This is a genomic window from Salinispora mooreana (assembly GCF_000379065.1).
GTDB lineage: Bacteria > Actinomycetota > Actinomycetes > Mycobacteriales > Micromonosporaceae > Micromonospora > Micromonospora mooreana.
Genome location: NZ_KB900614.1, coordinates 4,605,929 through 4,663,599 on the forward strand (window position 1 = coordinate 4,605,929; position 57,671 = coordinate 4,663,599).

The 57,671-nt window shown below is 67.1% G+C and carries 48 protein-coding genes and 3 pseudogenes (2 of these 51 running past the window's edge); 27 read left to right on the forward strand and 24 right to left on the reverse strand.

Annotated features, from left to right (window positions below):
* From SALPAC6_RS0122040 to SALPAC6_RS0122055, 4 genes are all read right to left on the reverse strand, one after another.
* A protein-coding gene (locus SALPAC6_RS0122040) for an FAD-dependent oxidoreductase (RefSeq protein WP_018255488.1) crosses the window boundary here: on the reverse strand, positions 1-795 show its 5' portion. Its footprint begins 516 nt before the window's first position; the window shows 795 of its 1,311 coding nt (coding positions 1-795); the start codon lies at positions 793-795; its stop codon lies beyond the left edge, outside the window.
* 39 nt (positions 796-834) lie between these two features.
* Positions 835-1,257: an SgcJ/EcaC family oxidoreductase gene (locus SALPAC6_RS0122045; protein ID WP_018255489.1), complete on the reverse strand. Its 423-nt coding sequence runs from the start codon at positions 1,255-1,257 to the stop codon at positions 835-837.
* 14 nt (positions 1,258-1,271) lie between these two features.
* On the reverse strand, positions 1,272-2,444 hold the full coding sequence (locus tag SALPAC6_RS0122050; RefSeq protein ID WP_018255490.1) for an acyl-CoA dehydrogenase family protein: 1,173 nt from the start codon (positions 2,442-2,444) through the stop codon (positions 1,272-1,274).
* Positions 2,445-2,581: 137 nt separating this feature from the next.
* Positions 2,582-3,457, reverse strand: a complete 876-nt coding sequence (locus SALPAC6_RS0122055) for a TIGR03560 family F420-dependent LLM class oxidoreductase (protein ID WP_018255491.1) — start codon at positions 3,455-3,457, stop codon at positions 2,582-2,584.
* Between the two features lie 320 nt (positions 3,458-3,777).
* Here SALPAC6_RS0122055 and SALPAC6_RS26560 point away from each other — a divergent pair, with 320 nt between their 5' ends.
* Positions 3,778-4,617, forward strand: coding sequence for a helix-turn-helix transcriptional regulator (locus SALPAC6_RS26560; RefSeq protein ID WP_050591226.1), 840 nt, complete (start codon positions 3,778-3,780; stop codon positions 4,615-4,617).
* Positions 4,618-4,655: 38 nt separating this feature from the next.
* Here SALPAC6_RS26560 and SALPAC6_RS0122065 read toward each other — a convergent pair whose 3' ends face one another.
* The gene (locus SALPAC6_RS0122065) at positions 4,656-6,203 is read right to left on the reverse strand and encodes a 4-hydroxyphenylacetate 3-hydroxylase family protein (RefSeq protein ID WP_018255493.1); all 1,548 of its coding nucleotides are present in this window, start codon (positions 6,201-6,203) and stop codon (positions 4,656-4,658) included.
* A gap of 200 nt (positions 6,204-6,403) precedes the next feature.
* On the opposite strand from SALPAC6_RS0122065, the gene SALPAC6_RS26565 reads away from it, so the two are divergent.
* Together SALPAC6_RS26565 and SALPAC6_RS0122075 are read left to right on the forward strand one after the other, a co-directional pair.
* Entirely contained in the window at positions 6,404-7,609 is a 1,206-nt protein-coding gene (locus SALPAC6_RS26565) for an epoxide hydrolase family protein (protein ID WP_050563514.1), read from the forward strand.
* Between the two features lie 32 nt (positions 7,610-7,641).
* Positions 7,642-8,946 carry an extracellular solute-binding protein gene (locus SALPAC6_RS0122075; protein ID WP_018255495.1) on the forward strand — a complete coding sequence of 435 codons (1,305 nt, stop codon included), beginning with the start codon at positions 7,642-7,644 and terminating at the stop codon, positions 8,944-8,946.
* Positions 8,947-9,006: 60 nt separating this feature from the next.
* Here SALPAC6_RS0122075 and SALPAC6_RS0122080 read toward each other — a convergent pair whose 3' ends face one another.
* The 5 genes from SALPAC6_RS0122080 to SALPAC6_RS0122100 form a co-directional block, all read right to left on the reverse strand.
* Entirely contained in the window at positions 9,007-10,554 is a 1,548-nt protein-coding gene (locus tag SALPAC6_RS0122080) for an FAD-binding oxidoreductase (RefSeq protein ID WP_018255496.1), read from the reverse strand.
* A gap of 44 nt (positions 10,555-10,598) precedes the next feature.
* Complete coding sequence (locus SALPAC6_RS0122085) at positions 10,599-11,303, reverse strand: DUF2306 domain-containing protein (RefSeq protein ID WP_050563464.1); 705 nt, start codon at positions 11,301-11,303, stop codon at positions 10,599-10,601.
* A 31-nt stretch (positions 11,304-11,334) separates the two neighbouring features.
* Positions 11,335-12,402: a DUF2855 family protein gene (locus tag SALPAC6_RS0122090; protein ID WP_018255498.1), complete on the reverse strand. Its 1,068-nt coding sequence runs from the start codon at positions 12,400-12,402 to the stop codon at positions 11,335-11,337.
* Positions 12,403-12,507: 105 nt separating this feature from the next.
* Entirely contained in the window at positions 12,508-13,824 is a 1,317-nt protein-coding gene (locus SALPAC6_RS0122095; protein WP_018255499.1) for an aminotransferase family protein, read from the reverse strand.
* Between the two features lie 57 nt (positions 13,825-13,881).
* A complete protein-coding gene (locus SALPAC6_RS0122100) occupies positions 13,882-15,264 on the reverse strand; it encodes an FAD-binding oxidoreductase (protein WP_018255500.1) in 1,383 nt (460 codons plus the stop codon).
* A 586-nt stretch (positions 15,265-15,850) separates the two neighbouring features.
* Between SALPAC6_RS0122100 and SALPAC6_RS0122105 the strand changes: the two genes are divergently transcribed.
* The 3 genes from SALPAC6_RS0122105 (at position 15,851) to SALPAC6_RS0122115 (ending at position 19,152) form a co-directional block, all read left to right on the forward strand.
* Positions 15,851-17,419 carry an MFS transporter gene (locus tag SALPAC6_RS0122105; protein ID WP_020493618.1) on the forward strand — a complete coding sequence of 523 codons (1,569 nt, stop codon included), beginning with the start codon at positions 15,851-15,853 and terminating at the stop codon, positions 17,417-17,419.
* Between the two features lie 150 nt (positions 17,420-17,569).
* Positions 17,570-17,905 (forward strand): YciI family protein, encoded by a 336-nt coding sequence (locus SALPAC6_RS0122110; RefSeq protein ID WP_018255502.1) that lies wholly within the window; start codon positions 17,570-17,572, stop codon positions 17,903-17,905.
* Positions 17,902-19,152 (forward strand): RNA polymerase sigma factor, encoded by a 1,251-nt coding sequence (locus SALPAC6_RS0122115; protein WP_018255503.1) that lies wholly within the window; start codon positions 17,902-17,904, stop codon positions 19,150-19,152. The genes SALPAC6_RS0122110 and SALPAC6_RS0122115 overlap by 4 nt, the downstream gene beginning before the upstream one ends.
* 93 nt (positions 19,153-19,245) lie before the next feature.
* On the opposite strand, the gene SALPAC6_RS0122120 is transcribed toward SALPAC6_RS0122115, so the two are convergent.
* The 4 genes from SALPAC6_RS0122120 to SALPAC6_RS0122135 all read right to left on the reverse strand — a co-directional run bounded on the left by SALPAC6_RS0122120 (position 19,246) and on the right by SALPAC6_RS0122135 (position 23,609).
* Positions 19,246-20,037: a TIGR03084 family metal-binding protein gene (locus SALPAC6_RS0122120; RefSeq protein WP_018255504.1), complete on the reverse strand. Its 792-nt coding sequence runs from the start codon at positions 20,035-20,037 to the stop codon at positions 19,246-19,248.
* 218 nt (positions 20,038-20,255) lie between these two features.
* The gene (locus SALPAC6_RS0122125; protein WP_026189968.1) at positions 20,256-21,305 is read right to left on the reverse strand and encodes a carboxymuconolactone decarboxylase family protein; all 1,050 of its coding nucleotides are present in this window, start codon (positions 21,303-21,305) and stop codon (positions 20,256-20,258) included.
* 103 nt (positions 21,306-21,408) lie between these two features.
* Positions 21,409-23,043: a GMC family oxidoreductase N-terminal domain-containing protein gene (locus SALPAC6_RS0122130; protein WP_018255506.1), complete on the reverse strand. Its 1,635-nt coding sequence runs from the start codon at positions 23,041-23,043 to the stop codon at positions 21,409-21,411.
* On the reverse strand, positions 23,040-23,609 hold the full coding sequence (locus tag SALPAC6_RS0122135) for a DUF5987 family protein (RefSeq protein WP_018255507.1): 570 nt from the start codon (positions 23,607-23,609) through the stop codon (positions 23,040-23,042). The genes SALPAC6_RS0122130 and SALPAC6_RS0122135 overlap by 4 nt, the downstream gene beginning before the upstream one ends.
* Positions 23,610-23,954: 345 nt before the next feature.
* Between SALPAC6_RS0122135 and SALPAC6_RS0122140 the strand changes: the two genes are divergently transcribed.
* From SALPAC6_RS0122140 to SALPAC6_RS0122165, 6 genes are all read left to right on the forward strand, one after another.
* On the forward strand, positions 23,955-24,944 hold the full coding sequence (locus SALPAC6_RS0122140) for a DUF1702 family protein (protein WP_018255508.1): 990 nt from the start codon (positions 23,955-23,957) through the stop codon (positions 24,942-24,944).
* Positions 24,945-25,111: 167 nt separating this feature from the next.
* The gene (locus SALPAC6_RS0122145) at positions 25,112-26,074 is read left to right on the forward strand and encodes a DUF1702 family protein (protein WP_018255509.1); all 963 of its coding nucleotides are present in this window, start codon (positions 25,112-25,114) and stop codon (positions 26,072-26,074) included.
* Positions 26,075-26,167: 93 nt separating this feature from the next.
* Entirely contained in the window at positions 26,168-31,987 is a 5,820-nt protein-coding gene (locus tag SALPAC6_RS0122150) for a type I polyketide synthase (RefSeq protein ID WP_018255510.1), read from the forward strand.
* A 2-nt stretch (positions 31,988-31,989) separates the two neighbouring features.
* On the forward strand, positions 31,990-32,427 hold the full coding sequence (locus SALPAC6_RS0122155) for an acyl-CoA thioesterase (RefSeq protein WP_018255511.1): 438 nt from the start codon (positions 31,990-31,992) through the stop codon (positions 32,425-32,427).
* The gene (locus tag SALPAC6_RS0122160) at positions 32,424-32,981 is read left to right on the forward strand and encodes a flavin reductase family protein (protein WP_018255512.1); all 558 of its coding nucleotides are present in this window, start codon (positions 32,424-32,426) and stop codon (positions 32,979-32,981) included. The genes SALPAC6_RS0122155 and SALPAC6_RS0122160 overlap by 4 nt, the downstream gene beginning before the upstream one ends.
* Positions 32,978-34,339: a cytochrome P450 gene (locus SALPAC6_RS0122165; RefSeq protein ID WP_018255513.1), complete on the forward strand. Its 1,362-nt coding sequence runs from the start codon at positions 32,978-32,980 to the stop codon at positions 34,337-34,339. The genes SALPAC6_RS0122160 and SALPAC6_RS0122165 overlap by 4 nt, the downstream gene beginning before the upstream one ends.
* A gap of 183 nt (positions 34,340-34,522) precedes the next feature.
* Here the strand turns inward: SALPAC6_RS0122165 and SALPAC6_RS0122170 are convergent, their stop codons facing one another.
* Positions 34,523-35,293 carry a helix-turn-helix domain-containing protein gene (locus SALPAC6_RS0122170; RefSeq protein WP_026189969.1) on the reverse strand — a complete coding sequence of 257 codons (771 nt, stop codon included), beginning with the start codon at positions 35,291-35,293 and terminating at the stop codon, positions 34,523-34,525.
* A gap of 424 nt (positions 35,294-35,717) precedes the next feature.
* Here SALPAC6_RS0122170 and SALPAC6_RS30540 point away from each other — a divergent pair.
* The 8 genes and pseudogenes from SALPAC6_RS30540 to SALPAC6_RS0122210 all read left to right on the forward strand — a co-directional run.
* Positions 35,718-35,867 (forward strand): annotated as a pseudogene (locus tag SALPAC6_RS30540) (MerR family transcriptional regulator); the annotation flags it as partial.
* Positions 35,868-35,948: 81 nt separating this feature from the next.
* A complete protein-coding gene (locus SALPAC6_RS30545; protein WP_026189971.1) occupies positions 35,949-36,335 on the forward strand; it encodes a hypothetical protein in 387 nt (128 codons plus the stop codon).
* Between the two features lie 397 nt (positions 36,336-36,732).
* The gene (locus SALPAC6_RS0122185) at positions 36,733-38,655 is read left to right on the forward strand and encodes a CRTAC1 family protein (protein ID WP_033774571.1); all 1,923 of its coding nucleotides are present in this window, start codon (positions 36,733-36,735) and stop codon (positions 38,653-38,655) included.
* Positions 38,652-39,731 carry a hypothetical protein gene (locus SALPAC6_RS0122190; RefSeq protein ID WP_018255517.1) on the forward strand — a complete coding sequence of 360 codons (1,080 nt, stop codon included), beginning with the start codon at positions 38,652-38,654 and terminating at the stop codon, positions 39,729-39,731. Before SALPAC6_RS0122185 ends, SALPAC6_RS0122190 begins: the two co-directional genes overlap by 4 nt.
* A gap of 209 nt (positions 39,732-39,940) precedes the next feature.
* Positions 39,941-40,387, forward strand: a complete 447-nt coding sequence (locus SALPAC6_RS0122195; protein ID WP_018255518.1) for a hemerythrin domain-containing protein — start codon at positions 39,941-39,943, stop codon at positions 40,385-40,387.
* A 97-nt stretch (positions 40,388-40,484) separates the two neighbouring features.
* Positions 40,485-41,636, forward strand: coding sequence for a TIGR04053 family radical SAM/SPASM domain-containing protein (locus SALPAC6_RS0122200; RefSeq protein WP_033666422.1), 1,152 nt, complete (start codon positions 40,485-40,487; stop codon positions 41,634-41,636).
* A gap of 121 nt (positions 41,637-41,757) precedes the next feature.
* Entirely contained in the window at positions 41,758-42,702 is a 945-nt protein-coding gene (locus tag SALPAC6_RS0122205; protein WP_018255520.1) for a hypothetical protein, read from the forward strand.
* Complete coding sequence (locus SALPAC6_RS0122210; RefSeq protein WP_018255521.1) at positions 42,699-44,384, forward strand: peptidase M16 family protein; 1,686 nt, start codon at positions 42,699-42,701, stop codon at positions 44,382-44,384. The genes SALPAC6_RS0122205 and SALPAC6_RS0122210 overlap by 4 nt, the downstream gene beginning before the upstream one ends.
* A gap of 330 nt (positions 44,385-44,714) precedes the next feature.
* Here the strand turns inward: SALPAC6_RS0122210 and SALPAC6_RS0122220 are convergent.
* A pseudogene (locus SALPAC6_RS0122220) lies at positions 44,715-45,149 on the reverse strand (AfsR/SARP family transcriptional regulator); the annotation flags it as partial.
* Positions 45,150-45,287: 138 nt separating this feature from the next.
* Between SALPAC6_RS0122220 and SALPAC6_RS0122225 the strand changes: the two are divergent.
* Complete coding sequence (locus tag SALPAC6_RS0122225) at positions 45,288-45,956, forward strand: DUF899 domain-containing protein (RefSeq protein WP_018255523.1); 669 nt, start codon at positions 45,288-45,290, stop codon at positions 45,954-45,956.
* Between the two features lie 74 nt (positions 45,957-46,030).
* Here SALPAC6_RS0122225 and SALPAC6_RS0122230 read toward each other — a convergent pair whose 3' ends face one another.
* Positions 46,031-46,891, reverse strand: a complete 861-nt coding sequence (locus tag SALPAC6_RS0122230; protein ID WP_018255524.1) for an SDR family oxidoreductase — start codon at positions 46,889-46,891, stop codon at positions 46,031-46,033.
* Between the two features lie 175 nt (positions 46,892-47,066).
* A pseudogene (locus SALPAC6_RS28435) lies at positions 47,067-47,189 on the reverse strand (LuxR C-terminal-related transcriptional regulator); the annotation flags it as partial.
* Between the two features lie 122 nt (positions 47,190-47,311).
* Here SALPAC6_RS28435 and SALPAC6_RS0122240 point away from each other — a divergent pair.
* Complete coding sequence (locus tag SALPAC6_RS0122240) at positions 47,312-47,752, forward strand: cupin domain-containing protein (protein WP_018255526.1); 441 nt, start codon at positions 47,312-47,314, stop codon at positions 47,750-47,752.
* A gap of 61 nt (positions 47,753-47,813) precedes the next feature.
* Positions 47,814-48,479: a helix-turn-helix domain-containing protein gene (locus SALPAC6_RS0122245; protein WP_018255527.1), complete on the forward strand. Its 666-nt coding sequence runs from the start codon at positions 47,814-47,816 to the stop codon at positions 48,477-48,479.
* On the opposite strand, the gene SALPAC6_RS0122250 is transcribed toward SALPAC6_RS0122245, so the two are convergent.
* On the reverse strand, positions 48,468-48,863 hold the full coding sequence (locus tag SALPAC6_RS0122250) for a VOC family protein (protein WP_018255528.1): 396 nt from the start codon (positions 48,861-48,863) through the stop codon (positions 48,468-48,470). The two genes, SALPAC6_RS0122245 and SALPAC6_RS0122250, sit on opposite strands and share 12 nt — an antisense overlap.
* Before the next feature lie 481 nt (positions 48,864-49,344).
* Here SALPAC6_RS0122250 and SALPAC6_RS0122255 point away from each other — a divergent pair, with 481 nt between their 5' ends.
* Positions 49,345-51,513, forward strand: a complete 2,169-nt coding sequence (locus SALPAC6_RS0122255) for a carbohydrate-binding module family 20 domain-containing protein (protein WP_018255529.1) — start codon at positions 49,345-49,347, stop codon at positions 51,511-51,513.
* 118 nt (positions 51,514-51,631) lie between these two features.
* Here the strand turns inward: SALPAC6_RS0122255 and SALPAC6_RS0122260 are convergent, their stop codons facing one another.
* The 4 genes from SALPAC6_RS0122260 to SALPAC6_RS0122275 all read right to left on the reverse strand — a co-directional run bounded on the left by SALPAC6_RS0122260 (position 51,632) and on the right by SALPAC6_RS0122275 (position 54,002).
* Positions 51,632-52,183: a DUF5872 domain-containing protein gene (locus SALPAC6_RS0122260; protein WP_018255530.1), complete on the reverse strand. Its 552-nt coding sequence runs from the start codon at positions 52,181-52,183 to the stop codon at positions 51,632-51,634.
* A gap of 308 nt (positions 52,184-52,491) precedes the next feature.
* Complete coding sequence (locus tag SALPAC6_RS0122265) at positions 52,492-53,157, reverse strand: dihydrofolate reductase family protein (RefSeq protein ID WP_018255531.1); 666 nt, start codon at positions 53,155-53,157, stop codon at positions 52,492-52,494.
* The gene (locus SALPAC6_RS0122270; RefSeq protein ID WP_018255532.1) at positions 53,157-53,654 is read right to left on the reverse strand and encodes an SRPBCC family protein; all 498 of its coding nucleotides are present in this window, start codon (positions 53,652-53,654) and stop codon (positions 53,157-53,159) included. The genes SALPAC6_RS0122265 and SALPAC6_RS0122270 overlap by 1 nt, the downstream gene beginning before the upstream one ends.
* A gap of 3 nt (positions 53,655-53,657) precedes the next feature.
* On the reverse strand, positions 53,658-54,002 hold the full coding sequence (locus SALPAC6_RS0122275) for an ArsR/SmtB family transcription factor (protein WP_018255533.1): 345 nt from the start codon (positions 54,000-54,002) through the stop codon (positions 53,658-53,660).
* A gap of 143 nt (positions 54,003-54,145) precedes the next feature.
* Between SALPAC6_RS0122275 and SALPAC6_RS0122280 the strand changes: the two genes are divergently transcribed.
* From SALPAC6_RS0122280 to SALPAC6_RS0122290, 3 genes are all read left to right on the forward strand, one after another.
* Positions 54,146-54,577, forward strand: coding sequence for a type II toxin-antitoxin system Rv0910 family toxin (locus SALPAC6_RS0122280; RefSeq protein ID WP_018255534.1), 432 nt, complete (start codon positions 54,146-54,148; stop codon positions 54,575-54,577).
* 145 nt (positions 54,578-54,722) lie between these two features.
* Entirely contained in the window at positions 54,723-55,742 is a 1,020-nt protein-coding gene (locus SALPAC6_RS0122285; RefSeq protein ID WP_018255535.1) for an acyl-CoA dehydrogenase family protein, read from the forward strand.
* Positions 55,723-56,865, forward strand: a complete 1,143-nt coding sequence (locus tag SALPAC6_RS0122290) for an acyl-CoA dehydrogenase family protein (RefSeq protein ID WP_026189973.1) — start codon at positions 55,723-55,725, stop codon at positions 56,863-56,865. Before SALPAC6_RS0122285 ends, SALPAC6_RS0122290 begins: the two co-directional genes overlap by 20 nt.
* Positions 56,866-56,868: 3 nt before the next feature.
* Here SALPAC6_RS0122290 and SALPAC6_RS0122295 read toward each other — a convergent pair whose 3' ends face one another.
* Positions 56,869-57,671, reverse strand: partial view of a MaoC/PaaZ C-terminal domain-containing protein gene (locus SALPAC6_RS0122295; RefSeq protein WP_018255537.1) — the 3' portion only. 28 nt of this gene lie beyond the right edge of the window; only the last 803 of its 831 coding nucleotides appear in the window; its start codon lies beyond the right edge, outside the window — the gene reads right to left on this strand; it ends in the stop codon at positions 56,869-56,871.

The following is a 57,671-nucleotide window of genomic DNA, read 5'->3' on the forward strand; positions in this document are numbered from 1 at the left end:
AAACCCGTCTGGATCGGTCGGGGGCCGGTCACCGAGGACCCCGGTGAGGGAGAGCACCCAACGACCATGCTCCATCGCGGAGAAGAACGCTCCGCGTGGGAACGCTGGCGAGGCAACTGGGTTGATTGACTTGTCGCCGCGGACGAAGTCCTCGGGCGGGCTGCGGTAGTAGCGAGTGGTGTATGTGAGATCGATGTGTATCCGCTGCTCTGGTGGGCGCTCGTAGCCGAGCTCCGCCAACCAGGCCGGGGTTCGCGAGCCACGGCCGGTGGCGTCTATAACGAGGTCGGCCTCGATTGATTCGGCGGTGTTGTCGCCCGCCCGGCCCACGCGCGCACCGAGTATCCGGCCACCGTCGCCCGTGCTGAGTAGGCCAAGAATGTCGCAGCGCTGCTCGAGCCGGATGTTGGGCAGTTCCAGGACCCGCTCACGAACGTAGCTCTCCAGTACCGGCCGAGTGGCCGAGATGTACCGCAGGCCGGTGCGGGCCTTGCGAGCCTGCCGGCCACCGAAGTACCAGCGGAGCTCGCCGAGGTCACCTGTGTGGGCCCCGGATGCCGCGGCGCGCGCGGTAAAACCAGGAAACAGCTCCTCAAGGATCGCCTGGCCGCGGGCGAGCAACCCATGTACATGCCTGCCTTGCGGCACGCCGCGTCGGGGCGCGGTCACACCGACCATCTCATCGCGGTCGACCACGACCACCTCCGCGTAGTACTCGGAGAGCACCCGCGCGGCGAGTAGCCCGGCCATGCTTCCGCCGAGCACGAGGGCACGATCACCTACCGGTGCGGCCATGCGATACCTCCTTCAGATCGCGGTTCGGTGCAGCCGGCGTCACGCGGCGTTCGCCGGCGTGTTCTGGTACGCCGCGAGCCGCCACTCGCCATCGCGCTTGACCACCAACCAGGACGCGCGGACGGCACCCTTGCTCGACACCTCACTCTCTCCGGATTCGAGGACACCGCCGTACGACAGTAGGATCGCCGCATCTGAACCGAGTGAGCGCATGCTCATCGGCTTGCCGGTAACCTGCGTGCCCTTGTAGCGGCCCTGGTAGGCCTCGGCGAGGTACTGGCGGATTTCCTCTCGGCCGTTGCGGTAGATCCCTGGGAGGATCATCGTGCCGTCCTCGACGAACAGGTCAGCGAAGCTGTCAGCGTCGTGGTAGGCCCATGCAGCCATGACCTTCTGGGTGAGCGAGGCGATTCCCACCTGGTCGGAGCTCGACGGAGCAGCGAGCGGTCCAGCGGTCGTCATGGTGATTGTCCTTCCTAGATATACTGCGTGTTGGGTTCCAAGCCGCACAGAACGCGGCCGTAGAGCTCGGCATTGGTGTGGGGATGCATCAGGGCGTGCAGCGATACCGCCTGTACGTCGCGGGCAATGCGTTGGATCGGTACGTCTTCGTAGATGGATGACCCACCGCTGGCCGTCGCAAGGACGTCGACCGCTTCTCTGGTCAGACGCACGGCGGCGCCCAGGTCGGCGCGGGCGCGTGCGCGCTCGTCAACCTCCCACGCGGAGCCCTCAGTTGCCTTGGTGTCTACCTGAGCCGCGAGCCGGTGTGCGTGAAAGTCAGCCTCGTCGAGTTTGTGCGTTGCCTCGGCGACCTGCAGGTGGGTCAGCGGGGCCGCGGCCTGACTGTCGTAGTCGGTGTAGGTCACCTTCCGACCCGGAAGGCGCTTGAGAAACTCCGCTCGGGCCGCGTGGCCCATACCGACCACCGCCCCGACGGACGAGGCACTTGCCACCGGCAGCAGCGGAACTCGGTAGGCTGGCGACGTGGCTGACGCCGGCTCTCCGGCCAGCACGGTTCCGAGCGGCAGGATCCGCTCCTGCGGGATGAAGACGTTGCGTGCCACGGTCGTTACGCTGCCCGTTCCGCGTAGCCCGGAGGTTTTCCAGTCATCGACGATGAGCAGGTCTGACATCGGGACCAGTGCCACGATCGGGTAGGGCTCGGCACCGTCGGGCGCGAGGATCGCGATGATTTCCTGCCAGTGGCTGTGGTGTGCGCCGCTGATGAACTGCCACTTGCCGTTGACCACGACGCCACCGGGAGCCGGTGCGGCCATCGCACTCGGGCTCAACGTGCCACACACTCGCGTGTCCGGGTGGCTGAACACCTCGTCCTGGACATCGTCGGGGAACAGGCAGGCCATCCAGCCCGGAATCCAGTAGACCGTCGCGACCCACGCAGCTGAACCGTCGCCACGGCTCAGCTGCGCGGCGACGTCGACCAGTGTCCGGGTGTCAGCCTCGTAGCCGCCGTATCGCTTCGGGCGACGCAGTCTGAACACGCCCGCATCTGCCATCGCCTCAATGACCTCGTCGTGTAGTCGGCGGTGCTCCTCCGCCCAGGCCGCGTGCTTGTGTAAGACGGCGGCGGCATCGACGGCCTTGCCGATAAGTTGTTCGCGTGTCGGTAAGCCGATCTTCGTCACTGATCCTCCAATGGTTCCTAGCTCGACGGCGAGTAGAGTCGCCACCGGAATCCCCACACTCGCCGCCCGCATCAGCATCGACGGATGCGCGATTCATTGTGGATAGCAAAGGGGCGTGGAATAATCGCTGTGAAGCGTCACTCGTTGGCCATCGCGGGCAGCGCGTGCTCGCCAATTCGCTCGACATCCCGGATAGGGTCATTCGACGAAATGATGCAAATCGTGGTGTCCACCTCTGCGGCCGCTATTCGTCGAAGCTGCGCGAGGAGCGCATCGACGCCGGCGCTCTCCGTCACGTCCACCGGAAGTACGCAGGTCTTTTCCACGGTGGTGTGGTCGCGGCCCGCCTCGTCGCACAGCCGGCGCAGTAGTTCCAGCTTTTCGGTCAGATCGGGCCCCGGGTAGAGGTTGCAGGCATCGGCGTACTCAGCTACCAGGCGTAGTGTCCGCCGCCCCCCGCCGCCCAGCATGATCGGGGGATGCGGTCGAGTGATGCTCTGCGGGTCGCTCAACGTCCGCTCAATGGTGTAATGCCGGCCCGTATATGGCTTTTCGGCTCCACGCTCACCGGTCCAATAGCGCAACAGGATCTGCAGCGTCTCCTCCAGCATCGTGAACCGGTCACCGAGTGGCGGGAATTCGATGCCGGAGCCGACTGCCTCGGACTCGTCCCAGCCAACCCCGAGTCCCAGCATGAATCGACCGCCGGTAAGCACGTCGAGCGTGGTGGCGCTCTTTGCCAGCAGGGCGGGGTGCCGGAAATGTACACCTGCCACCACCGGGGCCACGCGGCAGCGGGTGGTGTGGGCCGCGAGCACGCCGAGCGTCGTGAAGCACTCCAGCTGTGGGGCCTCCGGCCCGCCGGCGTGCGGTCCCTGCCAGAGATGGTCGCCCGTTGCGATGAGATCGAATCCGGCCTCGTCAGCGGTGCGGGCGATCCGGGAGAGGGTGGCGCCCATGCTCGTGGGGCCGCCGTCCCAGGCGAAGGCTCCGAGCTCCAGACCGATTCTCATCGTGGGTTCCTGCCTTTCGGCTCGACGTGGCAGCGCACACTTCATGGTCGTCCCGGCCGGTCGCGGAGCACGTCTTCCAGATTGCGCAGGCCCGCCGTAGTCGGCACAACCTGAGAAGACTTTCGATCAGGCCGACGGCACGCTGTGCACAGCCGTCAGTCAATCGGTGGGGGTCGCGTTAACGGCTGGGCACCCACGCGGAAAACCGGGCGTCAAGGGAGGCCGCCCCGGCCCTCTACCGAATCGTGCGGATCCAACCGCTGCATCAGCATGGAGCGGGCGATGCGCCATGTCTGTGTCTGGTATGAGCGAGGGGGAGAATGATGGAAGACCCGGTGCGTCACGCCGTCGGAATCATGTGGGCGCGATACTTTGAGCCCATCACCCTGGAGGACCTGGCTTCGGAGGTTTACATCAGTCCCTTTCATTTCCTGCGAGTCTTTGCCCGGGCGACCGGTACCACTCCGGGCCGGTACCTGTCAGCGCTGCGGATGTTTCAGGCCAAACGGATGTTGTTGACCACCAACCTGACCGTTTCTGCGATCGTGTGCAGCGTTGGATACAGCAGTGTCGGTACGTTCACCACTCGGTTCACCCGCTCGGTGGGGATGACGCCGAACCGCTACCGCGATCCGGAAATTGGCGCGCTGTTGGTCGCCGCAGGTCGAGGGTTCAGCGTGCTTCCGGGCCCGCGGGCGATGGCAGCGGTACCGGCACCGCTGCCCGGTGTCGGGCCCAGGGGCCGTGCGAATGTCGTCATCCGGCTGCCACAGTCACTCGGCCGCGCCAATGTTTTCGTTGGCCTCTTTGAAGCGGCTATTCCACAAGCGCCGCCTGTCACCTTTAGCTATTTACGGCACACCGCGTCCACAACATTCTCCATGATGGATGTGCCGGTTGGGAAGTGGACCGCATTCGCGGTGGCTGAGCCGGTCGAGTGTGGTCAACCAGGGATCCTGGTGGGCACAACTCGGAAACCGGTCTCGGTGTCACCCGGCCAGCACACCCCCATCCGCCTCGATCTGCATCCGTTGCGGGCCACCGACGCTCCGGTTGCGGTGTCGCTAGCCGTGCCGGCGCGACCCGCACTCGCCCTGCGCCCAAGCTGTCCGGCCGCTGACCGTCGTGCGGGGCCTGGGCTCGTTCGACGGGCAGCTTAGCGACTCGCCCGCGCAGATCCGAAGAGATGATCAGCGGTTCAGTGCTCCCCGAGGGCGTCGCGGCCGGCCCGTAGGTGTGGAAAGGATGAGAGGTCAGACACCTTCCATCCATCCACATCATACTCAGTAAGGCACTGGTCGACGAATGACATGTAGTCGTCGATCTCCCCGTTGGCGAGTTGGGCGGCAACCAGGTCCACCCGAGTATTTTCGTGGTTGCCCGCGTAGTTGCGTTCGTACAGCTCGTGTCGGCCGCCGAATTCGGTGCCAACTGCATCCCACAACAGCTTCATGACCTTCACGCGGTCTACCGCGTCGGTGCCATCTGAGCCACGCAGGTAGCGGTCCAGGTAGCCGCGCACATCAGGGTTCGAGAAGTCCTCGGCCGAGGAGTTGACATAGATTAGCCCACTCGCTACGTCCTGTAGCACTATTTCCCGAATTCTCCCATAGCCGATCTGCATGAACCAGCGGTATGCCATCCCATACCGTGGGTTGGGCAGAACGGCGCCGTTATGCCAAGGTATCGGGTTACGCGCTGCTGCGTCGGACAAGCCCCAGAACAGGTTGCGCCACGCGAGCACCTCACCGAGTCGGGACTGCACTCCGCGGAAATCGCTCGTGCCGGTGATCCTCAGTGCTCGCGCCAGTAGACCCGCGATGAATTCCAGCTTCACGGCCAGTCGGGTGCAGCCGTGGAAGGTGAATCGTTCGACGAACCCCGATCCACCGCTGAAGCGCTGGACCTTACCTATATCACCATAGATGAAGATGTTCTCCCAGGGCACGAGTACGTCATCGAGGACGAGGATGGTGTCATTTTCATCTAGGCGGGAGGAGAGTGGGTAATCAAAAGGAGTGCCCATGACCGCCGCGGTCGCGCCGTACGAGGGACGGCAGATGAGCTTGACGCCGGCGGCGTCCATCGGCACCGTGGCAACCAGGGCGAACCGGCGATCCTTGACCGGTAGGCCGTAGTGGGCGACGAAGTTGTGGTGGGTGAGCGCGGAGCCGGTCGCCACCACTTTCGCGCCGCTGACCACTACGCCAGCGTCGGTCTCCCGGCGTACGTGGACGAAGACGTCAGCGCTCTCCTCGATAGGCCGGCTGCGGTCTACCGGAGGGTGGACGATCGCATGGTTCCAATACAGTACTCGCTCCTGCGCCTCGCGGTACCAACGGCGGGCATTGTCGGCAAACGGCGCGTAGAAGTCGGCGTTGGCGCCCAGGGTGCCGAGGAACGAGGCCTTGTAGTCGGGGCTACGGCCGAGCCATCCGTAGCTCAGCCGAGCCCATTCGGCAATCGCCTGCTGTGCGCCAACCAAGTCATCAGATGTGTGGGGGGTGGTGAAGAAACGGTGTGTGTAGCCGCCGCTGCCGGTGTCGGTGGCCGTGGTGAGTGTGGCGCGTCGCGCGGGGTCGTGCAACGCATCGTACAGTCGGGCGGTCATGCGTACCGGGTTGTGGAAGGCCGGGTGTGTGGTGATGTCCTTGACGCGTTCGCCGTAGAGGAACACGTCCCGGCCGTCACGTAGGCTCTGGATGTACTCGTCACCGGTGAACGGACGCGCCGACTGCTTGGTCATGACGGTCTTTCTCCTGCCTGGTCGCACCGGTCGGGACTGCGCCCGAATCGTCACACCGGAATGTTGCGGGTCTTCCTCCTGGCTGCGGATTGTGCGAGCGAGCCCCGAATCCGGTAGTACCGCGCAGCGCAGGAGACGCTGTGGAGCGCATCCCGATGCGAAGGTCGGACCAAACCGTCCCCGATCGTGAAGGGATCGCCATGCGGCCGTTCCACCTGAATATCGCGCAGACGGAGCTCGACGATCTACGGCAACGGCTGGCCAGCACCCGGATGCCACCTGAGCTGACCGGCGTGGGCTGGACTCGCGGGATGCCGCTCGCCTACCTCCATGAGCTTGTCGAGTACTGGCGCAGCGGTTTCGACTGGCGCGGAGCGGAGCGCCGAATCAACTCCTACCCGCAGTTCACCACCGAAATCGATGGCCAGCGAATGCATTTCTTTCATATGCGCTCGCCACATCGCGACGCGACGCCGCTGCTGATGATCCACGGCTGGCCCGGCCTCAACACCGAGTTCCTTGACCTACTCGGGCCGTTGACTGACCCGGTCGCCCACGGCGGTGATCCAGGTGACGCTTTTCATGTGGTGCTGCCAGCGCTTCCCGGGTTTGGCTTCTCCTCGCCGGTGACGGAGGTCGGTTGGGACATCCCGCGGATGGCCCCTGCGTTGGTAGAGCTGATGCGCCGTCTCGGTTATGAGCGGTATGTCACTCAGGGGGGTGACGCCGGCTCGCTCGTCGCGCAGGCGGTGGCTGCTGCCGACCCGAAGCGGGTCACTGGCGTCCATGTCAACATGCTGCTCACCTTCCCGTCGGGAGATCCGGCAGAGGTGGCGTCATTTGACGAGGTCGACCAAGCCCGGTTGAGTAAGCTAGAGTATTTCGACGAACACCTATCAGGTTACATGAAGTTGCAAGCAACCCGACCGCAGTCGCTCGCCTATGCGCTTACGGACTCACCGGCCGGGCAGCTCGCCTGGATTGCAGAGCGATTTCGGGAGTGGACCGACCCCAACCATGATGGTGTCCTCCCGGTCTCGATGGACTACCTGTTGACGCTGGTAAGCATCTACTGGTTCACCCGGACTGCTGGCTCGTCGGGGCAGTTCTACTACGAGGACCGCGACAACGTCCGAAAGGCCAGGGCCGCGGAGAAGCCTCAACCACTGGAGCAGCCCGTTGGCGTAGCCGTGTTCCCGCACGACATTTTCGTGCCAATCCGCTCACTGGCGATGCGCGACATACCATCCATATCTCATTGGACTGAGTTTGACCGCGGTGGACATTTCCCGGCGTTGGAGCAGCCGGACCTGCTGGTGAATGATCTACGCACCTTCACTCGTTCGTTGCCAGCACATCGCACCCAAACCATTGTCGGTGGTATACATCAACTCGGCACAGCGTAGCCGCCTCCGACAAAATCCCTAAAGGAGGAAGCGTGACCGACGTCGTGGTGGATGCCTGGCTGGCAGACTTGACCTTCCCCAACTATATGGACTCACTTCACCAGCTTGCCCGCCGATTCGAAGCCGCGCACCCCGGCTACCAGGTACGCATTCGTGGACTGCACTTCGAGGACATTGCATCGGCCGCCGACCAGGCCGCCGCCGATGGACGGCTACCAGCCATCGTGGAGTACTACTACACCTCGATGCCGGACGCGCTCGACACCCGCGACCGCGCGAATAGACCGGCGTTTGTCCCGGTCGAGAGGGCTGTGGCCGGGCGTGCGGAGGTGCTCAACGAGCCGGTGGTCCTCGACGACCTACAGCCCGCCCTACGTGCGCAGTACGTCTGGCAGGGTGAGTTGTATTCGCTGCCGACGGTAGCTACCTCGTTTCACCTGTTCGCGAACATGACGCTACTACGGGCGGCCGGCGTAACCGAGATTCCGCAGACGTGGCAACAGCTACGAGCTGCGTGTGAAGAGATTGCGCGGACTTCGGGTGGGCCGCCGCATGCGATCACCTGGGCTAATAACGGAATTTCGTTCCAGCACGCTGTAGCCGTGCAGGGCGGTGCCATCGCCGACCGGGACAATGGTCGGTCCGGGCGGGCCCGGAAACTGGACTTCACCACGGACGAGATGTTGGCGTGGGTAGCGTGGTGGCGGCAGCTGCATGCCGACGGGCTATACGTCTATACGGGTGAACCAGAGGACTGGTTCGGCACGTTTGAGCTATTCGCCGAAGAGCAGGTGGCGTTTCGGCTCAGCTCGTCCAACGACATCGCCGCCACTGCGCAGGCAGCAGAGGCCAAGGGATTCGAGCTCGCGGTCGCAGACTTTCCCCACAACGCCGACGTCCCGCACGCCGGCAATGTGGTTGCCGGCACCTCGCTATGGCTGGCCGATGGCCTCGAGCCGGCGGTCCGGGATGGGGCGTTGGCCTTCATGCAGTTCCTGGCCAATCCGCGCAACGCCGCTGAGTACCACAAGGCACACAGTTTTGTCCCGGTGACCCGCTCGGCATATCGCCTGCTCGAGGAAGAGGGCTGGTTTACTGAGCACCCGTATCACCAGGCTCCCAACCGCCAGCTCGACCTGTGGTCGCCGCAACGACCGACCACCGGGGCTCTGGTCGGCAGGTATTTCCAGATTCAACAGGTGATGACCCGCGCCATGCACGATGTGTTGCTCGCTGGTGCACAGCCACGGGAGAGGTTCGCCGAGGCGACTGCCGAGGCGCAGCGGATGCTCGATGAATACCACGCCCGGCACTCCGGATCCGCACTGGTCGGTTGAAGCGGAAAGCCCGGCTGGTGAGCAGTCAGTGCCACCGACCGGGCCTTCCGGGCATCGTCGTTAGTCGGGCAGTCGGATCGAGAGCGCGTGGCGGAACTCGTTGCGTGGGTCGTAGCGCTGTTTCACCCGCTGCAACCGTGGGTAGTTGTCTTTGTAGTACAGGGTGTGCCAAGGCACACCTGAGGTGTTCCACTCCGGGTCCGCTAGGTCTCGGTCGGGGTAGTTGATGTACGAGCCGTCATTGCGGTCATTGGGAACCGGCACGCCGCCGGTGTCGCGGTAGACGTCTCGGTAGACCTCGCGGATGTGCCGGATCCGTCGCTCGTCTTCACTCTCCGATGACCACGAGGCGAGCCATGCGGCCTTGAGAATGCTGTCGCGTTGAGCGATCGCGGTGGCGTCTGCGGGCACGACGTTGACCTGCCCGCCGTATCCGATAAGGATCATGTGTAGGGAGCGCTCGTCATCGGTGGCGAGATGCCGGTACGCGGTAGCGATCTGTTCCGCCGTGTACCCCTTGCGAAGGTAGGCCGCCTTCAACTTGAACCGTCGTACCGTCATACCGCCCGGCTCCCCACGATTGGGGAACGACATGAAGTACAGCCAGGGCATGACGTCTTCCGTGTTTCGCATGACCGGCTCGACACTCAGGCTATCGGCTGCGGCATCGAAGTAGTCATTGATGAGGCCCTCGGCGTTGGGTAGGTCGTCGTCAACCATGGCACCGACGGAAATTACGGATCCGCTTCGGTGGGTGGCGTAGAAGAAGGCCATGATGTTGGCGCCGGGGCTTCCGGGTCTGCTGTTGTGCTCGAACCAGGTTCCGACGTTGCTGACCAGCCGGACGAAGTCCTGCTCGGACATTGCCTCCCAGGACCAGGCCACCATTCCGGTGCGCCACCGGGTCGGGGCTTTGGGTAGGAGTTCCGCTGGATTGGTCGAGGTGACACCGGGAGTACGGAGCCAATAGCGAGTGACGATGCCAAAGTTGCCGCCACCAGCGCCGGTGTGTGCCCACCACAGGTCATGGTGCGGGTCATCCGGATGGTCGGTGGCGACCACGGCTTCGGCGTGGCCGTCCTCGTTGACGACCACCACCTCGACCGCGCACAGGTAGTCGACGGCCGAACCAAGGCGACGTGACAGCGGGCCAAAACCGCCGCCAACCAGATGTCCGCCGATGCCGACCTCGGTGCCCTCGCCGATCGGCAGGGTGACGCCCCACGTCTTGTACATCTGCCGATAGACCTCACCGACGGTGGCACCCGGCTGCAATGCGAATGCCTGTCGATGTTGATCGAAGGACACCGTGTTCATTTCCGACAAGTCAATCAGGACGCCACCAGTGGTGGATGCGGACCCCTCAAAGCCATGTCCACCGCTGCGAACAGTGATCCGATGGCCCTCCGCAACCGCTCGATTGACCGCCTGGACCACCTGCGCCGTGTCCACCGGCACACAGACGTAGTCAACGTCGGCTACGAAGCGCTGGTTGTACCCCCGACGGACGCTTTCGTACCGCGGGTCCGCTCTGGTGATGGTGGCGATCGCCGAGGTGTTGTACGGCGCGTCTGGATGCGGCGGCTGCATGTCGTACGTGTGGGTCACGTGGATTCCTCCCAAGCTATGGTTGCCGTACCGGCCGCACCTCTCTACACCGGCTGGACCTCGGGCCGCCTGTCGGTGTGGTAGATCCACCACTGAACAAGCGCGAGATTAAGGACCCACCCGATCCAGCGAGCCGCCTCCAACAGGTAGGCGACGTCGATGGGCTCCGGTAGAGCGAGCCCGCCACGGACGATGATGTTGCCCCAGACGTTGTTCATCACGACGGCAAAGCTGTAGAGCATCCAGCGACGGTGCTGTGCGTAGCGCCCCTGGCGGGCTCGGATGAACCCCATCGTGGTCGTGAAGATCCAGACCAGGGTCGCCGCGCTGACGCCGATTTGCCCAATTGGCGGTGCGAACCGCACGATGATCAGCCCAATGACGCCGCTGATGATCGCCGCGACCACGTAGAGCCGACCGCTGACCCGGTGGACGCGCGGACGCGTGCGTCGTAGGTGAGGCCACAACTGGAGCACGACCGTGACCATCGCGATGGTGCCGAAGGCCATGTGTGCCAGGAGCAGTGGGTAGTAGGCCGGGAACCCGTCGTGCGGAGGCATTGGCGCGGTCGCCGGGTCGAGTTCCCGGAACGGAGTCAGGTTGTAGACGATAAAGCCAATATTTATGAGCGCCAAAGGAATGATCCACGGCCGTCGCCACCAGGGGCGCGGCGGCTGGGAAGCACCCGCACCCGGGCGAGCCCCGGTAGTGTCGGTGGGGGAGACGGCGTGTTCAGTGTGTTGTGTCATCCGGACAACTCCTGTTCAACCGACGGTGCCGCTACGGGGTGAGCACTTCGGCGCGGTCTGGCGGTACCTTTCCAGCGAGCACGGCGTGGACCGCGGCGGCGAGCGACTCAGGCCCTTCGGCATGGGTGACGGTGAGCCACTGCGCCGCGCCGGCCAGGAATTTTGCCTCTGCTTCGGCAAACCGACGTTTGTAGTTCCCCTCGCCCTGCACTGCCATGGCCTCCTGCTCGACGGCGGGCGTAAAGAACATCTGCGGCTCTGGCGGGCCCAGAGCTGGTGGCGCGAACGAGGTCCGGGGATGTGTGAAGCCGAGTAGCACCGTGGCGGTTAGGTTGGTGCCAAGGTGCCGGTAGACCGCCCGCATTCGCTCGACAGAGTTGGTGAGGTCAACGAGGACTGCTGGGCCGGTGACCGGTACGTGTGACAGGTCATCGTAGCCAGAGACTTTGTCGTAGAGGCCAAGGCCGTCGGTGAACTCTCTATGTTCGCTGGAGGTGAGCCCGAGGGTCGCGACACCGTCGCGGTTGGCCAGCTGGAAAGCCAGGCCGATCGCTGTCTTGCTTGACGCGCTGGTGATGACGACGGTGCATCCGCCCGAACCAGCCAGTCCGAGTACGAACTCGGCCGCATTGTATGACGCCGGGAAGAGCGGATGCAGCAAAGCCCGGCGGTCATCCAGGTGATGCGGTTGCGCGGCTTCGTAAGTGCGGTACCAGGTGTGGAGGAAGTCGCGTTCAGGCGTAGTGTCAACGAACCCCCCGGCCACCGGCTGCGGTGAGACCACGTGATGCGTCGACATCGGAAGATAGCCGAAGTGTCGGCTGTCGATCGGTAGGACTGGTGCCCGAGACTCGGTGACCGTCGCAAATCCCCAGGCGGGTACGATACCCCAGCCTTGCGGTGCCGCAAACGCGCTCATGAATCGCATGGGCGAGTCGCCGAAGCGCGCATAGGTGGCGGTGTTGGTAGTGATGCCCACCCGTTCAACGGTGAGGCGCGCCTCGCCAGGCTGCAGCGGACGTAGCCGGTTCGGGCGAATCTCGGTCGTGGTCAGGTCGTCGCGCCGGAACAGCAGGTCCCATCCGTGCGTCGTTGTCATGTGTTTCCTTCCGTACTGCGAGGCTGTCCGGCATCGCTGGTACGAACGCCGAGTCCGGTGTGCACCGTGTTGCCGGGCTTCCGCAAATGTTTCTGGGCGCGTCGGTCAGGAGGCGTTACCGAGGACCTCGTCGATAGCATCGCCGAGGATGCCGCAGATTTCGTCTATTTCGCTGTCGTCGATGATGTACGCCGGTGCGATCATGAGGGTGGGACCCATGCCCCGCACGATCATGCCGCGGCGCAGACAGGCCTGTTCGATGAGATCCCCGGGGTTGGTGCCGTTCGGGTCCGGGAAAGTGATCCCCTGCAGGAGACCCAGGCCGTTCACCGTCCCACGCTCCGCGACTGTTCGCCTCAGCATCGCCTGCAGTGTGACCGACAGGTGCTGGATGCGTGGTAGGAAGCCGCCGGTGGCGAAAGCAGCGACGGCGGCCAGGCCTGCGCTCGCCGCGAGTGGGTTGCCGGAGTAGGTGTGCGTTGTGCCGAATGCCATCGGTCCGTCTGGAGTTCGGAATGGTTCTGCGACGCGTTCGCTGATGAGTAGCGCGGCTAGCGGCGCATACCCGCCGGAGAGACCTTTGCCCGCACAGAGTAGGTCAGGCGTGACGCCAAAGTGTTGGGCCGCGAAGTGGTGTCCAACCCGGCCGAAGCCGGTGACGATCTCATCGAAGACAAGAAGTATGTCGTGCCGGTCGCAGATCTCACGGAGGCGGTGGAAGTAGAACGGATCGGGAACCTCCATCGAGCGGACCCCGCTGATCGGCTCCACGATCATGGCGGCGATCGAGTCCGGACTCTCCGCCTCGATCGTGCGCTCCACCAGTGCAGCAGCCTGCTCGGCAGCATCTTTCGGGGTGAGTCCACGCTGGGCGGCGACCGCCTCTGGAGGCCAGGTGTGCACGACGGCCGGCATACCGTTGCCGAAGATTCCGACGGCGGGGTGACCGGTCAGCGCCAGCGCGCCGTAGGTGGAGCCGTGGTAGCTCTGGTAGTTGCTCAGGATCTTCTGCTTCGTCGGCTTTCCTCGCATGGCGTGGAACAGCCGGGACAACCGTACCGCCGACTCCACCGCCTCTGACCCGCCGCTGAGCAGCTTTACCGAGGTGATTTCCGCTGGTGCGAGGTCCACCAGGCCCTGCGCAAGCTGTATCGCGGCGCGGTTGGTGCCGTGCAACGGCGGATTGAAGGTGATGTTCTGGATCTGCTCGGTCAGTGCGGTAACGATCGGTTGGTAGCCATAGCCGAAGCAGGTGACAAAGACGCCGGAGAGCGCGTCGAGGTACCTGCGGCCCTGCGCGTCGAACAGACGCACGCCTTCGCCGCGCTCGAACAGGATGGTCTGCGGGGTGAAGGGTAGCTCCGCGCAGAAGGCGCGAGTCTCAGTCGGCCACTGGAACGCCTGCTCCATCGTGGTTGCCATGGCACCTACTTTCGGGGTGGGTTGGGTGGTTACAAGAACCGACGATCCGGGGGGTGCTCAATCGACATCGCTCCGTGCGTCGACCCGGAAGAGCCCTTCCGGGTCGACCCGCTGCCGGACCTGGGCAACGGACAGCACGTGTTCAGCGCTGAGATGCCGTTGCGGTCGCGTGAAGTCCTCGACGAAGCACGGCACCGTCCGCCCGGTGTCCCACGGCTGCAATACCCTGCGGATCTCATCGCAGTGCGTGCGGATCTCGTCGGCGTGGGCACGTGCCAGGACCGGTCCGGAGCCGGCGTATGAGTACGCGGCGTCGAGTCGGTCGAGTGCTCCGCCCGCCCGTTCAGGGGCGCGGTAGGCGCCGCCCAGTTGTCGCAGTCCGCTGACGACCAGGGGAGACGTCGGACGGTTGCGGATCGCGTCGAGCAGGCGGTCGATCGCGGTAGCATCCAGGTCGCCGAGGAGCATGTGGTCACCGAGGAACGGCAACGGTGTGTGTGGGTCGCCATGCGCATTCAACACGTCGGTCGATGTTCCCTCCGACCAGGTGTCGAGTACGGGAGTCGCGATCGCCCGTAGCGGGCGGAGCAGGTCGTCGGCGTGCTGACGTGCGACCGTGATACCTGCGGGACGGGCGATGTGCACGGCACCGTCCACGGCAACAGTCGTACGCCCCGCGAGTTCCGGTGGTACCTCGGGCGCCGCGGGCAGGCGCAGGATGCGGATCGTGGTCGTCACGTCGCGTGGTGCGTGTGCCGCCCAGCGCATCCACGTCGCGATGACCCGTTCGGCGGCGTGCTCAGGCCAGTAGGCGGCGCCGGTGATGACGGCCGTGACCGGCAGAAGCTCGATGTCCATCGCGGTCACCACGCCGAACCCACCCCCGCCGCCGCGCAGCGCCCAGAACAGCTCAGGATCGTGCTCCTCGTCGACCCGGTGATGCCGACCGTCGGCGGTGAGAAGTTCCACCGCGCGGACCGTGTTGGCAGCTAGGCCGACGATGCGCCCGTAGGGGCTGAGTCCGCCGCCCAGGGCGTACCCCACCACGCCGACTGTGCCGGCCGACCCGTGTGCCGCGGTGAGTCCGTGCGGCGCCGCGGCCTCGACCACGGCCCGCCAGCGGGTGCCGGCGGGCACCCGGGCGGTCCGCCGTTCCGGGTCAACGCGTACCCCGCCGCGCAGATCCGTCCGGATCAGCAGCCCGTCCCGAACTGGCCGGCCGGCACCCGCTCCGTGTCCGGTGCTGTGGACGCGTACTCGCATGCCGCGTTCGCGTGCGAGTACGAGTGCCTCCCGGACTTCCGGGACGGAACGCACTGTCACGGCGGCTGCGGGCCGGGGCTGCGCGTGGAGGTTGAACACCTGTGTTGCATTGGTGAAGTCCGCGGTTCCGGGAAGCGGTAGCGCGCGGCCCTGGTGCCGTGCGGGTAGCGAGGTCATCTGGTGCCGCTCCTTGACCTGGTGGCTGCAAAATGTTTTAGCGAGGCGCACGGTGTACCGGTCGGGTAGTTACCTTGCGGCGGATAGATCTGTCCAATAATTACTGCCAGCCGATTATGCCAGTGATTCCGAAATTCTTTTCTTCCAGAATGCCCAGTCATGTTGGTGGCGCTAAAATCTCGCCATGTCAATTGGCCTATATCGCTTTTGGCGGTGAAGTTCATGGTTTGTCGTGAAGTCGTCATCGTGGGGGGAGAGTATTGGAGACGAGCTTTCCTCGAAAGGACCCCGAGGGGGCTCTTGTTCGTTTGACGGAGACGTCTGACTCGATTGGAAACGGTGCAGGCGGGGTTCAGAACTGCAACTCCGGAATTGCTTTCCTCCTGGCCGTGAACTCGGGTTGGACTGCCCGTTCGACCCACCATCCAGCCGCCCGTATGAGTAGTCTCGAATCAACTTCTTCGATGCTGCGCATCCCCGTAAGAGAGGGCCGGGAAAGTGAATTGTCGGCGATACGCTGCGAGCACTCTGCCGGCCTTCCGGTGGCTACCGGCGAGCGCCGCCTTCGCGACGAGAGGTGATGGCCATGACGATCGACGCTGCGGCGCGAGCGCGACAGCGAGACTGGATCGGCCTCGGAGTGCTGTGTCTGGCGACGCTTATGGTTGCCTTTGACACCTTCGTGTTGCTACTGGCCTTCCCCCAGCTCAGTGCCCAATTGGGCGCCGACGGGGTGCAGCAGTTGTGGATCGCCGACATCTACGGCTTCATGCTTGGCGGGTTTCTGATCACCATGGGGAGCCTGGGAGACCGGATCGGGCGACGACGGCTGTTGCTCGCCGGTGCCGCGTGCTTCGGCCTCGCCGAGGTGGCTTCGGCGTGGGCGACCAGCCCGGGCATGCTGATCGCCGCGAGGGCGCTGCTCGGCATTGCGGGGGCCGCGCTGGCACCGTCGATACTGGGGTTAATCCGCAGCATGTTCCGTGACCCGAGGCAACTCGGTGTCGCGATCAGCGCATGGGCCTCCTGTTTCACCCTTGGGGCCATCGTCGGGCTGCTCGGCGGTGGCGTGCTGCTCGAGCGCTACTGGTGGGGGTCGGCCTTCCTGCTGGGGCTTCCGCTGATGGTCGCCTTGCTCATCGTCGGGCCGCTGGTCTTGCCAGAGCATCGCGACCCCGAGGCGCACCGGCCCGACTGGCTAAGCTCGCTGCTCTCACTCGCGGCCGTCCTGTCGGTGGTCTACGGGGTCAAGGAACTGGCGCGCTACGGCTGGCGTGTCGCACCGCTGCTGGCTATCGGCGTCGGAGTGGTGTTCGCCGTGATGTTTCTTCGTCGCCAGCGGCGGCTGCCGCGTCCCCTGCTCGATCTGCGGTTGTTCCGCAACCGTCGGTTCACTGTGCCGCTCATCGCGCTGTTGCTGCACAGCTCGCTCACCGGGGCGGTGCTGCTCTTCATCACCCAGCACTTCCAGATCGTTGATGGTCTGTCGCCGTGGCGAGCCGGTCTCGCGCTTGCGCCCGGGATGTTGCTCAGCGCGGTCTTCACCCCGCTCGCCGCGGTGCTGGCGCAGCGGGTCCGGCCGGCGATCCTCATCGCGGCCGGCGAGATGATCGTGGTTGTGGGCCTGGTGCTCGTGATGCTCTCCCGCTTCGAGTCGGGCCCGGCGCTGCTCATCGTTGGGTTCGGGGTCTGGGCTATTGGTGGTACGCCGCTACTGGCAGTCGGGATGGCGATGATCATAGGCTCGGCGCCGCCAGAGAGTGCTGGTTCGGCGTCGGCGATGCCGCAGATCAGCAACGAGATGGGCAACGCTGTTGGGGTCGCCACGGTCGGCAGTCTCGGTGTCGCCTTCTACCACGCACAGGTCGCGGGTGCCTTCCCCGATTCCGTGCCGGGTGACGTGGCGCAGATCGCCTCACAGAGCATCGCGGGGGCGGCCGGCGCAGCCAGTGGGTTGCCACCGGAACTGGCTGCGGCGGTACTCGAGGTGGCTGGCCCGGCATTCACCGACTCGCTCGTGCTCATCGCCGGGGTTGCCGCGGTCGTGGTGCTGGGGATCATCGGCCTGTTCGTCTCGCGGCTGCGTGCGGTGCCTCCGGTCGGTCAGGAGGACCCGGCCGCCGAGCCGGCGCGGGTATCAGAACCCACCGGATGATGGTGGAGACCGCCAACGCGATGTGGCACCCTGGGACCCGGCCACCCCCGCGACGGATTTCTCCCAGATGGGTTGTCGATTCGGCGGTCACTCATCCGTCGTACTGACGGAAGGCCGAACGACATTCGGCGTGAACGGAAGGAGCCACACATGGCACAGTACGCGATTCTGATATACGACAAGGAGCTGCCGGGCGGCGTCGCCGACATGCCACAGGAGATCCTTGACGGACACATGGCGGTGCCCGAGAAGATTGAGAAGATCGGCGCCAAGATCGTAAACGCGCAGGCTACCCAGCCGACCAGCACCGCCACGACCATCCGCAAGGGCGGTGTCATCACTGACGGGCCGTTCATCGAGAGTAAGGAAGCCTTGGCAGGGTTCTTCGTGATCGAGGCGGAGAACCTTGACCAGGCGATCGCGGTCGGCAAATGCGTGCCGGTTATGGAAGGCGGTATTGAGGTGCGGCCGCTGATTCAGGAGTGACTGTCGCGCGGACCGCTGTCCAGCGTGCGGTCGCGGACGCGCACCGTCGTGAGTGGGCTGCTGTGCTCGCCACGACGGTGCGCGTCGCCGGCGACCTGGATCTTGCCGAGGAGTGTGTGCAGGAGGCATACGTCGCTGCACTCGACGCCTGGACGCGCTCCGGCGTGCCGGCGAAGCCAGGGGCCTGGCTGACCACGGCCGCCAAGCGGAACGCGTTCGATGCGCTACGCCGAGCGGATGTACTCCGCTCCAAACTGCACCTCCTCGTCGAAAGCGACGTAACCGAGACGGCGATCGCGCCGGAGGCCCCGGCCGTCCACGACGACCGCCTCCGGCTCGTGTTCATGTGCTGCCATCCGGCGCTGTCACTCGAATCCCAGGTGGCGCTGACACTGCGGTTGGTGTGCGGGGTGGCGGTCGCCGACATCGCCAAAGCGTTCCTGGCTGCCGAGACGACCGTCGCCGCCCGGATCACTCGGGCCAAGAAGAAGATCGCTGCCGCGCGCGTCCCGTTCCAGATGCCGGGCCCAGCAGACTTGCCGGAACGCCTCGACGCCGTACTCACGGTGATTCACCTGGTCTTCACGACCGGGCACACCGCACCCTCCGGAGGCCAGTTGACTCGCACCGACCTGGTCGAGTTCGCTATCGACCTGGCGCGGATGCTCAACCAGCTGATGCCGACCGAGCGGGAGGTGCGTGGACTGCTCGCACTGCTGCTGGTCAACCATGCCCGACGGGACACCCGGACTGACAGCAGTGGACGGCTACTGCTGTTGGAGGAACAGGACCGTTCGCTGTGGGATCGCGCCGGCATCGCCGAAGGACACCGGCTCATTGTCTCTGCGCTTGCCGACGGACCGCCCGGACGGTTCACCCTGCAGGCGGCGATCGCTGGACTACACGCGACCGCATCGACCTATGCGGTGACCGACTGGGAGCAGATCGTTACCCTCTACGACGAACTTATCAAGGTGTGGCCCTCACCGGTCGTCGAGCTCAATCGTGCGGTGGCTGCTGCCATGGTCCATGGACCGGCCTTCGCGTTGAGACTGGTCGAACAGCTCGAGTGTGATGGTCGGCTGAATGGGTATCGCTACCTTCCCGCTATCAAGGCTGATCTGTTGCGGCGACTCGGCCGCACGGCTGAGGCCGTGGCGTTCTACCGGCAGGCACTGGTGTTAGCCGAGAATGACGCGGAGCGGGAGTTCCTGACGGGGCGTATTGCCGCCTGCTCTGCGCGTTGACCGACCTGGCCCGATGTGCGGTCAGGGTTCACGACCCTGCCCTTGGGGACATGGTGTGCCCCGGCGGATCTCCCGCCAGGGCACACGGGGACGTCAGCGGGCGAACTGCCCGGGGCGTCGGCCCGGACCGGCCGGTCCGCGGTATGCCTGCGCGAGGTCCAGCCACCGGTCGGCTTCGTCACCTGCGGTCTTCAACGCCAGGTCGTCGCGGTGGCGGCGTCGGGTCACCAGCAGGCACAGGTCGGTGGCCGATCCGGTGATGGTCTGCTCGGCCTCGACCGGTCCGATCTGCCAGAGCGCGCCGGACGGCGCCGTGACGCGGAACTGGAATCGCGTGTCAGGTGCCTCGAGCCCGCGGGCCAGATAGCCGAAGTCCCAGGTGCGGAGGGCGAACTCCACCAGGTAGCGAAGCCGGTCGCTGTGCTCCCGCTGCGTCCCGAGGGCGTCTGCGATGTCCTGACCGTGCCCGAACAACTCCATCATCCCGGCGGCCGCCAGCACTGGTGCGGGGATCGGGCGGACCAGCCACGGTAGTAAAGTGCCATCCGCAACAGCAGCGAGGGCCTTCTCGGTGGTGGCCCGCTCATCGCGCCACGCTGCCAGCAGCCGGTGCGGCGGTTGTGCCACGTAGGGGGCCATCGCCGCCTGCACATTGGACTCGAACGAGTCACTCATCTGGGACATCATGCGTCGAAACTCGTCCGGGGCAGCGGCCGCGAGACCGGCCATCCGGAAGGTGGCGGCCAGGTGTGCGATCTGGTGTGCCACCGTCCAGCCCTCGGCCGGCGTCGGCGTTTCCCAGGCATCCTCGGCCAGCCCAGCGACCAGGTGGTCGACGCTCTCGCCCTCGGCTTTCAGGGCAGCGAATATGTCCTGCTCTGCCACGCGCTCGTCCTCTCGCTGCTGCGACACCTTGGGCCTGACACGCTGTACGCGGCTGGGCGACTGGGCGACACCGGCGACGGCTGCCGCCCGGTCCGGCGTCCGGGGGGGGTAAGGGATAGTCAGCCGGCTGCCTTGGCAGCCGGCTTCCCTCATCATCGGCGCGTCGAGCGGGCGATGTCTTCTCCCGCTGTGCGAACCGCCGTGCCGTCGATCCGGGCTCACCTCTTCGCCTCCGGTCCGGGATCGTCGGTGTGCGCGATCAGATCGTTGTCCAGGCCGGCGCCGATGAGCCGGGCCGCGCTCAGGCTCGCCCATGCGGCCGTCCTGACCAGCGTGGCATCGTCGGCACCGGCGACCCGACAGGCCGCGATGTCGCCGGCGGTAACGCGGTACGGTGCAAGCGCGGTCAGCAGGGCCAGCCGACCGAGGGGCCGTTCGTCCGGGGGCAGCGCGGTGAGCGCCGCGTCGAAGAACGTACCGGCGGCCAGGGTAGGTGCGGGCGGGTCGGCGAGCGTTGCCAGCACCAGGGCCCGGGTTCGCTTCGGCAGCACCTGCGCCCCGGCGGCGTGCAGGGCACCGGCAGACCGTGCCATCGCCGCGGCAATGTGCGGTTGCCCGAGTGACCAGCCGGGCGCCGCCGGGATCGGGGCGGGTGGTAGCAGGTCCACTGACCGGCCCGGCGGGACCCGGACCCCGGCCAGTCCCCCCATCACCCGGCTGGCGATCTGGCTGGCCACCTTACGGACCGGGCCCGTGGTGCCAGGCAGCGGCGACTCCTGGAGAAACACGTGCACCATTCGGTTGAGGTAGTGGAATACCACTGCCACGCCGATCAGCTCCGGTGCGTACGCGAGGGGAAAAGGCGGGGTCGGGCGGTCGGCCGGTTCGCCGCTGCGCCGTCCCCACTCCGCCAGCGCCGTCAGTTCCGGGTCGGTGGCCGGATCCCGGTTCACGGGGCGCCTCCCGGGACGGCCGACCAGCCCGGTGACCGCAGCCCCGTGTACGTCAACGCAGTACGGGCAGCGGTTACCGAGCGACACCGCCTCGGCCACCACCTCCTTGGCCCGCCGGGAGACCAGCCCGTCGGCCAGCAGCGTCTCCCGGAGCAGTGTCCAGCAGGCGCGCAGCGCCTCGGGTGCGGGGGAGTGCAGCATGACCGGCGGTGCGTAGACGCCGAAGTCGGTGGCGAGCTGGCGGTAGACCTCGGCGACGGCCCCGGTGGCGGTGTTCGGCGGGACCGGGGTGACGTGTCGGATGTGGGTCAGCATCGTCCGACTGGTCGCCCGAGCCAGCCATCGGTCCATGATTTTCCTCCTCGAGCCGGACGCTGCGGGCCGATGGGCATGCGCCAGCCCGCCCCGCGGCACGTCCTCAGCTGACGGCGGTCGCCGGCACGGTCCGGCTGGAACCCTCCGGCAAGGATCCGCCGTAGGTGACCCGCACGCCGCGTTCCTGCGCGGCGCGGATGATGCCGGGCACGGCCCGTTCGGCGAGTGCGGCGATGGTCAGTGCCGGGTTCACCGTCAGGGCACCGGGTACCGCGGAACCGTCGGTGACGAAGATTCCTGGGTGCTGCCGTAACTCGTGCCGGTCGTCCAGGGCGGAGGTCTCGGGGTTGTCACCGATCCGGCAGGAGGAGAGCGGGTGCACGGTGTACGCGCCGACGACATCGTTGGTCCACGGCGTTACCCGGGCCAGCCCATCGCGTTCCAAAATGTCTTTGACGTCGGCGTCGGAGGCCGCCCAGCCGCGCAACGTGTTTGGAGTGGGGCGGTAGCGTAGTGGTCCACGACCGAGCATCTGCTGGGAGATGCGATCGGCGTTCCCGGTGGCAGGTGGCGGCCCGAAGACACCCTCGTTGTCGTCCTCGGACATGGTGAAGACGGTCAGCCAGGACTGCCAGCGACGCATCATCTCTTTCTTCTCCACGCCAAACCAGCTCGGTCCGGTCGGCTCGGGTACCTGGGCGAGGATGGTGCCGAGGCCGGGCGGGAAGTAGAGCTGCTCCAGCGAGTAGCGCTCGAACTCGGGCAGGCTCCCGTCGAGTCGATCCCAGGATGCCACGGTCGGTCCGCGTCCGATCTGGTTGGCGGCGTACGCCTTGCCGCCGGGTCGGGACAGGCCGAGCACCTCGCGGACCCGGTCCTCGTCGAACACGGCGGTGTTCAGCCGCTCGCCATTGCTGGAGAAGTAGCGTCCCACCGCGGGGGGCATCGCGCCGAGGGTCGTCTCGGAGCGCTGAAGGATCACGGGCGTGGCACCGGCGCCCGCCGCGACGATTACGATCTTGGCGTCGATCGTGCCGCTGTCGTGCAGGATTCGGTAGTCCTCGGCGTCAACGTTTCGGTAGTGCACCCGGTAGCCACCGTCGTCATTGCGCGAGAGGTGCTGCACCTCGTGCAGTGGGCGGACTTCGGCGCCGTGGGCAAGAGCGGCCGGCAGGTAGTTCAGCAGCAGCGAGCGCTTGGCGTCGAAGCGACAGCCGGCCATCATCCAGTTGCAGTTCGTACACATGTCGACGTCGACCGCCGATGGCACCGGATTGGCGGTCCGGCCGGCGTGCGCACAGGCCGCCGCGAACAGGCCGCCAGCGTAGGGAATCTTCTCCCAGCTCTGCTTCGTGACTGGCAGGGCCTCGGTCGCCCGGTCGTACCAGGGGTCCAGGCTGTCCCGGGTGATGGCTGACGGCCACATCCGCTGGCCGATGCTGCCGCGGCGCTCGAAGACGAACCGTGGCGCGCGGGGCATGGTGGCGAAGTAGACGACGCTGCCGCCACCGACACAATTGCCGCCGAGCAGGCTCATACCGTCGCCGACCGTGAAGTCGAAGATGCGGGTGTACGAGGAACCGAGCTTGAAGTCGTGGTCGAACTCCTCGGCGGACAGCCACGGTCCACGTTCGAGAACCACCACCTCTGCGCCGCCGGCGGCCAGGTGATAGGCGGGTATGGCACCGCCGAAGCCGCTGCCGATGATCACTACGTCGGTGCTGGCGGTACTGCTCATGCGGGACTCCCGGAGGGAACGGTGTCGGGGTGTAGGGGCGCCAGGGGACGGCCGTAGGAGTACTCGGGAAAGCGCCAGATGCCGTCGTCATCGGGTCGGGCAAGGCCAATCGCCAGCAGGCCCGGATGCCCGGCGGCAAGGGCCTCGTGGGTGCCGATGTGCGCCGCGCTGTCGAAGGCCATGTTGCTGAAGAGCGCCAACCCCACCCACATCTCTTGCTCGGCGTGCCCTGGCTCCAGCAGTTCGCTGACAAGTGCGGTGCGGTGGTCGTAGGAGAGGGCCACGAACGGCGGCGTACGGGGATCGAGCGGCAGCGCATGCGACTCGGCGTAGCTCGCGGCATGTGCGTTCAACGCCTCGCTCAGCGGTGCCAGGGTCATGGCGAATCCGCTGGCCGGATCCTCCAGCAGGGCCAGTGCCCCGCTGGCGACGGCGCCACCGTCAGCCGAGACGCCGGCGATCGCCCGGTCGTCAGGCGAGCGCTTCTGACCCGGAACAATAGTGTCGGCAAACGCTTCCAGCGTCATGACTCGGGTCTGCTCGGAGTCGGGATCTTCCGTCTGCATGGCGTTCCCTTCGTCTCTGTTTGACGTGCATCCGTCGAGGCGCCGCGGTTACTTCTGGCAGCTTCTCGTTCCCATTTATGCATTGTGCTGAGAAGGGCGTAGGGAGAGATGAAAGGCGTCATCTGTTCAGCAGATGCGACACCCAATCACTGCATCATCGATGGCGCCGGTCGAAGCTTGCACCTCTTTCTTTGCGGTGGCATGTGGAAGTCACATTTACCCGTCGTGCCGGCAGGCCTTCGCCACGGGTGCGCAACGCAGAAGAGGAGGTATGCCCCCGACGACGCGGACGATAGAGACGCCGCCGGTTCCGGTGGAAGACGTCGTACCGACAGGGAGACTGTCATGCCGAGCGTGCTGGGTGCGGTGCGTCGCCTGCTCATGTCGCCGTCGTTGGGTGAGGTCACCTTCGCCCGACGCGGATTTCCCGGGGAGCCGTCGTCGGTGACCCGCCGGCTGGAGGCGGTCCCGCAGTCGGTCATCTGTGGCTTCGAGTGGGGTATCGACACTCGTGACCTGTGGGAGCTTGAGCGCCGGCTCGACCTCATTGATGAGGAGATGGCCGGGTTCGCCTACGAGGGTGCCACGATGGCATGCACGATCCTCGACGTGCTGCCGCCGCGTCGCGGCACAAGAACCCGGGAACTGCTGCGCGGGCCCGGCGATCGGCATCTCTTTCTCGCCTACATCGGCATCGGGTTCGCGATGGCCCGACTGCCGCGGCGGCTGTGGCGGCACGTGGTGCCCGACCTCAGCGGCTCCCCGTATCACCCAACGATGACCTGGCTGGCCGTGGATGGCTACGGCTTCGATCGAGCGTACTTCGATGTCGAGCGGTTCGTGATCCGGCAGGAACGCCTTGGGACGTATCCGTGGCAGGGCCACGCGGGCTATTTCGCCCGGGCGGTGGACCAGGGAGTCGGCCGCGCGTTGTGGTTCATCCACGGAGGGCGTACCGCCGATGTCACGGCTGCCGTGCACGCCTTCGCCGAGCAGCGGCACGGCGACCTGTGGAGCGGGGTTGGCCTCGCGGCCACCTTCGCCGGGGGCAGCACTCCGAGCGACCTGGCCTCGATCCGCCGTTCCGCCGGCCGGTATGCCGGTGATCTTGCCCAGGGGGCGGCGTTCGCAGCCAAGGCGCGCAGCCATGCGGGGTACGTGCCGGAGCACAGCGAGGTCGCCATGTGGGCGTTGGGCGACCGGTCGGTGGCGGATGCGGCGCGACTCGCAAGCGACGTCGTCTCCGTCGCGGCCGAGCCCGGCCTGCCGGCGTACGAGGTGTGGCGCCGCCGGCTCCGCACGCACCTTGTGCCGGCGGACGTAGCGCGGGCCTAACCCGGAATGCGCGATTCCCCCCACCCCGGGCAGGGTCGACTGTGAGCAAAAATCGACCGGGTCCGCACGGTTGAAGAACATGACGACGTAGGCCTTTGTCATCATCGAAATAGACGGCCATATGCGGGTGGGTCGTCACACCCACTCTTCTTGGGGGCAAGGTGCCAATGCAGAGCCTTCGTGGTCTGCGTCGCAGGATTCTGACGCCGAATATTTCCCAGACCAAGCTGGACGTTCGTGGTTTCCATGTCAAGGATGAAGAATCACGGACGCTGCTGGAGACGGTCGGCTCCTCCTTTCTAGCCGGCTATGGGTATGCCGTCGAAGGGCCGAACGTCTCCACCGTCGAAGCCCGTCTGGAAACCATTCCTATCCGTTTTCGTGGCTTCGCGTACGAGGGCGCCGCGATGGGCTTCGCAGTCCGGGACGGGCTGCGCCTGGGACGACCCCGACACGTGCCGGCCATGCTCGACGGCCGGGGCGACGGGCACATCTACATGGCGTATATCGGAGTGGGTTGGGCCATGGCGCGGCTACCGCGGTTTCGCTGGGGCCAACTCTGCGCGCCGGACCCGCTGTTGCGCTGGCTGGTCCTTGACGGCTACGGGTTCCACCAGGCGTACTTCCACACCGAGAAGTACGTGCATCGTCAACACCGACACCGTACCTTTCCCTGGCCTGCGGACGGACCCGCCGAGTACGGCGGCCGGGTGATCGATCAGGGCATCGGTCGGGCCATGTGGTTCATCGGTGGTACCGACGCAGATCGCGTCGCGGAAATGATCGCCGGCTTTCCTGAGGATCGCCGCGCCGACCTGTATGCCGGCGCTGGCCTGGCCGCAACCTATGCCGGCGGTGCCTCCGAGACAGAGCTGCTCCGCTTCCGGGAGCGCGCCGGCGACTATCGCGCCGCAGTGGCGCAGGGCAGTGCCTTCGCCGCCGGTGCCCGGGTCCGTGCTGGCCTGGTTGTCCCGCACAACGAGTTGGCCGTCGCGGTCTTCTGCGGTATGACGCCGGCCGAGGCGGCCAAGGTGACCGACGCTACTGCCCCACGCGATGAGTCCGACGCCGTCCCCGCCTACGAACGGTGGCGACGGGCGATTGCCGCGGAGTTCCAGGCACGGAGCTGAGGTCCGCGGCGAGGCGACCCGGTCCGATCCGCCGATCCCACCGCGGCCCTCCTGTCGACCGCCGGCCACTACGCAAAATTCAGAGGAGATCTTATGACCAGGATCGCTGTGGTCGGGATGGCATGCCGGTACCCGGACGCCGCAACCCCACGGGAACTCTGGGAGAACGCTCTTGCCGGTCGACGCGCGTTCCGCCGGTTGCCCCCGGAGCGGATGAGTCTCGACGACTACTGGGACCCGGACGCCACGACCCCGGACACGTTCTATTCCCCCAACGCTGCGGTGATCGAGGGATATGAGTTCGATCGGATCACCTACAAGATTGCCGGGAGCACCTACCGCTCCACCGACCTGACCCACTGGCTGGCGCTGGACATGGCGGCGTCAGCCATGGCCGACGCCGGCTTTCCCATGGGAGAGGGGTTGCCGCGGGAACGCACCGGCGTGGTCGTGGGAAACACCCTCACGGGGGAGTTCTCCCGCGCCAACCAGCTCCGGCTGCGCTGGCCCTACATCCGACGAATGGTCGCCGCCGCACTGAAGGAACAGGACTGGGACGACGACCAGCTCAGCGGCTTCCTAGCTGACTTCGAGGCGACCTTCAAGAGGCCGTTCCCGCCGGTGGATGAGGACACCCTCGCTGGTGGACTGTCGAACACCATCGCTGGGCGGATCTGCAACTACTTCGACTTCAACGGTGGCGGTTACACGGTAGACGGTGCCTGCTCGTCGTCCCTGCTCTCCGTTGCCACCGCCTGCAAGACCCTGGTTGACGGCGAGGTCGACGTGGCGATCGCCGGGGGGGTGGACCTCTCCATCGACCCCTTCGAGATCATCGGCTTCGCGAAGACCGGCGCGCTTGCCCGACACGAGATGCGGGTGTACGACCGCGGTTCCAACGGCTTCTGGCCCGGCGAGGGATGCGGCATGGTCGTGCTGATGCGTGAGTCGGACGCCAACCGTGCCGGGCACCGGATCTATGCCACCATCGCGGGCTGGGGGATCTCCTCCGACGGCAAGGGCGGCATCACCCGGCCCGAGGTCAGCGGCTACCAACTCGCGTTACGGCGGGCCTACGATCGGGCCGGCTTCGGCATCGAGACGGTGGGATTCTTCGAGGGCCACGGCACTGGCACCGCCGTCGGCGACGCCACCGAGCTCAAGGCGCTGTCGCTGGCCCGGCGTGCGGCCGACCCCGATGCCCCACCTGCGGCGATCAGCTCGATCAAGGGCATGATCGGTCACACCAAGGCCGCCGCCGGGGTCGCCGGTCTGATCAAGGCGGCGATGGCCATACACCACGAGATCCTGCCCCCGACGGTCGGCTGTGTCGAACCGCATGAGCTGTTCGCTGAGCACGGCGAGGCCCTGCGGGCCCTGCGCCAGGCGGAGTCATGGCCGCGGGACGTACCCCTACACGCCGGCGTCACCGCCATGGGCTTCGGCGGCATCAACACCCACATCGTGCTGGCTGGCGACCGGCCCCGCCGGTCGACCCGGCTGGACGGCCGGTCGCGCAACCTGGCCACCTCGCTCCAGGACGCGGAGCTACTCTTGGTTGACGGGGCGTCTCCGACCCAGCTGCGCGAGCGCCTCGGCCGGTTGGTGGAGTTCGCCCCCACCGTCTCCTATGCTCAACTCGCCGACCTGGCCGCGACCCTGCACCGCGAACTGCGGGATCTGCCATACCGGGCGGCCGCGGTGGTCACCTCCCCGGCGGACGCCGAGCGGCAGCTACGCCGGATCTGCGCTGCTCTGGACGCCAACACGGTGCGGCTGGTTACCCCCGACGGTCGGTGCCTACTCGGTCACGTACGCGGCCCTGCCGCCCGGATCGGCTACCTCTTTCCCGGGCAGGGCTCCGGACGGGGTACTTCCGGCGGCGCCCTACGCCGCCGATTCTCCGATATCGCCGATGTGTACGAGCGGGCCAACCTGCCCGTCAACGGTGACATGGTCGCCACCGAGGTGGCGCAACCCCGGATCGTCACCGGTGCGCTGGCCGGGCTGCGAGCCCTGTCGTTGTTGAAGCTGGATGCCAGCGTCGCCGTCGGGCACAGCCTCGGTGAGATCGCCGCGCTGCACTGGGCTGGTTCCATTGATGACGAGGCGCTGCTGCGCATCGCCCGGCTTCGTGGCCGGACGATGGGGGAGCACAGCGCGTCCGGGACGATGGCGGACATCAACGCGTCGGCCGAGCGGGTCGCCGGGTTGATCGCCGGGCTGCCGGTAGTGATCGCTGCCCACAATGGTCCCGAGCACACCGTGGTGGCCGGCACGGTGGCGGCGGTCGGACAGGCGTGCGAGCGGGCAGCCGCCGACGGGCTGCGGGCCACCCCGCTGTCGGTGTCGCACGCCTTCCACTCCAACCTGGTGGCGCCCGCTGCGGACGCCCTCCGGGATGCGCTGTCGGTGGAGCGGTTCGACCGGGTAACCGGTTCGGTGATCTCCACCGTCACCGGGGAGGTGCTTGCCCCTGACACCGATCTGGTGGCCCTGCTGCACCGGCAGATCACCGACCCCGTGCTGTTCAGCCAGGCGGTCGCCCTGGCCGCCAAGGAGGTCGACCTATTCATCGAGGTTGGCCCCGGCGGAGTGCTCTCCGGGCTGGCCGCGGCTGCCACGGACGTCCCAGCGGTTGCGCTGGACACCGACGACGAATCCATGGTTGGACTGCTCCGGGTGGCTGGTGTCGCCTACGTCCTGGGCGTTGCTCCAGTAGACGGAATTCTCTTTCACGATCGGCTGGTGCGGCCATTGGAGCTGGGGCAGGAGTTCCGGTTCTTCAGCAGCCCGTGCGAGTCGGCACCCACCTTGCACCTGCCCGAGGGCGTCGAAGCGCGCGAGAACGGCCCGGCCAACCCCGCCGTTACGCCAGCGGCGGCGAGCGGCCGGGCCGAGGAGAGCAGCCTGGAACTGCTGCGTCGGCTGGCCGCCGAGCGAGCGGAGCTGCCGATAGAGATGGTTCATGACAGCAGCCAGCTCCTCGATGACCTGCATCTGAGCTCGATCACTGTCGGGCAACTCGTCAACCAGGCCGCACAGCACCTCCAGGTCCCGACGGCGCAGACCCCGACCAACTTCGCCACGGCGACCGTCGGCCAGCTCGCCGAAACGCTTGACCAACTCACCCGTTCCGGCGTTGGCGCCCCCGGCGAGCAGCCAGGTCCGATGCTCGTCAACGGCGTCGCCGACTGGTGTCGCGCCTGGTCGGTGGAGTGGGAGGAGGTACCGCTGCCGGCCCACTCCGGCGCCGCTTCTGCCAGTAGCTGGCAGCTGTACGCCACCGATGGTCACCCGCTCGCCGAGCCACTTCAGCAGGCGTTGCAGGCGGGCGGAGTCGGGGAGGGAGTGCTCGTCTGCCTGCCGGAACGATGCGCCGAGACGGACCTGCAGGAGGCGCTGGAGGGCGCCCGCGCCGGGATCACCGCTGGTGGTGGCCGGTTCGTCCTGGTGCAGCAGGGCGCCGGTGCCGCCGGCGTGGCGAGGACGCTGCGACTCGAGGCGCCGCAGGTCCGTACCACCATCGTGGACATCAGGCCGGAGCCGAGCGCAGTGGACCTGATTGTTCAAGAGGTTGCGGCGACCACCACCTTCAGTGAGGTGCACTACGACGAGGCGGGCCGTCGGCGGGTGCCGACGTTGCGGGTGCTGCCGGTGCAGGCGGAGCGGGACGTCCCAGTGTTGGGCCCCGATGACGTGTTGCTCGCCACCGGCGGCGGCAAGGGCATCACCGCCGAGTGCGCGTTGGCGCTTGCCGGCGACAGCGGGGCCACGCTGGCGGTGCTGGGCCGCTCCGACCCCGCCGAGGATTCGGAGTTGGCCGCCAACCTCGACCGGATGCGCGAGGCCGGGGTCCGGGTGCACTACGTCCGCGCCGATGTCGCCGATGCCGAGCAGGTCCGGCAGGCCGTCGCTGACCTGGTTGACCCGGTTGGCTCCGTGACCGCGGTGCTGCACGGTGCGGGTCGTAACGAGCCGGCCGCGCTGACCAGCGTCACCATGGAGACCCTCCGACGTACCTTCGCTCCGAAGATCGACGGGCTGCGGTCGGTGCTGGGAGCCGTCGACGGCGACCGGCTGAAGCTGATGGTCACCTTCGGCAGCATCATCGGTCGGGCTGGACTGCGCGGTGAGGCCCACTACGCCGTCGCCAACGACTGGCTGGCCGAGCTGACCGAGGAGTTCGGCCGACGTCACCCGCAGTGTCGTGCACTCTGCCTGGAGTGGTCGGTCTGGTCCGGGGTGGGCATGGGAGAGCGGCTGTCGGTGGTGGAGGCGCTTTCTCGCGATGGCATCACCCCGGTCACTCCGGATCAGGGTGTGCAGCTGCTGCGCCGGCTGATCGCGGATCCACAGGTCCCGGCCAAGGTGGTGGTGAGCGGTCGCATCGAGGGAGTTGACACGGTCCGGAGGGCCCGGCCCGAGCTGCCGCTGTTGCGCTTCGTCGACCGGCCGCTGGTCTGGTACGACGGTGTCGAACTGGTCGTGGAGACCGAGCTGAAGCCGGCGACCGACCGCTACCTTGAGGACCACCGGCTGGACGGAAACCTGTTGTTCCCGGCGGTGTTCGGCATGGAGGCCATGGCCCAGGTCGCCGCGGCGGTGGTCGGGCGCGAGGAGACCCCGGTGATTGAGCAGGCGGAGTTCCTCCGCCCGATCGTGGTTCCGCCGCAGGGCCGCACCCTCATCCGGATCGCCACCCTGGTGGTCGAGGAGGGGGTGGTTGACGCGGCCATTCACAGTGCCGAGACCGACTTCGCCGCCGTCCACTTCCGTGCCCGCCTGCGCTTCACCCGAACGCCGGCGCCGGCCGGCCCACCCGACGAGGTCCCCGACGGGCTGCCGGTGGTACCGCTGCGCCCAGCTTCGGAGCTCTACGGTGACACCCTGTTTCAGGGGGGCCGCTTCCAGCGCCTGCGCCGTTACCACCGGGCTGCGGCCCGGCACGTCGACGCAGTGGTGGCAGCGGTGGCCGACACCCGCTGGTTCGCTGACTACCTGCCGGCCACGCTGCTACTCGGTGATCCGGGCGTCCGTGATGCGCTGATGCACGGCAACCAGGTCTGCGTCCCGGACGGCACGCTGCTGCCGGCGGGTGTCGATCGCCTCTATGCTGCTGGGCCGCGGCTGCGCGGCGACGAGGAGCTGCGTTACTGTGCGGTAGAACGTAGCCGGGACGGCGACACCTATGTGTACGACATCGCCCTGCGCTCCGCTGAGGGCGCGGTCGTGGAACGCTGGGACGGGCTGCGCCTTCGTGCGGTGCGTAAGAAGGACGGCCGCGGGAGGTGGGTCACGCCGCTGCTGAGCTCCTACCTGGAGCGCAGTGTTGGTGATCTGGTCGGTGCTCAGGTCGCTGTGACCGTGCTACCGCACGCGGCCGCCGAACCACCGGAGAGCTCCGGCCGAACCGATCAGTGGCTGCGCGAGCGGCGGGCAATCACCGCCATCGCCGCCGGTCACTCGCTGGGCCATCCAGTGCAGGTGAGCTATCGGCCGGACGGCCGGCCCGAACTGCCCAATGGCCGCCAGCTCTCGGCATCGCATACCGCCGGGCTGACCCTCGCCGTGGTTGCTGAGCGGACCGTCGCCTGCGATGTGGAGCTGGTCCGCGATCGCGATGAGTCGGTGTGGCAGGGCCTGCTCGGTCCGTCTTCGGAGCTGGCCCGCCTGGTCGCCACCGACATCGACGAGTCGTATCACGCCTCGACCACCCGTGTCTGGGCTGCGCTCGAGTGCCTGCGCAAGGCGGGCCTGTCCCACCGGGCACCGCTCACCCTCCTGCGCTCGGATCGGCTGGGCTGGCAGCTGTTCAGCTCCGGGCACCTGCGGATCGCCACCCTGGTGACGACCGTCCGGGACCGGGCGGAGCCGGTTGTCTTCGCCATCCTGACGGAAGGGCAGCACTGACCATGGACAAGTACTTCGAGTATGTGCATACCGTCAGCTTTGAGGAGACCAACCTCGTCGGCAATGTCTATTACGTCAACTACCTGCGGTGGCAGGGGCGTTGCCGGGAGATGTTCCTCAAGGAGCGAGCGCCGGAGGTGCTGGCGGACCTCCGCAACGACCTGAAGCTGTTCACGCTCCGGGTGGATTGCGAGTTCTTCGCCGAAATTACTGCCTTCGATGAATTGTCGATCCGAATGCGGTTGGCGCAGCTCGCACAGACCCAGGTGGAGTTCAGCTTCGACTACGTACGACTCGATCCGGGCGGCGGAGAAACGATGGTAGCCCGCGGTGGCCAGCGGGTGGCCTGTATGCGGGGGCCGAACACCAAGACTGTGCCGGCGCGGGTACCCGAGGCGCTGATCCGGGCGCTGGAGCCCTATGCGGCGGCGGGGCTGTGACCGTCGACGAGGAGCCAGATGTGAAACCACAGCGGACAATTGCCGCCGGCACGACCGACTCTACGGCACTGCGGAGGGCGTATGGGGCGTTTGCCACCGGCGTTACGGTGGTGACAGTCGGCGGTGAAACCCCGCACGGGATGACCGCCAACTCCTTCACCGCGGTGTCGCTGGACCCGCCGCTGCTCTTGGTCTGTGTGGGCCGGACAGCCATGATGCACAGCTTCCTGGGGAATGCGGGTGAGTTCGGTGTCTCCGTGCTCACGACGCGGCAGGAGTCGGTGGCACGATACTTCGCCGATGCGCGCCGCCCGCTGGGTGCCGAACAGTTCGACCGGGTGGACTGGCAGCCGGGCCTACTGACGGGGGTGCCGCTGATCACCGGGGCGCAGGCCCACTTCGAGTGCGAGGTGTGGGGAGCGTACGACGGTGGTGACCACACCATCTTCGTCGGCCGCTTGCTGTCTGCGCAGCGGCTGCCGGACGACGAGGCGCTGTTGTTCATGTCCGGGCGATTCCATCAGCTCGAGCGACAGATGGGGGACGTGGCATGACGGTGATCGCGGACCGGGGTGGGCGGGTCCCACCCGGTCCTCCGGTTACGGCGGGCCTGCGCCTGCTGCTGGCCCTGGGGCGTGACCGACTTGGCATGATGACGTCGGCGGCGTCCGAGTACGGCGATGTCGCCCGGTTGCCGGTCGGCCCGAAGCGGCTGTACTTCTTCAACCACCCCGACCACGCCAAGCATGTCCTGGCCGACAACAATGCCAACTATCAGAAGGGCATTGGGTTGGTACACGCCCGTCGCGCTCTCGGCGACGGCCTACTGACCAGCGACGGGGAGCTGTGGCGCAAGCAGCGGCGGGTGATCCAACCGGCGTTTCTGAACCGGCGCCTGGCCCAGTACGCCGGGGTGGTCGGGCAGGAGGCGACCCGCCTCGCCGAACGGCTCGCGACGCGGGTTGATGGGCCGCCGGTGGACGTGCTGGACGAGATGACCCGGCTGACCCTGGGAGTGTTGGGCCGGACCCTGCTTGATGCAGAGCTGACGGGCTTCCGTGGCGTCGGTGAGTCCTTCGCCGCAGTGCAGGACCAGGCAATGTTCGAGCTGGAGACGCTCAGTGCGGTGCCGACCTGGATTCCCCTGCGTCGGCAGCGGCGGTTTCGGCGCGCCCGTCGGCACCTGCAGGAGGTGGTAGATGTGTTGGCCGCTGAGCGTGGTCAGGAGGTTGAGGGACGAGATGATGTGCTGTCCCGCCTGATCCTGTCCACCCGTGCGGAGGCCGACCCGCAGCTGGGGCGCCAGCGGTTGCGCGACGAGCTGGTCACCCTCCTGTTGGCCGGGCACGAGACGACAGCGAGCACGCTGGGCTGGAGCTTGCACCTGCTGGACCAGCACCCCCGGCTGCGTGAGCGGGTCCGGCACGAGGCAACGAGTGTGCTCGGCGGCCGCGTCCCCGTTTACGAGGATCTGCACCAGCTCCGGTACACGGCGATGGTGGTCCAGGAGACTATCCGGCTGTATCCGCCGGTATGGATCCTGACCCGGAGGGCGCGGGCCGATGACGAGGTCGGCGGCTATCGGGTGCCGGCCGGAGCCGACCTTCTTATCTGTCCGTACACCCTGCACCGGCACCCCAGATTCTGGGAGGAGCCAGAGCGGTTTGACCCGGAGCGGTTTGATCCTGCCGGTCTCACCAACCGACCGAGGTACGCCTACATACCATTCGGGGCCGGCCCGCGGTTCTGTGTCGGCACCAATCTCGGAATGCTGGAAGCCACCCTGGTTCTGGCGGTGCTTCTGCGCGACCTGCGGCTTGAGGGGCTGCCGGGGCGAGCCGTGACACCTGAGCCGATGCTGTCCCTGCGAGTGCGCGGCGGCTTGCCGATGACCGTGCGGCGAGCCGACTGACGCCCTGGGCCAGCCCGGTGGGGGCGGATCGCGATGCCCTGATCCCCTCGCGGCTGGGGCGGTACAAAGATGGGGGTGGCGGTCTCATGGTTGGTCGAGCACCGTCGGGTGTGTCACGTCACGTACCTGGAATCGCCGGCGCGTCCCGTGCGTACGCGCCGGCGATCCGCAGGGGGAGCTGGTTCAGGCGGCGATGGCTGGGGGTGAGGAGGCGGCGTACTGCCGCTCGAAGGCGGCCTTCCGGGTGTCGAGGAGAGCGAGCAGGACCGGTGGATCCAACTTGGACACGGGCTTGAGTTGCGCATCGATGTCGTACCGCTGGCGACCGCGGACGACGAGTGGTCCGACGGTCGCCACCAGCATGCTTCTCGGCTGGAGCCGGAGCATCTCACCAGACATGGCGTGGCACAGCAGGTACCAGGTCCCGTCCGGGACGTTGGTGAAGCGGAAGTGGCCGGGGGTGTCGAGGATCGCGCAGCGGATCGGCAGTCCTTCAGGGATCCGATGCTGGAACAGCCCCATGAAGATCAGGCCGGGGGTCGATCCGTGGCTGTCCGCCGTGACTCGACCGCTTACGGTCGCGTATCCCGTCGAAATCTGCTGGGTGGGGATTCGCCCGGTGTAGCCACCCATCCGCCGGTAGGTCGTAGGCGGTAGTCCAACGCTCTTGGTGAACCGGGTGCTGAAGGTGCCGACGCTGTTGTAGCCCACGCGGAGGCTGATGTCTGTCACGTTCAGGTTGGTCGTCATGAGGAGTCGCTTCGCCTCTTGGAGTCGGATCGCCGAAAGGAACCGACCGGGTGATATCCCCGTTACTCTCTGAAAGATTCGGGTGAAGTGAAACTTACTGAACATGGCCGCTTGTGCCATATCGTCCACTGTTAATTGATCAGAGAGGTTGTTCCGCATCTTGTCGATGGCGCGAACGACGGCTCTTTCGGCGGCATCCTGCATTTCTCTCTCCCCCAGAACGTGCGGACATGGTGCGGCATTGCTGAGGTTGTTGCCATTACCACAAACGGATCTTTGGCAATTATCTGCCGCTGGATAGCTGATATTAGCCTAGCTTCAGGTGCTGGTCAAGGCGAAGAGTTGCGGAAGGTCGGCTCAGCGGTATGGCGGTAACCTTATCAATTCTTGCCCTTAGTCTGGTTGTGGTGCTAACTGCTTCTGAATGTCGGCGCTACAGTTTTGTCTATTGGAACTCGCCACTATCCAAGCGTGCTGCGGACAGTGGGCGGCGGAGGGCTGTTCCGCCTAGTTGGTGTAGGTTAGTGCAGGTCTGCCGGGTCGAAGGTGGCCAGCGAAAATCGATGAATGGCTCTTTGCTGATGCCTGTGGCAGGATTGCCCCGCAACGTTTTGCCAGGGGAGGACGCTTGCGAATCTCGGAGCTATGTCGGCAAAGTGGTGTTTCAGTCCCGACGATCAAGTTCTACCTGCGCGAGGGACTTCTGCCGCCTGGGAATCCCACTGGTCGCAACCAGGCTGACTACGGTGAGCGGCATCTGCGACGTATCCGCCTCATTCGCACGCTGACCGGGGTCGGCGGTCTCGACCTTGCCTCCGTGCGTGGCATCCTCGCTGCGATTGATGATGATCAAGTTTCGTTGGGTGAGGCCTATCAGGTCCTGGACCGGGCGCTCGCCCTTGACGGCGCCAATTCGCTCGGGCCGTTGGCCGTGGCCTACGCCCGAGAGGAGGTCGAGGCGCTGGTGGCGTCGATGGGCTGGAGTCACCAGGTCAGCGCAGATGGGCGGGAGGTGCTGACTGAGGTGCTGGCGAACCTGCGTCTTCTCGGCTGCGACGCAGGTGTCTCCTTCTTTGCCCCCTTTGCTCGGGCGGCGGAGGAGGTGGCGCGGGCGGAGCTGGATCTGGCCTGCGAGGCCGATGAGAACGACCGGAAGGGTCCGGCAATAGTCCGCGGAGTGCTGTTCGGGGTGGCCCTGGCCGCCCTGCGCCGGATGGCGCGTGAACACCACTTGGCACTGCGATGAACCAAGCTATACAAAGAGGCGCAGCGTCGTCCTGTGCTGATGTCTATCAGTGCGCGCGGGTCACGGTTCGGCCATTGAGCAACTTTTGAGAAGAACTCCGGCGGTGCTCCCGGCACGATAAGTGTGCTGAGATTCAGTTCTGGCCTATCTGAATGGCCGACAACGTGAAGGGATTGCTGGGCCATTTGTGATCCGGCTGAGAACTACCGCATCTCGGCAAGAACGTAGTGTCGCGACAACAGGTCGCTAATCTGTCCCTTGGCTGCTGGTGACCACCGGTCCGCCCGACCTGTCGGCTGAATTTCCGTACCTGGAATCGGTAGTGGCCCCTACCTGGAGGGAACCATTGTCACCCCAACCTGTCGGTGTGATCCGCCGAACGCTTCCCGCACTCCTCGTGCTCGTCCTGGCGGCCGCGCTCTTCGCGGTGGCCCGCCTGCCCAGCGCGTCGGCCTCCGAACGGCAGGCGCTCGCCTCCCGGTACGGCTTCACGGAACTGCCTATCGCGCTGCCGTCGGGGCTGCCCCAGCGCACTGTCCGGCCAGTCAACCCGTCCTACGAGCATATCCGGGCGTGGGTGTCATCGGTCGGCGCGGCGGTCGCAATCAACGATCTTGATGGTGACCGGCTCGCCAATGATCTGTGCGTGGTGGACACCCGGAGTGACACCGTGGTCGTCACGCCGTCGCCGGACGGGCCGGCCCGGTACGCGCCGTTCGTGCTTGATCCGAGGCCACTGCCCACGCACTCGGCGATGGCGCCGATGGGCTGCGTCCCCGGCGACTTCAACGGCGACGGATTGATCGACGTGTTGGTCTACTACTGGGGGCGGACGCCGGTGCTGTTCATGCACAGATCCGGTGCGAGTTCGACACTCGGCGCGGCGACGTTCCGTCCCACTGAGTTGATCGCCGAACAGAACTCCAACAACGGCGTCTACCAGGGCAAGCTGTGGAACACCAACGCCGTCGCGGTCGCCGACTTCGACGGCGACGGACATCCAGATATCGGGGTGTTCAACTACTTTCCGGACAGCCAGGTGCTCGACCCCGCCGGTCAGCCGAATGTCGAGATGAACCACTCGCTGTCGCACGCCGAGAACGCCGGCGGCGCGCACCTCCTGCGCTGGGTCTCAGCCACCACCGGTGACCAGCCAACGGTGGCCTACGTCGAGGAGCCGGCGATCAAGCCGCAGTACGCCACGGGCTGGACGCTCGGCGCGGGCTCGGCTGACATCGACGGTGACCTCCTGCCCGAGCTCTACCTGGCCAACGACTTCGGCAAGGATCGCTTCTTCCACAACGTCTCCACCCCCGGCAAGATCCGTTTTGAGCTGGTCGAGGGACGGCGGGGTGCCTTCACCCCTAAGTCGCTGGTCATCGGGCATGACTCATTCAAGGGAATGTCGATCGAGTTCGGTGACCTGAGCGGTAGCGGCCGCTTCGACATGTTTGTCAGCAACATCACCACCTCCTGGGGCCTGGAGGAGAGCACCTTCGTCTGGATGAACAACGCGGTCGACGCTGCTGACGCCCAGCAACGACTGAGTCAGGGGATCGCGGTCTTCGACAACAAGGCGGCCTCGCTCAACCTGGCCTGGGTCGGATGGGGGTGGGATGCCAAGATAGCGGACTTCAACAACAGCGGCGAGATGTCCGTTGTGCAGACCGCCGGCTTCGTCAAGGGCGAGACCAACCGCTGGAACCTGCTCCAGGAACTGGCGATGAGTAACGACCTCATGCTGCGGAACCCGGCCATGTGGCCGAACGCTGAGCCGGGGGATGACATCGCCGGTGCCCAGCCCTTCGCCTTCTGGGTGCGGGAGGGGAACGGCCGTTATGCCGACATCGCCGCCGAACTCGGCATGACCGACACGACGCCCAGCCGTGGCGTGGCGGTCGCCGACACCAACGGTGACGGCGGTCAGGACTTTGCCGTGGCCCGACAGTGGGATGCTCCCTCCTACTACCGCAACGACCGCCCCGGCCAGGACAACTTCCTCGGTCTCCGGCTCTACCGTCCGGCCGCCCCGGGCGCTCCGGCCGGCGTGCCCGGTACCCCCGCCTATGGCGCCAAGGTCATCGTCCGCACCACCGACGGTCGTACCCGGGTGGCACAGCTCGACGGTGGCAGCGGCCACTCGGGCAAGCGCAGCTTTGACGTCTTTTTCGGACTCGGTGAAGCCGGTAGCCAAGCAGTCTCCGCCGAGATCCATTGGCGCGACCGCACCGGCAATCCGCACACGCAGACCCTCGATCTCACGGCCGGCTGGCACGACCTGCTGCTCACCGATGACGTTCAGGAGATGAAGGCACAATGACCGACATCCGAGACAGCGTCCGGGCTGATGCGGGGGCAGCCGGCGCCGCGCCGCCAGCCGACGCCGCTCCGCCCCGTACCGCCACCGTCGCCAGTTTCGACCGCCACGCCCCGGCTACCCGGGACGCCCCGCCGCGGATGGGCAGCCGCGACCCCCGCTACCTGGCACTGCGAAACTTTGCGATCTCCATCAGCGTCTTCAACATTCTCGGCTACACGGTGCTCGGCTTCGAGCAGCCGTGGACCTGGCCGCTCTTCGCCGTGGCCGTCGGCTACGGCATTGAGATCATCGTCGAAATGACCACCGCCTGGGCACACCGTCGGCGGCCGGCTTTCCTGGGCAACGGTGCCTGGGGTGTCTACACCTTCCTGCTGCCGGCGCACATCACCGCGCTCGCGGCGAACATGCTGCTCTATGCCAACGACCAGTTCTGGCCAATTGCGTTCGCGGTCGTGGTCGCGATCGGGCAGAAGGCGCTCTTCCAGGCGCCCATCCGCGGCCGGATGCGGCACTTCATGAACCCATCCAACCTCGGCATCACGGTGACCCTACTCGTCTTCTCCTGGGTGAACATCGCGCCGCCGTACCACTTCACCGAGAACGTGCCGGACGTGATGCAGATCCTCGTGCCACTGATCATTATCACCTCCGGGACCGTCCTCAACGGCGTTCTCACCAAGAAGATCCCACTCATCGTGGGTTGGGTCGGTGGCTTCGTGATCCAGGCCGTGGTGCGGCATCTCATCTGGGACGTGCAGCTCTGGGCGGCGCTCGTGCCCATCTCCGGGGTCGCGTTCGTCCTGTTCACCAACTATATGATCACCGACCCGGGCACCACCCCCATGAAGGGGCGTGCCCAGTTCATCTTTGGTGCCTCGGTGGCCGCGGTCTACGGCGTGCTGATGGTCTTCAACGTCGTCTACACCCTGTTCTTCGCGGTGACCCTCGTCTGCCTGGGTCGCGGACTGATCTGGTGGGGGATCTGGCTGCGGGATCGGTTGCGGGAACGGGCCACCGCCGAGGAGCCGGCCGCCGCGACCGCTTCGCTGGTGGGGGCGAGTGCCCGCCCGGCGTGACCTCACCGGGTGCGACGGCGCCCCCACGTTCCGATCTCGGGACGTAGGTCGACGGCCGGTCCGCCGCCTCTGGGGCGGACCGGCCGTCGAATCCGGGCGTCCGGGTAGGTGACCTACTCCAGACGAGGGCAGGCCGAACGGCCCTAGGTGCTTCGGGTTTACCGGGGCAAGGTAGATGTATTCCCCACATCATGGTCGGGAGGTCGGTCATGTGTAACTACTGTGGCTGTCGGGAGTTCCCGCTGATCGGGCAACTGACCGCCGAACACGAGGCGATCGCGAACGCTGCCGGACGCCTGCGTACAGCGATCAACTCTGGCGCGGACAACCGCATTGCTCTCCTCGACGACCTGCTCGCGCTGCTGATGCCGCACACCGAAGCCGAGGAACGCGGCCTCTTTCTCGAGCTGCGCGCCGAGGGCACCCTCACCGAAGCGGTGGAGCAGCTGTGCGACGAGCACGACGACATCCACGGCGTCCTCAGTACCGTCGACCGTGCGGCACCGGACTGGTCGGCGGTGCCGGCCGCCCTGGACCGGCTGCACCGGCACATCGACAACGAGGAACACGGACTGTTCCCCGCCGCGGTCATCGCGCTGCCGATATCCGCCTGGGACCGGCTGACCCCGCAGCAGTCAGCGGCCCAGCAGGCGTGATGCCACCGCCGACCGTGGGCAGCGCCCCATGACGACGAGCCGGCAGAAGGCATCGCATCGGAGCCCGGGCGCACCGGTGCGGACACCGAAACAGAACGTGGGGGAACGTCCCTTCATCGTGATCTGGGAGGCCACCCAGGCGTGCCCGCTCGCCTGCCTGCACTGCCGGGCCTCCGCCCGTCCCGACCGGGACCGCGCCGAGCTGAACACCGCGCAGGCGACCGCGCTGATGACGCAGGTGGCCGAGTTCGGGCGGCCCGCGCCGCTGTTCGTGATCACGGGCGGGGACCCGTTCCAACGCCCCGACCTGGAGTTGTTGGTCCGCCGCGGCACCGAGCTCGGCCTACCCGTGTCGGTTTCGCCATCAGGTACACCCACCCTCACCCGTCCGGCGCTGGCAGCGTTGCACGCTGCCGGGGCACGGGCGGTGTCGCTGAGCCTCGACGCTGCCACTGCCGCCGGACACGACGGTTTCCGGGGTGTCCCCGGCGTGTGGGACCTGACCATGCAGGCCTGGCGCGACGCCGCCGACCTTGGCCTCAAGGTGCAGATCAACAGCACTGTGACCAGGAATAACGTCCATGATCTGCCGGAGCTCGCCGCCCAGGTACGCGACTACGGCGCCCTGCTCTGGAGCGTCTTCTTCCTTGTCCCGACCGGGCGGGGTCAGGCGCTTCGGAGCCTGGACGCCGTCCAGACCGAGGACGTGCTCAACGTTCTGTACGACCTCGGTGAGACCATCCCGGTCAAGACCACCGAGGCCCACCACTTCCGCCGGGTCTGCCTGCAACGCGAGGCGCTGGCCCGGCGGGGCGACGACCACGTTCGCCTCCTCGGCCTCGGGCGGCTGTACCGGCAACTGCGCGACGACCTCGACTCGCGCGGGTTGACCGGTACCGCCAGCCGGGTCCGGCGTGCGCCGCTACGGGTGAGTGCCGGTAACGGGTTCGTCTTCGTCTCCCACCGCGGCGACGTGCACCCCAGCGGTTTCCTGCCGGTGATAGCGGACAACGTACGGCAGCGATCGCTCCGCGACATCTACCGTGACTCGGCGTTGTTCACCGCGCTGCGTGACCCGGATCGGCTCGGCGGTCGCTGCGGCACCTGCGAGTTTCGCACCGCCTGCGGCGGATCACGGGCCCGGGCGTACGCGGTGACCGGCGATATCTGGGCCGAGGACCCGTCCTGCGGCTATCGGCCTGACTCCTTTCCACACCAGACGGAGCTGTCTCTGGCTGGGCCACGGTGACCGGCTCTCGGGCGGATGACGCAGCAATACATCACGAATCGGGGTCACTGTCACTGTGTTGCCGCCGGGGGCCGGCTAATCCGGTTGGTTGGTAGCGCCACAGTCCGCTTAGGATCCCCGCATGCCTGCCGCGCCCGTGCTCACCACCGACCTCGCTACCGCCTACCGCGAGCTCTCCGACCTGCGTGCTGGTGTGCTGGACGGTGACTGGGTCGCGCTGCGACGCGTGGTTGACGGCCAGCGCCCAGCCACCCGGACCGAAATGATCTCTTATGCTGGCTCACTGCCGCCGACCGAGGCGCTCGCCCAACGCCAGGTCGAGGCCGATCCGGCCAACGGGCTTGCCGCCGCGCTGCTCGGCGAATCCCTGATCGTGAAGGCCTGGGACGTACGAACCGGGTATCAGGCCCAGCATGTCAGCCAGAACCAGTTCCGCGAGTTCCATCAGATCCTGCGTGGCGCCGAGCGGATGTTGATTGACGCCGCCGCGTACCAGCCGGGCGACCCGGCGATCTGGTATTGCCGCCTGCTCACCGCCCGGGGTCTGCAACTCGGCCAGGCTGAGGCACGTCGCCGCTACGACCGGCTAGCCGAGAGCGACCCGCACCATCTGCCGGGGCAGCTGCAGTACCTGCAGCAGATCTGTCCGAAGTGGGGTGGCTCGTTCGACGAGATGCACTCCTTCGCCTGGGCGGCGATGTTGGCTGCGCCGGAGGGTGCGGCACAGGGCAGCCTGGTCGCGCAGGCCCACTACGAGCACCTGATCGGCCTCGAGGGCAGACAACAGGACGACTACCGCAGGGACCTTCGGGTCCGGGAGGAGCTACGTGAGGCCGCCGCCCGATCGGTGCTGCATCCGGCTTTCGGCACGGAACACGGCTGGGTCGACGCGGTCAGCCGGTTCGCCTTGATCTACAGCGTCCTCGGCGACCACGCCCTCGCAGCTCCGTACTTCGCTGCGGTCGGCAATCTGGTCAGTGAGAACGTCTGGGGATACTTCAATGACCCGGTGGAGACGTTCGACGGTTTTCGCCGTGAGGCGATGACGAAGGGTGGCTGGCGATGATCCGGCAGCTGGAGGTCGACGGGGTGCCGGCGTTGCTTGCCCCGACTGCGGGGCCCGCCCACGCCGGACTGATGTTCCGGGTCGGTCAGGCCGACGAGACCCTGGCCCGGCGGGGGATTACCCACCTGCTGGAACATCTCGTCTTGTACCCGCTGGGCACCGCCGACTACCACTACAACGGCACCACCGGCAGCGTCGTCACCCACTTTCACCTACAGGGATCGGTTGACGACATCACCACGTTCCTGACCGGTGTGTGCAAGAGCCTGCGGGAGTTGCCGGCCAGTCGGGTGGAGACGGAAAAAGCCATCCTGCGGACCGAGTGGAACAGCCGTTCCGGCTCCAGCCTGGATGGTCTGCCACTGTGGCGATACGGTGCCCGCAGCCACGGCCTGCTCAGCTACCCCAAGTGGGGCCTGCACGCGGTCTCCCTGGAGGACCTGCAGGACTGGGCCCGGCGCTACTTCACCAAAGAGAACGCGGTGCTGTGGCTGGCGGGGGCGGAGCTACCGGCCGGGCTGCGAATCGACCTTCCATCCGGGCAGCGGATGCCGGTCCCCGCGCCGTCGTCGGCGCTGCCCCAGACGCCGGCGTTCTTCTCCGGCTCCGGCGGCCTAACCGCCGTCAACGCCGTGGCCCCCCGTAGCGTCACCGCCAGCGTCTTCGCCGGGGTGCTGGAGCGGGAACTCTTTCAGGCGCTGCGCCAACGGGACGGACTGTCCTACACCGCTGCCACCAACTACGAACCGCGTGGCGACGGGTACGCGACCATAACCGCACTCGCCGATGCCCTGCCCGAAAAACAGGACGCGGTGCTCGGCGGATTCATTGACGTACTGGCGAAGGTTCGGGTCGGTCGGATCGACGAGGCGAACATCGCTGCGGTGATCGGCAAGGCCACGGAGGCGCTCTCCGCCGATGACGCCGACAACGCCCGGCTCGCCTCCGCTGCCTTCGACGTGCTCACCGGGGAGGGCGTTACCGCCAGCGACGACCTGCTACGACAGGTGAAGGAGGTTACCCCGGAAGCGGTACATGAGGTCGCGACCGACGTACTCGCTGACTCGTTGCTGATGACGCCGTATGGGCGGACCGCGGACTGGGCCGGATTCGTGGCCGCGCCGACCTCCTCGGCCACCAGGGTCACCGGCACCGACCACCCCGGGCGGGGCGGTCTGGCACAGCGACTCGTCGTCGGGACCGACGGGGTGAGCCTGGTCAGCAAGGGCAGTGACGAGTTCGCCACCGTGCACTACGACACGTGTGCCGCGCTGCTCACCTGGCCGGACGGCGGCCGACAACTCCTTGGCGAGGACGGCATCTCGATTCGCCTCGAGCCGACTCTCTACCAGGGCTTGACCACCGAAGCGGTGGATCGGGGAGTGCCCGCGCAGCTTCGGGTGGAGCTGCCAGCTCGCGACCCAGAGGAGATCCCACAGCCGCCCCCGGTTTCCCGGCGACCCGGTCTGCTCCGCCGTTTCACCACGTTCAGCACCCGGAAGAAGGCTCGGGTCGTCACACTCGGCTGCCTTGCGACCGGAGCTTCCGGTCTGTCCCTGGCGTTGCTCATCGGCACGATGGCTGGCCAGGTGGAGCCCAGGGGGTTGACCATCATCAGCGGCTTGGTGGGCCCCGCTCTGCTCGTCTATTCGGTCGTGAAAGTCTGGAAGGAGCCGGGCTGAGTCACCCCACGTCCGCCGGCGGCCGAGTGGCACCGGTCCCAGGCGGAGTGCGAGCTCAGTTCGCACCGGAGGAGGCGTACGCCTGCTCCGGGCGCAGCTCCCTGCCCCGGTCGAACGCCTCGGCGAACGCCGGAGCACCCAGCGCGGCGCGGGCGGCTGCGGTGATTCGGTCCACGTCTCCCCGCTCCCCGGCTGGTAATGGCGCGCCTACCGAGTCACGCGCCATCGCCGCCGCGCCGAGTAGCCGAGCCGCCTCCGTGGGGCGGCCGTCGACGGTTGCCACGCCGGCCAGCCCCTCCAGCGCCAGCGCCTGCGCCCGGGGGTCGCCGACGGTGCTCGCCAGGTCGAACGACTCGGCGTGCAGGCCACCAGCCCCAGCGCCTCGTCGAGGAGCGCGGCCCGGGTGTGCGCGGTGGCGGTGTTGGCGGCCTGCTCCAGCAAGGCCGTGAACCGTTCGACGTCGGTCGGTTCCGGGCCGGTGCGGAGCAGGTATCCCGGTGGGTGGGAGACCACGCGGTCGCGGGCGCCGGGGGTCGCGGCGTTCAACGCCCGCCGTAGTCGCCATACCTTCGTCTGCAGCGCTCCGGTCGGATTGGCTGGTGGACGGTCCGCCCACAGGCATTCGAGGAGCCGGTCGACTGATACCGGATGTCCCTCGTGGGCCAGCAGAGCGGCGAGCAGGAGCCGGACCTTCGCGTCGGGCACGGTGACCGGTGTGCCGTCCGCCGTCCAGACGGCCAGCGGACCAAGGAGCCCGAAACGCATGGTGTCACCGTAGCCCAGCGCCCGTCGCCGAGCCGTGATCTCACCGGGAGTGGATTGGGAGTGGATTGGGAGTAGCGCCGGGCAGGGTGGACCAGGAAGCCGGGATGAACCGGTCGCACCCCAGGAACGGAGAGAGTCGTGAACCTGCCACCGGTTGTGTCCGCCCAGGAGTGGCAGGCCGCGCGCGAGCGGCTGCTGGTCAGGGAGAAGGAGGCGACCCGAGCTCGGGACGTGCTCGCCGCGGAGCGCCGCCGGCTGCCGATGACCCGCATCGAGCAGAAGTACGTCTTCGACGGGCCCGCCGGCCGGGTCAGCCTGGCCGACGTGTTCGAGGGACGGCGGCAGCTGGTTGTCTACCACTTCATGCTCACGCCCGGCTCGTCGCACCACTGTGAGGGCTGCTCAATGTTCGTTGACAACCTCGGGCATCCGGCCCACCTCCACGCGCGGGACACCACACTCGCGTTGATCTCGCGGGCGCCCCGCGCCGAGATCACGCCGTTCCAGGAGCGGATGGGCTGGACGTTGCCCTGGTACTCGTCCTACGGCACCGACTTCAACCCCGAATTCGGGCTGACGTCGGAGGCGGGGGAGACCTTTGGCCTGAGCGTCTTCCTGCGCGACGGCGACGATGTGTACCGCACATATTTCACCACTGGGCGCGGCGTAGAGGCCCTCGGCAGCAACTGGACGCTGCTCGACCTGACCCCGCTGGGCCGACAGGAGATCTGGGAGGACACTCCGGCCGGGCGGCCGCAGGGCACGCCGTACAGCTGGTGGCGGCTGCACGACGACTACGACGGGTAGCTGGGGCCGGTGTGCGTACCCGACGGAGGACCCTGATGGACATCAACGAGAGCCCGATCAGGAGGCTGCTGTCCCTACTGGCCGACCCAGCTCCGGGTCTCCCCCAGGACGGCCGAGCCACTGAGGTCCGACAGCGACTGACCCACAAAGTCACGTGCCTCGTTCGAGGTCTGCGTTCGGAAGGGCATCTCCGGAGCGGTCAGAACCTGCATGACCACCGCCGCAACCTCGTCGGGGGTCTGCGGCTTGCCGGTGTCCGCCTCGTACCTGGCCAGGGTTCGCTGCACGTACGCGGTCAGCGCCGGCGCGTACGGCCCGGCCTCCGCCACCATGGCCTCAATGTCAACGTTGGCGTTGGCGACGAACTCACTGGTCACCGCGGCAGGCTCGACGACGCCGACCTGCACGCCAACCGTGCGGGCGACCGGCGCCAGCGACTGCATGAAGCCCTCGACGGCGAATTTGGCGGCACAGTACGCCTCGTTGAACGGCTGACCAACACCGCCGCCGACGCTGCTGATGGTCAGTAGGCGGCCGCTGCTGGCCCGCAGGTACGGCATCGCCGCGCGGGAAACCTGGACCACGCCGAAGAAGTTCACGTCGACGCAGGCACGGATGTCGGCGAGGCTGTCGTTTTCCAGCGTCCCGAGGTGCGCGGCGCCGGCGTTGTTGACAACGGCATCGAGTCGGCCGTGCTCGGCTGCCACCGAGTCGACGCATTTCCGGACCGACTCGTCGTCGGTGACGTCGAGGACACGGATGTCCAGCGACACCCCGGCGGTCTCCGCCGCGGTGTTCAACGCCACCGCCCGGGTGGTGTTTCGCATCGTGGCCACGGTTGTCCAGCCCGCTCGGGCGCTGGCGATGGCGGTGGCCAACCCGATGCCGGAGGACGTTCCAGTGATCAGAATGCAGCGATTCGTACCTGTGCTCATGTCGCACTCCCAGTCGGAACGGGATGTCCGGTCGCCCGAGAAAGCGCGATGCGTTTGCCAGGGGCGTCTGTTCAGGATGACGGTACGCGGTGGGCCTGGTCGAGGCCGTCGAGTTGCGGGAACCAACGGCCGCCCGACGCAAGGATATGGGTGGATCGTTTCGGCAGCCGCCGGGTCAGCGGACGACACCGTTGCGATATGCCCAGATCACGATGTTGACGCGGTCCCGTACGTCGAGTTTGGCCGGCACCCGGCCGACGTGGGTTTTCACCGTGACCTCGGCAGGGTGTAGCCGTCGGGGCGTTCTGTCTAGCGGATCTTGACGGTATGTCCGCAGTCCCTGTTACCGTCAGGCCGTCGCCTTCGTGCTGGGCCCGGTGGCTTCTCCCCTGGGTGACACCTCAGCGAGAGGAGTTTCGCGTGTCGGATGTGCAGCGGTCGGAGCTGGTCGCGCTGCTCGACCTCGCGCCCCACCCCGAGGGTGGCTGGTACCGAGAGACGTGGCGCTCGACGCAGATACTGCGTCCCGCCGGGTACGACGGCAGCCGTAGCGCGGCTACGGCCATCTACTTCCTGCTGCACCCGGGTGAGCGTTCCCGTTGGCATGTGGTGCGCTCGGACGAGCTGTGGCTGTGGCACTCGGGCGGCCCGTTGACGCTGCGGTTCGGCGGTTCTGGCCAGCAGCCGGCGGATGAATCCAGGTACGTCACTCTCGGTGTGGATGTCGCCGCCGGTCAGCGTCCGCAGGTGCTGATTCCGGGTGGGACGTGGCAGGCGGCGATCCCGGCGGGTAGCCAACCGGTCCTGGTCAGCTGTGTGGTGGCGCCTGGGTTCGACTTCGCGGACTTCCAGCTGGAGTAGGTTGTCGCTGGGGGAGCGGAGGCCGACGCGCAGGTCACACCCGCTGAGGAGGATCGCAGGCGTGTACGAAGAATGGGCCTCGCCGCTGCCGTACGTCGTCGCGTGGCGGAGCGTCACGTCACCGGATGGCGCTCCGACGCGGGTGCTGCCCGACGGCTGCCTCGACCTGATCTGGCGGGACGGTGCGGTCTTTGCCGCCGGGCCGGACACGACGGCCCGGGTGGCGCCTTCCGCGCCGGGCAGCCACTACGCCGCGCTCCGGTTCGGCGCCGGGACCGGGCCCGGTGTGCTCGGCGTGCCCGCCGGCGAGATGGTCGATCGGCAGGTGCCGTTGGAAACGGTGTGGCCGGCGGCGGCCGTCCGTACCATCGCCGAGGCGGCGGATCCGCTCGCCGCCCTGACGGCCGTCGCGCGCCGTCGCTGGCCCGGCACCGACCGTGCGATGGTCGCCTTGGTCGGCGCCGCGCGGGCCGGATTGTCCGTTGGCTTGGTCGCGGCGCGCTGCGGCCTCAGCGCCCGGCAGTTGCAGCGACGCACCAATGCCGCGTTCGGTTACGGGCCGAAGACCCTGCACCGGATCCTGCGAATGCGGCGGGCCGTCGCGTTGGCGCGGACCGGCCAGCCCCTCGCGTCGGTAGCGACCGAGGCGGGCTACGCCGACCAGGCCCACCTCGCCCGTGAGGTACGGGCGTTGGCGGGGGTGCCGCTCACCGTGCTACTTCGGTGACGTGAGCTGGGCGAAGAGGTCCACGATGTTGCCGTCCGGGTCACGTACCTGTGCATAGCGTTGTCCCCACGGTGCGTCCCAGGGATCCTGGACCGACGGATATCCGGCGGCGACGAGGTCGGCGTGGAGCTTCTCCACCTCGGAGGTGTCCGCGCAGCGAAAGGCCCAACCGCCTGAGGGCGGCGCGGGTTGATAGCCGGGGTCGAACGACCGTAACGAGGCGTGGGTGTCCCACATCAGTCGGATGCCGCCGGAGACGGTCACCTCGACGTGCGACTCATCCTCTGCGCCGGCCGCAAACGACAGGCCGAGTCGGCGGTAGAAGGAAAGTGATGCTGCCATGTCGGCCACCGCAAGGCCGATCGCGCTGAAGGTGGGTGCCATGACCTCGATGGTACGAACGGCTCGCGCCCCCGTCTTGAACGAATCGGACGGGCGCTGGGGCTGTCCTGGTCCGGGCGGACACCCCGACCGCCACACCCTCGTAGGTCGGAGTTTCCCTCGCCGGCCCGCCGCAATGCGAGCAGCGGCTCCAGGATGCTGGGGGTGGTCGCCTCGGTATTGCCGAGCAGCACCAACCGGCGGCCCAGTTCCGAATGCTGACCGGGGCCAGCTGGAAGCGGGACGCTGTGGAGTCGGCTACGACGACATCGTCGCCCTGTCGTACCACCGTGTCCACTTCGGTCATGGTGCCTAAGCTGGCGCGCTGCGGGCGCTCAGCCCTGGTGGGGTGACAGCGAACAGGGAAGTTTCGAGAATGTTTCCGAAAACTCTTGCAAATTCTTTCAGGGATGCCGCATCGTGTTCGCTACCGGAACGGCCGTCCGCCCTTGCCGAGCACCCCTTCGCACGAGAGGTCCCCGTCATGGAATCCGCGAGACCCCATCCGATTGGCCGCACCGGCCGTCTGGTGCTCGCCGCCGCGCTGGTAGCGGTGGGCGGCACGGCGGTCGTCACCGCCGCGACCAGCGCCAGCTCCGCCCGCGCCGCCGTCGTTCTCAACGACAGCGAGGTGACCGCCAACCTGTGGCAGTGGAACTGGAACTCGGTCGCCACCGCCTGCACCGACCACCTCGGCCCCGCCGGCTATGGCGCGGTGCAGGTGGCCCCGCCGCAGGAGTCGGTCTACCTACCCAACAGCGCCGACGGGGTGCACCCCTGGTACGAGGTCTACCAGCCGGTCTCCTACCGGCTGGAGAGCCGGTTCGGTAACCGGGAGCAGTTCGCCAACATGGTCAGCACCTGCCACGACGCGGGTGTGCGGGTCTATGTGGACGCGATCGTCAACCACATGGCCGGCACCAACAACCCGGCGGGGACGCGCGGCTACGCCGGCACCGAGTTCTCCGGCTACAACTACCCCGCGGTGCCCTACGGCGGGGGAGACTTCCATCGCCCGGGCGACAACTGTCCGACCGACGGCTCCATCAACGACTGGGACAACGAGGCCCAGGTGACCAGCTGTGAGCTGCTCTCCCTGGCTGACCTCTACACCGAGAAGGAGTACGTGCGAGACACGATCGCGGGGTACCTGAACGACCTGATCGGCCTCGGCGTCGACGGCTTCCGGGTGGACGCGGTCAAGCACATCCGGAAGGACGACTTCGCGGCGATCCTCAGCAGGCTGGACGACACCGTCGCGGAGGGGCGACGCCCCTACGTCGCCCAGGAGATCTTCGACGGGGCCAACAACCCAGCCCTCCAGGCCCGAGCGTTCATCGGCAACGGCGACGTGCTCGACTTCGCGTACGCCAAGGGTATTCGCTCCGCCTTCCAGGGCTCCATCGCGGCACTGCAGAACATCCCGAGCTGGAACCTCGACGCGCCGAGTGCCAACGTCTTCTCGATGGTCACCAACCACGACCTGGAGCGCGACGGCGTGGTGCTGTCGTACAAGGACGGCACCGACTACGTGCTCGCCAACTACTTCGCCCTGGCCTACCCGCACGGCAAGCCGTCGGTTTTCGACAGCTTCACCTGGTCGGACCGGAATCAGTCCCCGCCGCACAACGGTGGTGGGTATGTCACCGACGCGGTCTGCGGCGGTGCCTGGAACTGCCTGACCCAGAGCACCGGCATCAAGGGCATGGTGGGCTGGGCCAACGCGGCGCGTTCGGTCCAGAGCGTCGCCGACTTCACCGTGGTCAACGACAACGTGATCGGCTTCCACCGCGGAGACCGGGCCTGGATCGGCATCAACGACTCCGGTGCCACCGCCACCGCCACCTTCACCACCGGCCTCGCCGACGGTGAATACTGTGATGTCATCTCCGGTAGCGCCGGAGGTGCCGGCTGCACCGGCGCTACGGTGAGTGTCACCGGCGGCCAGGCCACCGTGAGCATCCCGGCGAACAACGCCGTCGCCCTCCACGTCAACGCCCGGCCCGGCACGACCCCGTCGCCGACGGTCAGCCCCACCGGCGACCCCACCGATCAGATCGCCACGACCTTCACGGTCAGCGCGACGCCCGGCGCCGATCAGGACGTCTACGCCGTCGGCAGCATCTCCGAACTGGGCTCCTGGGCTCCGGCCGCTGCGGTGCGGCTGACCCCGCAGGGTGGGAACACCTTCCGCGGCACGATCGATCTGCCCCCGTCCACCGCGGTGGAGTACAAATTCATCAAGGTGACCGGCGGGGGAGCGGTTACCTGGGAGTCCGGCGAGAACCGGAGCTTTACCACCCCTGCCTCCGGAACGTACGCGGTGACGGAGACCTTCCGGGGCGATGTGGTTTCCGGCCCGGCGATCGCCAGTTCGTTCCATGCCACCGTCTACACCTACTTCGGGCAGAACGTTTTTGTGGTCGGCAATGTCGCTGAGCTGGGCAGTTGGAATCCGGACAACGCCATCGCGCTCTCCGCGGCCGACTATCCGGTCTGGCGGGCGACCGTCGACCTGCCGCCGAACACCCACATCGAGTACAAGTATGTGAAGAAGAATCCGGACGGTTCGGTGACCTGGGAGTCCCAGTCGAACCGAAGCTTCACCACCCCGGCCACCGGGACCCACTCCAGCACCGACACCTGGCGATAGCCGCAGCAGGGCCCACTCGCGGAGGTCACTCCGCGGGTGGGCCCTGGTGATGGGCGCAGCCGCCGTAGGGTGGTGTCTCGTCGCGCTGACCCGGCTCGGCTCACCTGTGGTGAGCGTCCTACCGTCGCGCCAGTTCCGCCTCGATCCGGCGGACCAGCGTCTTTCGGCTCTTCCCGGCGCGTTCGCGCCGTAGTGCCGACCGGAGTTGGCGGGTGTCGAGACGGGTCAGCCGTTTCGCCGCGTCGGGGACCCGCAGGTCGAGCAAGCGGTCGATCGATGTGGTGTCGCGGCGGGCGCGGCTGGCCGGCCCGGTGTTGGCGACGTACTGCCGGCCGCTTCTCGACGCCTTTCGTTTCTTGGTGTCGGTGGCGCGGCGTTCCTTTTCGGGGAGTTCCTTCCACGCGCGTTCGGGTAGGTAGCGCTTGGTCTCGCCGTCCTGGCGCGCCCGGGTGTCGCCCTCTCGGGTTTGCCACTTCTCTCGGCCCCACTGTCGCAGGGACCGCTGCCGTTCGTCTCGTGGCCCCTGGTAGCCCCCGCCCTGCTTCTCGTACTCCTTGACCAGCAGTTGAGACTTTCGGGCCGACCACTGTCCGGGTCGGGCGCCCTTGTCGGAGGCCTTGAGCTCGTCTTTGATCTTTTTTCGTAGCTTCGGATCGGTGTACCGCGCCATGCCCCTCGGCTACCCGGTGCCGGCGCACCCTACGCCCCGCATCGCGGTTGAGCGACTGGCCGACTACGCCTCATCCGTTAAACAGCGATAACCTAAAGTTCATTCTTCCGTTACGTCACCGGTCGGCCTCATCTATGTATGGAAGCGTTCCCAATTCGCCCTCACCGCCACCACGAGCCTCCCGTGTCCGTGAACCCAAGATTGACGGCTGCTCGCTGGCACCGGTCCGGGCACCGTGCCGGCCGGCTGGCCTGCTTCGACCGCTGATCTCAGATGGATCGGGTCGCCAGCGGGGAGGGCCTGCGCGGCTATCGTCGGTGCACGGTGTAGGTCAGGTGGGTCACCCGGGCCGACGATTCCGAACGGACTGGCTTCAGCGCGATCCGGGACGCGTCCACGCTCTCGAAGAGGCGGGTGCCGGCACCAAAGAGCACCGGTGCGACCGAGATCGACAATTCGTCAACCAGGCCCGCGTTGAGGTACGCCAGGACCGTCTCGCTGCCGCCGGAGATACGGATATCCCGCTCGCCGCCGGCCTCACGGGCCTGATCCAGCGCCTGGTGTATGCCGTCGTTGACGAAGTGGAACGTGGTTCCGCCCGGGCGTTCCCAGGGGGAGCGCCGCTGGTGGGTGAGGACGTACACGGGGACGTGGAAGGGCGCCTCCTCCGGCCATGCGTGCTCGCCGAGGTCGAACATGCGCTTGCCCATGATGTTCGCGCCGGTACGTTCGAACGTCTGCCGGACGATGTCGTTGTCGCACCCCTCCTCGCCGCCTTCCCCCAGGTGGAGCCGTTCTCGGAAGAACCGCTGCGGGAAGAGCCACCCCTGAAGCTCCATCCACTGGGCCATCCAGTAGTCCAGCCGCGGGTCCTGCGCTCGCTCTTCGGGCGTGGCGTGGAGACCCGCCATCGACTCGGGCGCGCTGAAGCCGTCGAGCGACATGGAGATGCTGACAAACACCGTGCCCGGCATCAGCGGGTCCCCTTCTGGATAACCTCGGCGACGTGGGCGGCCAACTTGCCCAGCGTCTGCTCGCCGCCCTCGATCGCGTGGAACTCCAGCACAACCCGGTCTCGTTGGTGCCGGGTGGGAAAGATGCTGCGCATGACAATCCGGGTCGCGGCACCGTGTGGTGTGAAGTCCAGGATTGATTCGAAGGTGTTCGGGTCGTCGCGGGACGTACCATGCAGCAGCGTGATCCGCTTCGGTGGGACGATCTCGGTCCACGTGATCCACTGGGGGTAGTCGGTCCCGTCCGGTCCGTGCATCACATAGTCCCAGACTCCACTTTCACGGAACTCGAAGGAGTGTGTGGTGGTGGTGAACCCCACCGGGCCCCACCACCGGGACAGGTGTTCAACCTCGGTGAACGCCTCAAATACCAGCTCCGGCTGAGCGTCGATGAGCCGGGAGACGACAATCTCCCGGTCCGTCGTCGTCGGCTGCGGGTCTTGCCTCGTCCCTGCCATTGGCTACTCCTCCTGTTGTCGTGTCTGCTTGAGGTCCTGGACGTAGCTGTTCAGTCGGTCGAAACTCTCGTTCCAGAACTGTTCGAATCCGCCAACCCACTCGTGGACCGGCCGCAGCCCGTCCGCGTCCAGGCTGTAGCGGCGCTGTTTGCCCACCCCACGGACCCGCACCAACCCCACCTCCCGGAGCACCCGCAGATGCTTGGAGGCCTGTGGCTGACTCATCCCCAGCTCCTGGGCCAGATCGGTCACCGGCCATTCACCGGCCCGCAGCAGCCCGAGGATGTCTCGACGCTGCGGCTCCGCGATCGCGTTGAACGCATCCGATGTCGTCGCTGCTCGCGCCATGACGGCCATCGTATTCCCATAATGGCATGCGTCAAGCTGGTGGGAGGGGTGTGTCCTCGTCGGGCGCTTACGATGATCAAATCTGGTGGAATCAATATCCCTGTTATAACCTGTTCTAGATTCATCTCGAAGAGGAGGTCACGATGGCTACAGTGACGGTCGAGGCCGACGCGAAGGCGGATCCGACGCAGGTCTGGAAGCTCGTGGTGGCCCTGCCGAGGGTTGGCGAGTGGAACACGATGCACGAGGGCTTCGCCGGCGAGGTGCCGGAGACTCTCGGCGAGGGGACGACGTATCAGCAGCGGGTAAAGCTGATGGGCATGCCGGCCGAGATGGCCTGGCGGGTGACGAAGGCAGAGGCGCCGGGGCGCCTCGAGCAGGCGGGCGACGGCCCGATGGGCGTCAAGGCAAAGATGGTGATCGCGGTCGAGTCGAGCGGCGGGGGCTCGCACATCACCTACGGGATGGAGTTCGCCGGCCCGGCGCTGAAGGGCGCGATGGACGGCATGCTGCAGAAGCAGGCCACCACGGCGTGTCAGCAGGCGTTGGCGAAGCTCGTCGCGCTGCTGGACTGAGGTCACTTCCGGGCCGGTCGCGCCGTCGTTCCACGAATCCTGCGGCACCGGATCGCGGTGTGGCGGGTCTTGGTGTGGGTGCCCGCCCCTGATGATGGAGAAAGGGCGGGTGTCGGCCTGAATTGAAACGTGTTCTAATTACGAAATGGGACCGAACTTTGAGCTCGACGATGCCCAGCAGTCGATCGTTCGTCTCGCCGATGAGGTGCTGAGCGACAACGAGGGCACGCCGGAGCGCTTGTGGAAGGCCCTCGGTCAGTCCGGCCTGCTCGGCCTCGCCGTGCCGGAGAGGTTGGGCGGCGCCGGACTGGGCGCGATGGCGATCGGCGTGCTGCTCACCGAGATCGGGCGGCGTGCTGCCCGGGTTCCCGTCTGGTCCACGCTGTCGCTCGGCGTCCTTCCGGTGGCCCGAGCGGGCAGCCCCGAGCAGCAACGTGAGCTGCTGTCGGGGGTGCTCGAGGGCCGGGTTCTGACGGCTGCCCTGGGGACGCCGCTGCCGGTCAGCGACGGCTGGCGGATCACCGGAGCCTGCGGCCCGGTTCCGGACGCTGACGCGGCCTATCGGGTTCTGGTCCCGGTGCGAGTGCGCGGGGGCGGGCCGACGGTCGCCCTGATCGACCCGGCCGCGCCGGGTGTGACGCTGCTGCGCACCCCGACCTCGGCCGGGACCGACGAGTTCATGTTGCGGCTCGAGGGCGCCGCGGCGGAGCCACTAGGCGACGCCGAGGTCGAGCTGCGCCGGTTCGCAGTCGCCGGAGCCTGTGCGCTGGGCGACGGCGCGCTGGCCGGTGCCTTACAGCTGACCGCCGACCACGTGCGAGACCGGCGGCAGTTTGGCCGCGCGCTGGCCACGTTCCAGGCGGTCGCCCAGCAAGTCGCCGACGTGTACGTGGCCGCTCGCACGATGCATCTGGCCGCTCTCGCCGCCTGCTGGAGCGCCGAGGTGGGTCAGGACGCCGACGGGTGGACCGGAGCGTACTGGCTGAGCAGCACCGCCCTGCCGGCGCTGCGCACCTGCCACCACCTGCACGGGGGGTTGGGGCTGGTCGCCGACTACCCGCTACACCGACACACCGCTCTGGTCCGGGATCTGGTCCGACACCTTGGCGGCACCGAGTACTGCCTGCACCAGCTGGGAGCCCATGGTGTTCATCGATTTGACTGAGGAGCAGCACGCGCTGCGGGCGCGGCTGCGCACATACCTCGCCGAGGTGTTGTCACCAGCGGAGCGAGCCATCCTGCTGCGCGAGCGGCACGGCGTGGTCTACCGCGAACTGATCCGTCGACTTGGCCGGGACGGCTGGCTGGGCCTGGGCTTTCCGACCCGGTTCGGCGGCGGTGGGCTTGGCCCGGTGGAGCAGCAGCTCTTTGTCAACGAAGCAGCCCGCGCCGATGTTCCGCTGCCCGCGGTCACCCTGCAGACCGTGGCGCCGACGTTACTCGCCCACGGCTCGCCCGAACAGCAGGAGTACTTCCTACCCCGCATTCTGGCCGGGGAGCTGCACTTCGCCATCGGCTACACCGAGCCCGAGGCCGGCACCGACCTCGCCGCGCTGCGCACCCGGGCGGTACGCGACGGGGACGCGTACGTGGTGAACGGTCAGAAGACGTTCACCACCGGGGCACACGAGGCCGACTACCTCTGGCTTGCCTGTCGCACCGACCCGGGCGCGTCCCGGCACCACGGCCTCTCCATCCTCATCGTGGATTCGACACATCCCGGCTATTCGTGGACGCCGATAGTCACGTGCGATGGGGCGCACCACGTCAACGCGGTCTATCTGACCGATGTGCGAGTGCCGATAGCCCGGCGAGTGGGTGCCGAGAACGACGGCTGGCGACTACTGACCACGCAGCTCAATCACGAGCGGGTGATGCTGGGTCCGGCCGGGCGGCTCGGTGCTCTCGGCAAACGGGTACACGACTGGGCGTACGCGAGGAGCCTGCTCGAAGCCCCGGATGTGCGACGCGTCCTCACCCGCGTCGCCGCCTGCCAACGTGTGAACGAACTGCTCAACTGGTCGGCGGCCGGGGACGAGCCCAACGCGGCGGACGCCTCGGTCACCAAGGTCTTCTCGTCGGAGTGGCTGCTGCGGCTCAGTCAGGAGCTCGAAGAGGTCGTGTGGCGGCGCGGTGACCCCTCCGACCCGGCGACCGCCGAGCTGCTGACCTGGCTTGACGTTCAGACCAAGCGGAACCTCGTGCTGACCTTCGGCGGCGGGGGCAACGAGATCCAGCGGGAACTGATCGCGTCCGCGGGGCTCGGGTTGCCCCGCGTGCCGCGCTAGTCCTCAGCGGAGGGTGATACTCACGTCGGAGAGGGCCGAGGCGTTGTCCCGGTCGGCGACCGAGGCGCGCAGCACCAGCTGACCGTCTTCCCGCCACATCTCGGTGCGCAGGGTTTCGCCAGGAAAGACGACCCCCGCGAAGCGGGCCTGGTAGCCGGCCACCCGATCCGGATCGCCGTCGAGCAGGGTGTCAACCGCCGCCTTCGCCACGATTCCGTACGTGCAGAGCCCGTGCAGGATCGGCCGGGGGAACCCGGCGTGGGCGGCGAAGGCCGGGTCGACGTGCAGCGGGTTGCGATCGCCACAGAGCCGGTACCAGAGGGCCTGTCGCGTATCGGTCGGGGAGAGCGCCACCGCGTCGGGCGCCCGGTCGGGCACCGGCACCCGGGTGGTCGGCCCACGTTCCCCGCCGAATCCGCCCGCGCCCTTGACGAAGATGCTGATCCGACTGGTGAACAGCTCGGTGCTGGTCTCGGTGACGATGACCGCCGCGCTGCCCTTGTCATAGACGGCGGCGATCCGCGAGCGGGCCGTACAGCGGCCCTTCGCCGGGATCGGCTGGTGTAGTTCGAGCTCCTGTCGACCGTGGACAACCCGGGCCAGGTCTACATCGACGCCGGGCATCGTCACCGTGGGGGGCTCGGTGTCTCGCAGGGTCGTGGCCACCGTGGCGAAGGTGGGCAGGACCCCACGCAGTGTGCCCTCGTAGACGTAGGACAGCTCGTCGGGGCCAGCTCCGACGGCCAGGTGGTATAGCAGCACGTCGGTGCTGTCCCAGGTCAGGTCCCTTCCGGGAAGTTCGGCGC

Coding starts and splice junctions, on each gene's coding strand:
- SALPAC6_RS0122145 (WP_018255509.1), top strand. CDS start 25,112: ATGCAGAGCCTTCGTGGTCTGCGTCGCAGGATTCTGACGCCGAATATT.
- SALPAC6_RS0122085 (WP_050563464.1), bottom strand. CDS start 11,303: ATGACACAACACACTGAACACGCCGTCTCCCCCACCGACACTACCGGG.
- SALPAC6_RS26560 (WP_050591226.1), top strand. CDS start 3,778: ATGATGGAAGACCCGGTGCGTCACGCCGTCGGAATCATGTGGGCGCGA.
- SALPAC6_RS0122140 (WP_018255508.1), top strand. CDS start 23,955: ATGCCGAGCGTGCTGGGTGCGGTGCGTCGCCTGCTCATGTCGCCGTCG.
- SALPAC6_RS26565 (WP_050563514.1), top strand. CDS start 6,404: ATGCGGCCGTTCCACCTGAATATCGCGCAGACGGAGCTCGACGATCTA.
- SALPAC6_RS0122100 (WP_018255500.1), bottom strand. CDS start 15,264: ATGACCTCGCTACCCGCACGGCACCAGGGCCGCGCGCTACCGCTTCCC.
- SALPAC6_RS0122280 (WP_018255534.1), top strand. CDS start 54,146: ATGGCTACAGTGACGGTCGAGGCCGACGCGAAGGCGGATCCGACGCAG.
- SALPAC6_RS0122205 (WP_018255520.1), top strand. CDS start 41,758: ATGCCTGCCGCGCCCGTGCTCACCACCGACCTCGCTACCGCCTACCGC.
- SALPAC6_RS0122270 (WP_018255532.1), bottom strand. CDS start 53,654: ATGGCAGGGACGAGGCAAGACCCGCAGCCGACGACGACGGACCGGGAG.
- SALPAC6_RS0122165 (WP_018255513.1), top strand. CDS start 32,978: ATGACGGTGATCGCGGACCGGGGTGGGCGGGTCCCACCCGGTCCTCCG.
- SALPAC6_RS0122045 (WP_018255489.1), bottom strand. CDS start 1,257: ATGACGACCGCTGGACCGCTCGCTGCTCCGTCGAGCTCCGACCAGGTG.
- SALPAC6_RS0122110 (WP_018255502.1), top strand. CDS start 17,570: ATGGCACAGTACGCGATTCTGATATACGACAAGGAGCTGCCGGGCGGC.
- SALPAC6_RS0122250 (WP_018255528.1), bottom strand. CDS start 48,863: ATGGCACCCACCTTCAGCGCGATCGGCCTTGCGGTGGCCGACATGGCA.
- SALPAC6_RS0122130 (WP_018255506.1), bottom strand. CDS start 23,043: ATGAGCAGTACCGCCAGCACCGACGTAGTGATCATCGGCAGCGGCTTC.
- SALPAC6_RS0122255 (WP_018255529.1), top strand. CDS start 49,345: ATGGAATCCGCGAGACCCCATCCGATTGGCCGCACCGGCCGTCTGGTG.
- SALPAC6_RS0122065 (WP_018255493.1), bottom strand. CDS start 6,203: ATGACCAAGCAGTCGGCGCGTCCGTTCACCGGTGACGAGTACATCCAG.
- SALPAC6_RS0122150 (WP_018255510.1), top strand. CDS start 26,168: ATGACCAGGATCGCTGTGGTCGGGATGGCATGCCGGTACCCGGACGCC.
- SALPAC6_RS0122095 (WP_018255499.1), bottom strand. CDS start 13,824: ATGGCAACCACGATGGAGCAGGCGTTCCAGTGGCCGACTGAGACTCGC.
- SALPAC6_RS0122265 (WP_018255531.1), bottom strand. CDS start 53,157: ATGCCGGGCACGGTGTTTGTCAGCATCTCCATGTCGCTCGACGGCTTC.
- SALPAC6_RS0122260 (WP_018255530.1), bottom strand. CDS start 52,183: ATGGCGCGGTACACCGATCCGAAGCTACGAAAAAAGATCAAAGACGAG.
- SALPAC6_RS0122055 (WP_018255491.1), bottom strand. CDS start 3,457: ATGAGAATCGGTCTGGAGCTCGGAGCCTTCGCCTGGGACGGCGGCCCC.
- SALPAC6_RS0122155 (WP_018255511.1), top strand. CDS start 31,990: ATGGACAAGTACTTCGAGTATGTGCATACCGTCAGCTTTGAGGAGACC.
- SALPAC6_RS0122090 (WP_018255498.1), bottom strand. CDS start 12,402: ATGACAACGACGCACGGATGGGACCTGCTGTTCCGGCGCGACGACCTG.
- SALPAC6_RS0122125 (WP_026189968.1), bottom strand. CDS start 21,305: ATGCTGACCCACATCCGACACGTCACCCCGGTCCCGCCGAACACCGCC.
- SALPAC6_RS0122105 (WP_020493618.1), top strand. CDS start 15,851: ATGACGATCGACGCTGCGGCGCGAGCGCGACAGCGAGACTGGATCGGC.
- SALPAC6_RS0122230 (WP_018255524.1), bottom strand. CDS start 46,891: ATGAGCACAGGTACGAATCGCTGCATTCTGATCACTGGAACGTCCTCC.
- SALPAC6_RS0122210 (WP_018255521.1), top strand. CDS start 42,699: ATGATCCGGCAGCTGGAGGTCGACGGGGTGCCGGCGTTGCTTGCCCCG.
- SALPAC6_RS0122170 (WP_026189969.1), bottom strand. CDS start 35,293: ATGCAGGATGCCGCCGAAAGAGCCGTCGTTCGCGCCATCGACAAGATG.
- SALPAC6_RS0122195 (WP_018255518.1), top strand. CDS start 39,941: ATGTGTAACTACTGTGGCTGTCGGGAGTTCCCGCTGATCGGGCAACTG.
- SALPAC6_RS0122190 (WP_018255517.1), top strand. CDS start 38,652: ATGACCGACATCCGAGACAGCGTCCGGGCTGATGCGGGGGCAGCCGGC.
- SALPAC6_RS0122285 (WP_018255535.1), top strand. CDS start 54,723: ATGGGACCGAACTTTGAGCTCGACGATGCCCAGCAGTCGATCGTTCGT.
- SALPAC6_RS0122135 (WP_018255507.1), bottom strand. CDS start 23,609: ATGCAGACGGAAGATCCCGACTCCGAGCAGACCCGAGTCATGACGCTG.
- SALPAC6_RS0122275 (WP_018255533.1), bottom strand. CDS start 54,002: ATGGCGCGAGCAGCGACGACATCGGATGCGTTCAACGCGATCGCGGAG.